45 protein-coding genes, 8 tRNA genes and 1 pseudogene (2 of these 54 running past the window's edge) are annotated in these 56,615 nt (G+C 68.7%); 23 read left to right on the top strand and 31 right to left on the bottom strand.

What is annotated here, in order from left to right; genetic code table 11:
• The 4 genes from rpsR to rnr form a co-directional block, all read right to left on the bottom strand.
• Positions 1 to 82: the beginning of a 30S ribosomal protein S18 gene (rpsR, locus tag BDK63_RS05255; protein ID WP_023004506.1), read on the bottom strand. Its footprint begins 146 nt before the window's first position; only the first 82 of its 228 coding nucleotides appear in the window; the start codon lies at positions 80 to 82; its stop codon lies beyond the left edge, outside the window.
• A 33-nt stretch (positions 83 to 115) separates the two neighbouring features.
• The gene (gene rpsF, locus BDK63_RS05260; RefSeq protein ID WP_183330320.1) at positions 116 to 484 is read right to left on the bottom strand and encodes a 30S ribosomal protein S6; all 369 of its coding nucleotides are present in this window, start codon (positions 482 to 484) and stop codon (positions 116 to 118) included.
• Between the two features lie 170 nt (positions 485 to 654).
• On the bottom strand, positions 655 to 1,449 hold the full coding sequence (gene rlmB, locus BDK63_RS05265) for a 23S rRNA (guanosine(2251)-2'-O)-methyltransferase RlmB (protein ID WP_183330321.1): 795 nt from the start codon (positions 1,447 to 1,449) through the stop codon (positions 655 to 657).
• Positions 1,450 to 1,528: 79 nt separating this feature from the next.
• Positions 1,529 to 3,940 carry a ribonuclease R gene (gene rnr, locus BDK63_RS05270; protein ID WP_183330322.1) on the bottom strand — a complete coding sequence of 804 codons (2,412 nt, stop codon included), beginning with the start codon at positions 3,938 to 3,940 and terminating at the stop codon, positions 1,529 to 1,531.
• Positions 3,941 to 4,172: 232 nt separating this feature from the next.
• Between rnr and BDK63_RS05275 the strand changes: the two genes are divergently transcribed.
• The 3 genes from BDK63_RS05275 (at position 4,173) to BDK63_RS05285 (ending at position 4,550) form a co-directional block, all read left to right on the top strand.
• Positions 4,173 to 4,259 (top strand) — tRNA-Leu (locus BDK63_RS05275).
• A gap of 73 nt (positions 4,260 to 4,332) precedes the next feature.
• Positions 4,333 to 4,419 (top strand) — tRNA-Leu (locus BDK63_RS05280).
• A gap of 44 nt (positions 4,420 to 4,463) precedes the next feature.
• Positions 4,464 to 4,550: transfer RNA gene (locus tag BDK63_RS05285), tRNA-Leu, on the top strand.
• A gap of 101 nt (positions 4,551 to 4,651) precedes the next feature.
• On the opposite strand, the gene BDK63_RS05290 is transcribed toward BDK63_RS05285, so the two are convergent.
• From BDK63_RS05290 to BDK63_RS05300, 3 genes are all read right to left on the bottom strand, one after another.
• Complete coding sequence (locus BDK63_RS05290) at positions 4,652 to 5,521, bottom strand: DNA/RNA non-specific endonuclease (RefSeq protein ID WP_183330323.1); 870 nt, start codon at positions 5,519 to 5,521, stop codon at positions 4,652 to 4,654.
• Between the two features lie 90 nt (positions 5,522 to 5,611).
• Positions 5,612 to 5,887, bottom strand: a complete 276-nt coding sequence (locus BDK63_RS05295) for an Lrp/AsnC family transcriptional regulator (RefSeq protein WP_110068493.1) — start codon at positions 5,885 to 5,887, stop codon at positions 5,612 to 5,614.
• 107 nt (positions 5,888 to 5,994) lie between these two features.
• On the bottom strand, positions 5,995 to 6,462 hold the full coding sequence (locus BDK63_RS05300; protein ID WP_183330324.1) for a methylated-DNA--[protein]-cysteine S-methyltransferase: 468 nt from the start codon (positions 6,460 to 6,462) through the stop codon (positions 5,995 to 5,997).
• A 201-nt stretch (positions 6,463 to 6,663) separates the two neighbouring features.
• Between BDK63_RS05300 and BDK63_RS05305 the strand changes: the two genes are divergently transcribed.
• The gene (locus BDK63_RS05305) at positions 6,664 to 6,978 is read left to right on the top strand and encodes a high-potential iron-sulfur protein (RefSeq protein ID WP_183330325.1); all 315 of its coding nucleotides are present in this window, start codon (positions 6,664 to 6,666) and stop codon (positions 6,976 to 6,978) included.
• Between the two features lie 107 nt (positions 6,979 to 7,085).
• Here BDK63_RS05305 and BDK63_RS05310 read toward each other — a convergent pair whose 3' ends face one another.
• From BDK63_RS05310 to BDK63_RS05355, 10 genes are all read right to left on the bottom strand, one after another.
• Positions 7,086 to 8,642, bottom strand: coding sequence for a SpoVR family protein (locus BDK63_RS05310; protein WP_183330326.1), 1,557 nt, complete (start codon positions 8,640 to 8,642; stop codon positions 7,086 to 7,088).
• A 29-nt stretch (positions 8,643 to 8,671) separates the two neighbouring features.
• Entirely contained in the window at positions 8,672 to 9,958 is a 1,287-nt protein-coding gene (locus BDK63_RS05315) for a YeaH/YhbH family protein (RefSeq protein WP_183330327.1), read from the bottom strand.
• A 91-nt stretch (positions 9,959 to 10,049) separates the two neighbouring features.
• Positions 10,050 to 11,972 carry a PrkA family serine protein kinase gene (locus BDK63_RS05320; protein ID WP_183330328.1) on the bottom strand — a complete coding sequence of 641 codons (1,923 nt, stop codon included), beginning with the start codon at positions 11,970 to 11,972 and terminating at the stop codon, positions 10,050 to 10,052.
• 248 nt (positions 11,973 to 12,220) lie between these two features.
• On the bottom strand, positions 12,221 to 14,164 hold the full coding sequence (locus BDK63_RS05325; RefSeq protein ID WP_484494474.1) for an oxidoreductase: 1,944 nt from the start codon (positions 14,162 to 14,164) through the stop codon (positions 12,221 to 12,223).
• A gap of 281 nt (positions 14,165 to 14,445) precedes the next feature.
• Positions 14,446 to 14,522 (bottom strand) — tRNA-Asp (locus tag BDK63_RS05330).
• Between the two features lie 3 nt (positions 14,523 to 14,525).
• A tRNA-Val gene (locus BDK63_RS05335) sits at positions 14,526 to 14,602 on the bottom strand.
• A gap of 91 nt (positions 14,603 to 14,693) precedes the next feature.
• Positions 14,694 to 14,770: transfer RNA gene (locus tag BDK63_RS05340), tRNA-Asp, on the bottom strand.
• Positions 14,771 to 14,798: 28 nt separating this feature from the next.
• Positions 14,799 to 14,875, bottom strand: a tRNA-Asp gene (locus tag BDK63_RS05345).
• Between the two features lie 41 nt (positions 14,876 to 14,916).
• Positions 14,917 to 14,992: transfer RNA gene (locus BDK63_RS05350), tRNA-Val, on the bottom strand.
• Between the two features lie 126 nt (positions 14,993 to 15,118).
• Positions 15,119 to 15,817, bottom strand: coding sequence for an alpha/beta family hydrolase (locus BDK63_RS05355; RefSeq protein WP_183330378.1), 699 nt, complete (start codon positions 15,815 to 15,817; stop codon positions 15,119 to 15,121).
• A 181-nt stretch (positions 15,818 to 15,998) separates the two neighbouring features.
• Between BDK63_RS05355 and ccoN the strand changes: the two genes are divergently transcribed.
• The 11 genes from ccoN (at position 15,999) to fnr (ending at position 27,084) form a co-directional block, all read left to right on the top strand.
• Positions 15,999 to 17,423, top strand: coding sequence for a cytochrome-c oxidase, cbb3-type subunit I (gene ccoN / locus BDK63_RS05360; RefSeq protein WP_183330330.1), 1,425 nt, complete (start codon positions 15,999 to 16,001; stop codon positions 17,421 to 17,423).
• A gap of 23 nt (positions 17,424 to 17,446) precedes the next feature.
• Entirely contained in the window at positions 17,447 to 18,055 is a 609-nt protein-coding gene (ccoO, locus tag BDK63_RS05365; RefSeq protein ID WP_183330331.1) for a cytochrome-c oxidase, cbb3-type subunit II, read from the top strand.
• 2 nt (positions 18,056 to 18,057) lie between these two features.
• Positions 18,058 to 18,288, top strand: coding sequence for a cbb3-type cytochrome oxidase subunit 3 (locus tag BDK63_RS05370; protein WP_183330332.1), 231 nt, complete (start codon positions 18,058 to 18,060; stop codon positions 18,286 to 18,288).
• Positions 18,285 to 19,214 carry a cytochrome-c oxidase, cbb3-type subunit III gene (ccoP, locus tag BDK63_RS05375; RefSeq protein WP_183330333.1) on the top strand — a complete coding sequence of 310 codons (930 nt, stop codon included), beginning with the start codon at positions 18,285 to 18,287 and terminating at the stop codon, positions 19,212 to 19,214. The genes BDK63_RS05370 and ccoP overlap by 4 nt, the downstream gene beginning before the upstream one ends.
• A gap of 133 nt (positions 19,215 to 19,347) precedes the next feature.
• Positions 19,348 to 20,787 carry a cytochrome c oxidase accessory protein CcoG gene (ccoG, locus tag BDK63_RS05380; RefSeq protein WP_183330334.1) on the top strand — a complete coding sequence of 480 codons (1,440 nt, stop codon included), beginning with the start codon at positions 19,348 to 19,350 and terminating at the stop codon, positions 20,785 to 20,787.
• A 1-nt stretch (position 20,788) separates the two neighbouring features.
• The gene (locus BDK63_RS05385; RefSeq protein WP_183330335.1) at positions 20,789 to 21,313 is read left to right on the top strand and encodes a FixH family protein; all 525 of its coding nucleotides are present in this window, start codon (positions 20,789 to 20,791) and stop codon (positions 21,311 to 21,313) included.
• A gap of 31 nt (positions 21,314 to 21,344) precedes the next feature.
• Complete coding sequence (locus tag BDK63_RS05390) at positions 21,345 to 23,825, top strand: heavy metal translocating P-type ATPase (protein WP_183330336.1); 2,481 nt, start codon at positions 21,345 to 21,347, stop codon at positions 23,823 to 23,825.
• On the top strand, positions 23,822 to 24,052 hold the full coding sequence (gene ccoS, locus BDK63_RS05395; RefSeq protein ID WP_183330337.1) for a cbb3-type cytochrome oxidase assembly protein CcoS: 231 nt from the start codon (positions 23,822 to 23,824) through the stop codon (positions 24,050 to 24,052). Before BDK63_RS05390 ends, ccoS begins: the two co-directional genes overlap by 4 nt.
• Positions 24,052 to 24,750 (top strand): sulfite exporter TauE/SafE family protein, encoded by a 699-nt coding sequence (locus tag BDK63_RS05400; protein ID WP_183330338.1) that lies wholly within the window; start codon positions 24,052 to 24,054, stop codon positions 24,748 to 24,750. The genes ccoS and BDK63_RS05400 overlap by 1 nt, the downstream gene beginning before the upstream one ends.
• A gap of 97 nt (positions 24,751 to 24,847) precedes the next feature.
• Entirely contained in the window at positions 24,848 to 26,239 is a 1,392-nt protein-coding gene (gene hemN, locus BDK63_RS05405) for an oxygen-independent coproporphyrinogen III oxidase (protein WP_183330339.1), read from the top strand.
• Positions 26,240 to 26,340: 101 nt separating this feature from the next.
• Entirely contained in the window at positions 26,341 to 27,084 is a 744-nt protein-coding gene (gene fnr / locus BDK63_RS05410; RefSeq protein ID WP_183330340.1) for a fumarate/nitrate reduction transcriptional regulator Fnr, read from the top strand.
• A gap of 17 nt (positions 27,085 to 27,101) precedes the next feature.
• On the opposite strand, the gene ttcA is transcribed toward fnr, so the two are convergent.
• The 3 genes from ttcA to BDK63_RS05425 all read right to left on the bottom strand — a co-directional run bounded on the left by ttcA (position 27,102) and on the right by BDK63_RS05425 (position 30,626).
• Entirely contained in the window at positions 27,102 to 28,028 is a 927-nt protein-coding gene (gene ttcA / locus BDK63_RS05415) for a tRNA 2-thiocytidine(32) synthetase TtcA (protein ID WP_183330341.1), read from the bottom strand.
• Between the two features lie 95 nt (positions 28,029 to 28,123).
• Positions 28,124 to 28,750, bottom strand: a complete 627-nt coding sequence (locus BDK63_RS05420) for a 3'-5' exonuclease (protein WP_183330342.1) — start codon at positions 28,748 to 28,750, stop codon at positions 28,124 to 28,126.
• A gap of 55 nt (positions 28,751 to 28,805) precedes the next feature.
• Positions 28,806 to 30,626 carry a putative nucleotidyltransferase substrate binding domain-containing protein gene (locus tag BDK63_RS05425; RefSeq protein ID WP_183330343.1) on the bottom strand — a complete coding sequence of 607 codons (1,821 nt, stop codon included), beginning with the start codon at positions 30,624 to 30,626 and terminating at the stop codon, positions 28,806 to 28,808.
• 715 nt (positions 30,627 to 31,341) lie between these two features.
• Between BDK63_RS05425 and BDK63_RS05430 the strand changes: the two genes are divergently transcribed.
• The 4 genes and pseudogenes from BDK63_RS05430 to BDK63_RS05445 all read left to right on the top strand — a co-directional run bounded on the left by BDK63_RS05430 (position 31,342) and on the right by BDK63_RS05445 (position 38,022).
• Positions 31,342 to 31,602, top strand: a complete 261-nt coding sequence (locus BDK63_RS05430) for a DUF4212 domain-containing protein (protein ID WP_183330344.1) — start codon at positions 31,342 to 31,344, stop codon at positions 31,600 to 31,602.
• A gap of 6 nt (positions 31,603 to 31,608) precedes the next feature.
• Entirely contained in the window at positions 31,609 to 33,405 is a 1,797-nt protein-coding gene (locus tag BDK63_RS05435) for a sodium:solute symporter family protein (RefSeq protein ID WP_183330345.1), read from the top strand.
• Between the two features lie 93 nt (positions 33,406 to 33,498).
• Positions 33,499 to 34,014, top strand: coding sequence for a hypothetical protein (locus BDK63_RS05440; protein WP_183330346.1), 516 nt, complete (start codon positions 33,499 to 33,501; stop codon positions 34,012 to 34,014).
• Between the two features lie 64 nt (positions 34,015 to 34,078).
• Positions 34,079 to 38,022: pseudogene (locus BDK63_RS05445) on the top strand (hybrid sensor histidine kinase/response regulator).
• 132 nt (positions 38,023 to 38,154) lie between these two features.
• Here the strand turns inward: BDK63_RS05445 and BDK63_RS05450 are convergent.
• The 3 genes from BDK63_RS05450 to BDK63_RS05460 all read right to left on the bottom strand — a co-directional run bounded on the left by BDK63_RS05450 (position 38,155) and on the right by BDK63_RS05460 (position 41,722).
• Positions 38,155 to 38,817: a LuxR C-terminal-related transcriptional regulator gene (locus BDK63_RS05450; protein ID WP_183330347.1), complete on the bottom strand. Its 663-nt coding sequence runs from the start codon at positions 38,815 to 38,817 to the stop codon at positions 38,155 to 38,157.
• Positions 38,818 to 39,036: 219 nt separating this feature from the next.
• Positions 39,037 to 40,986 (bottom strand): acetate--CoA ligase, encoded by a 1,950-nt coding sequence (gene acs / locus BDK63_RS05455; protein ID WP_183330348.1) that lies wholly within the window; start codon positions 40,984 to 40,986, stop codon positions 39,037 to 39,039.
• Positions 40,987 to 41,161: 175 nt separating this feature from the next.
• Entirely contained in the window at positions 41,162 to 41,722 is a 561-nt protein-coding gene (locus BDK63_RS05460; protein WP_183330349.1) for a SprT family zinc-dependent metalloprotease, read from the bottom strand.
• Positions 41,723 to 41,838: 116 nt separating this feature from the next.
• On the opposite strand from BDK63_RS05460, the gene BDK63_RS05465 reads away from it, so the two are divergent.
• Positions 41,839 to 42,483 carry a YecA/YgfB family protein gene (locus BDK63_RS05465; protein WP_183330350.1) on the top strand — a complete coding sequence of 215 codons (645 nt, stop codon included), beginning with the start codon at positions 41,839 to 41,841 and terminating at the stop codon, positions 42,481 to 42,483.
• Positions 42,484 to 42,508: 25 nt separating this feature from the next.
• On the opposite strand, the gene BDK63_RS05470 is transcribed toward BDK63_RS05465, so the two are convergent.
• The gene (locus BDK63_RS05470) at positions 42,509 to 43,630 is read right to left on the bottom strand and encodes a phospholipase D-like domain-containing protein (protein WP_183330351.1); all 1,122 of its coding nucleotides are present in this window, start codon (positions 43,628 to 43,630) and stop codon (positions 42,509 to 42,511) included.
• A gap of 114 nt (positions 43,631 to 43,744) precedes the next feature.
• Here BDK63_RS05470 and plsB point away from each other — a divergent pair, with 114 nt between their 5' ends.
• A complete protein-coding gene (gene plsB, locus BDK63_RS05475; protein ID WP_246385840.1) occupies positions 43,745 to 46,228 on the top strand; it encodes a glycerol-3-phosphate 1-O-acyltransferase PlsB in 2,484 nt (827 codons plus the stop codon).
• Here the strand turns inward: plsB and BDK63_RS05480 are convergent, their stop codons facing one another.
• From BDK63_RS05480 to ampD, 6 genes are all read right to left on the bottom strand, one after another.
• On the bottom strand, positions 46,229 to 46,993 hold the full coding sequence (locus tag BDK63_RS05480; RefSeq protein ID WP_183330352.1) for a class I SAM-dependent methyltransferase: 765 nt from the start codon (positions 46,991 to 46,993) through the stop codon (positions 46,229 to 46,231).
• Positions 46,990 to 47,694, bottom strand: coding sequence for a tRNA (adenosine(37)-N6)-threonylcarbamoyltransferase complex dimerization subunit type 1 TsaB (gene tsaB, locus BDK63_RS05485; RefSeq protein ID WP_183330353.1), 705 nt, complete (start codon positions 47,692 to 47,694; stop codon positions 46,990 to 46,992). The genes BDK63_RS05480 and tsaB overlap by 4 nt, the downstream gene beginning before the upstream one ends.
• 106 nt (positions 47,695 to 47,800) lie before the next feature.
• Positions 47,801 to 48,457 carry an adenylate kinase gene (gene adk / locus BDK63_RS05490; RefSeq protein WP_183330354.1) on the bottom strand — a complete coding sequence of 219 codons (657 nt, stop codon included), beginning with the start codon at positions 48,455 to 48,457 and terminating at the stop codon, positions 47,801 to 47,803.
• 234 nt (positions 48,458 to 48,691) lie between these two features.
• Positions 48,692 to 50,680, bottom strand: a complete 1,989-nt coding sequence (gene aceF / locus BDK63_RS05495) for a pyruvate dehydrogenase complex dihydrolipoyllysine-residue acetyltransferase (protein ID WP_183330355.1) — start codon at positions 50,678 to 50,680, stop codon at positions 48,692 to 48,694.
• A gap of 61 nt (positions 50,681 to 50,741) precedes the next feature.
• Positions 50,742 to 53,414 (bottom strand): pyruvate dehydrogenase (acetyl-transferring), homodimeric type, encoded by a 2,673-nt coding sequence (aceE, locus tag BDK63_RS05500; protein ID WP_183330356.1) that lies wholly within the window; start codon positions 53,412 to 53,414, stop codon positions 50,742 to 50,744.
• 348 nt (positions 53,415 to 53,762) lie between these two features.
• The gene (ampD, locus tag BDK63_RS05505; protein WP_183330357.1) at positions 53,763 to 54,329 is read right to left on the bottom strand and encodes a 1,6-anhydro-N-acetylmuramyl-L-alanine amidase AmpD; all 567 of its coding nucleotides are present in this window, start codon (positions 54,327 to 54,329) and stop codon (positions 53,763 to 53,765) included.
• A 113-nt stretch (positions 54,330 to 54,442) separates the two neighbouring features.
• On the opposite strand from ampD, the gene nadC reads away from it, so the two are divergent.
• Complete coding sequence (gene nadC, locus BDK63_RS05510; protein WP_183330358.1) at positions 54,443 to 55,294, top strand: carboxylating nicotinate-nucleotide diphosphorylase; 852 nt, start codon at positions 54,443 to 54,445, stop codon at positions 55,292 to 55,294.
• A 4-nt stretch (positions 55,295 to 55,298) separates the two neighbouring features.
• On the opposite strand, the gene BDK63_RS05515 is transcribed toward nadC, so the two are convergent.
• Positions 55,299 to 55,829, bottom strand: coding sequence for a GNAT family N-acetyltransferase (locus BDK63_RS05515; RefSeq protein ID WP_183330359.1), 531 nt, complete (start codon positions 55,827 to 55,829; stop codon positions 55,299 to 55,301).
• Between the two features lie 102 nt (positions 55,830 to 55,931).
• Between BDK63_RS05515 and tsaA the strand changes: the two genes are divergently transcribed.
• Positions 55,932 to 56,615: the 5' portion of a tRNA (N6-threonylcarbamoyladenosine(37)-N6)-methyltransferase TrmO gene (tsaA, locus tag BDK63_RS05520; protein ID WP_183330360.1), read on the top strand. 42 nt of this gene lie beyond the right edge of the window; the window shows 684 of its 726 coding nt (coding positions 1-684); the start codon lies at positions 55,932 to 55,934; its stop codon lies beyond the right edge, outside the window.

A 56,615-nucleotide genomic window follows, 5' to 3' on the forward strand; every position in this document is an offset into this window, starting at 1 on the left:
TGTCCAGATCCTTGTAGTCGATCTGCTTCACGCCTTCAGCGGTGAAACGGCAGAACTTGCGGCGACGGAAAAAGCGTGCCATGTAAAGACTCCTTCAGACGTGCGATGGGTGAGATCAGGCGGTTTCGGCGCGGGGCTTCTCGTCGCGACGGGCGCGCTTCTCTTCCGCCGGCTTCATCATCGGCGACGCCTCGGTGATCGCTTCCTTGCAGCGCACCACCAGGCTGCGGATGATCGCGTCGTTGAAGCGGAAGATGTTCTCGATCTCGTCGAGGGTCTCGCCTTCGCACTCGACGTTCATCAGCACGTAGTGAGCCTTGTGGATCTTGTTGATCGGGTAGGCCAGGTGACGACGGCCCCAGTCCTCCAGGCGATGCACGGTGCCGCCGTTCTCGGTGACGAGGCTGGTGTAGCGCTCGACCATGGCCGGAACCTGCTCGCTCTGGTCCGGATGGACCATGAACACGATTTCGTAGTGACGCATGGGATCTCCTTGCGGTTTGGCAGCTTCCTCGACGAGGACCGCGGTCGCTCGGGGGAAGCAAGGAGTGATTGTCGAAATGACATTGGCCGAAATAGCCGGCGCCCGCTCGGCAGGCGAACGGGCGCAGGCATTCTAAAGAGTGGCAGACGACTTGGCAAGCGCCAAGGGCTTCAGCCGCGGCGCTGCCGGACCGCCTCGAACAGGCAGATGCCGGTCGCCACCGAGACGTTGAGGCTCGACACGCTGCCGGCCATGGGCAGCTTGACCAGGCCGTCGCAGGCCTCGCGGGTCAGGCGGCGCATGCCCTTGCCCTCGGCGCCCATCACCAGCGCCGTGGGCCCGGTGAAATCGGCATCGAAGAGCAGCGTCTCGGCCTCGCCGGCGGTGCCGGTGATCCACACGCCGAGCGCCTTGAGCTTCGCCATGGCACGGGCCAGGTTGGTGACCTGATAGACCGGCACGCTCTCGGCGGCCCCGCAGGCCACCTTGCGCACCGTGGCGTTGAGCGGCGCGGCCTTGTCCTTGGGCACGATCACCCCATGGACGCCGGCGGCGTCGGCGCTGCGCAGGCAGGCGCCGAAGTTGTGCACGTCGGTGATCCCGTCGAGCACCAGCAGCAGCGGCGGGGCCTCCAGAGGCCAGGCCTCCAGGCGAAACCACAGCGCGGCCTCGCTCTCGAAGGCCAGCGGGCGGGCGAAGGCCACGATGCCCTGGTGAGACGCGCCCTGGGCCAGGCGGTCGAGGTCGTCTCGGGGCCGGCCCTGTACCCGGGCGCCGCCACGCCTGGCCGTCTCCACCAGCTCGGCGAGGCGGCTGCCGGCCGCGCCCTCCTGGACCCAGAGCTCCCGCGGAGTCTCGCCACGCTCGAGCAGGGCGCGCACCGCATGGACGCCGAACACGGCCTCGAGGCCGCCGGGGATGGCCGGCGTGGCGCCGGCGGCGCGGCGGGGTCGCTTCTGTTTCATGTCATTCTTCCACGCGTGAGAACGAGCAAGGCGCCGGCGGCAGGCCGCCGGCGCCCCTCGGGGTCGGGTCAGGGATCGCTCAGCGGCGCGAGCGACGCCGCCGGCCGCCGCGTTTCCTGCCGTCGCCCTCCTCCGCCTTGGCCGCCGGGGCGGCCTCGGCCTTGGGCGGCTTGCCCCCGGCCCGGGCACGCCCCCTGTCGGGGGCGTCGTCCACGGCACGGCGACGGCGCGGGGTGCGCTTGGGCCGCGGCTTGTCGTCGGCCAGGGCGAAGTCGATCTTGCGGTCGTCGAGGTCGACGCGGGCCACCTGCACGGTGACGCCATCGCCCAGGCGGTAGCTCATGCCCGAGCGCTCGCCCTTGAGGCGGTGCTTCTCCGGCTCGTAGTGGTAGTAGTCGGAGGGCAGCGAGGTGACGTGCACCAGCCCCTCCACATAGACCTCGTCGAGGCGCACGAAGATGCCGAACTGGGTCACCGAGGCGATGGTGCCGTCGAAGACCTCGCCCAGCTTGTCGGACATGAACTCGCACTTGAGCCAGTCCTCCACGTCGCGGGTGGCATCGTCGGCGCGGCGCTCGGTCATCGAGCAGTGCTCGCCGAGCTCGAGCATCTGCTCGAAGGTGTAGGGCGCCCACTTGCTCGGCGGCTCCACCTTGGCATCGTCGGCGCGCAGCACCGTGGCGGTCTGACGCGGGCCGCGGATCACCGAGCGGATGGCGCGGTGCACCAGCAGGTCGGGGTAGCGGCGGATCGGCGAGGTGAAGTGGGCGTAGGCCGGGTAGGCCAGGCCGAAGTGGCCATCGTTCTGGGGCGAGTAGATCGCACGACTCATGGAGCGCAGCATCACCGTCTGGATCACGTCGGTGTCGGGGCGGTCCTTGATGACTTCGGCCAGCTCCCGGTAGTCCTGGGGGCTGGGATCATCGCCGCCGCCCAGCGAGAGACCCAGCTCGGCGAGGAACAGCCGCAGCTTGTCGAGGCGCTCCGGGGAGGGCTTCTCGTGGATGCGGTAGAGCGCCGGCAGGTCATGCTTGTCGAGGAACCGGGCGGTGGCCACGTTGGCCGCCAGCATGCACTCCTCGATGATCTTGTGGGCATCGTTGCGGCTGCGCGGGACGATCTTCTCGATCTTGCGCTCGTCGTTGAAGACGATGGCCGTCTCGGTGGTCTCGAAGTCGATGGCCCCGCGGGCCTCGCGGGCCTCGCGCAGCACCCGGTAGAGGGCGTGCAGGTTCTTCAGCGACGGCACCAGCTCGCGATGCTCCTCGCGCAGGGCATCGCCGGCCGGGTCCTCCTCGTCGAGGATCGCCGCCACCTTGTTGTAGGTGAGCCGGGCATGGGACTGGAATACCGCCTCGTAGAAGCGGTAGCGGCTGATGGTGCCGCTCTGGGAGATGTTCATCTCGCAGACCAGCGCCAGCCGGTCGACGGCCGGGTTCAGCGAGCAGAGGCCGTTGGAGAGCAGCTCCGGCAGCATCGGCACCACCTGCCCGGGGAAGTAGACCGAGTTGCCGCGGCGGATCGCCTCCTGGTCCAGGGCACTGCCCGGCCGCACATAGTGGGAGACGTCGGCGATGGCCACCAGCAGCTTCCAGCTGCCGGACTTGGTCTTCCATGCGCAGACGGCATCGTCGAAGTCCTTGGCGCTCTCGTCGTCGATGGTCACCAGCGGCACGTCGCGCAGGTCGATGCGGCGATGCTTGTCGTCCTCGACCACCTCGGCGGACATGCCGGCGATCTGGTCATGGACCTCGGGCGGGAACTCCGCGGGGATCTCGTAGCTGCGGATGGCGATGTCAATCTCCATCCCGGGATCCATGCGCTCGCCCAGCACCTCGACCACCTCGCCCACCGGCTGCACCCGGGTCTCGGGCTGCTGGACGATCTTCGCCGAGATCACCTGGCCATCCTTCGCCCCGCCGCAGGCGCTGTGCGGGATGATCACCTCCTGGGTGATGCGCGGGTTCTCCGGGATCAGCACGCCGAACTCGGGGGTGTTCTCACGATAGACGCCGACGATGGTCTGGGTGTTGTGAGAGAGCACCTCGGCGATGGTGGCCTCGTCGCGGCCGCGGCGGTCGCGACCGCTGACGCGCACCAGCACGTAGTCGCCGTGGAAGGCGCGACGCATCTGCCGGGGGGGCAGCACCAGATCGGGCTTCTTGCCGTCCTCGCGGATCAGGAAGCCGAAACCGTCACGGTGGCCGAGCACCTTGCCACGGATCAGGTCGAGCTTGTCGATCAGCGCATAGGCCCCGGCGCGGTTGCGCAGCACCTGGCCATCACGCTCCATGGCGGCCAGGCGGCGACGCACCGCCTCCTGGAGTTCCTCGTCGTCGAGGCCCAGCATTCGACTCATGGCCTCGTGGGTGATCGGCTTGCCGACCTCCTCGAGCCGGGCGAGCAGGTACTCGCGACTGGGGGCGGGGTTGTCGTACTTGTGGGCCTCGCGGCTGGCGTGCGGGTCGTCGCTGAGCGTCCAGTGGGTCATGCGTTGAGCATCCTTGGCAGGGTCGGGGACGGCAGGAGAGAGAGGGCGCACGAGCGCCGCGGGCATGGGATCTTGCTGATAAGGTCTATTGTCATGGCCGCAGTATAGCGCCGCGGGCGCCACCACCCAACCTCGGCATGCGCCGGCGGCGCCGGAAGCGGGCAAAAAAATCCGCACCGCCACCCCTTCCCTCTTGCAATGGCGCCGAAAACGGGTACCATACGCCTCGCCTGCCCAGATGGCGGAATTGGTAGACGCGCTAGCTTCAGGTGCTAGTGTCCTTACGGACGTGGAGGTTCAAGTCCTCTTCTGGGCACCATCGACATACCGCCATGGCGGTATGTCCGGGAGGCAACTCCCAGGCTCTTTGTCAGCTCGAATCGCTCGTGTTCGCCCAGGTGGCGGAATTGGTAGACGCGCTAGCTTCAGGTGCTAGTGTCCTTACGGACGTGGAGGTTCAAGTCCTCTCCTGGGCACCATCATCCGCGGGATGATGCCGGCGAACACGACGACAGCATGATGCGCCCAGGTGGCGGAATTGGTAGACGCGCTAGCTTCAGGTGCTAGTATCCTTACGGATGTGGAGGTTCAAGTCCTCTCCTGGGCACCATTTCCGCGTCATGCAGAGCAGACACAGCCAGCCCGGACACTCGAAGGCCGCGACGATGATCGCGGCTTTTTTGTGCCCGCGATTTGCCCCTCGCCCGCCGCTCAGAAGCGTGACGGCAGCCGGGCCACCTCCTCCAGCGCCCAGCCGCGGGTCACCACCTGCCCCTCCAGCACCTCGGCGCTGGCCTCCGGCAGGTTCGGGAAGAAGTCGAGTCCGGTTCGCGCCTCCACCTCGTCGATGCTCACCAGGTAGTCGTCGAGCGGCTCGTCGCCGCGCACCTCCTGGGGCATGAGGAAGGCCAGCGCCATGGGCGGTTCCGACGGCACCACGAGGATCTTGTAGAAGGCCTCGGGCACCTCCACGAACCCGACCCGGTTGAGGACGTTGTCGCGGAAAGGCGCCGGGAACACCGGCCCGGTGATCACCTGCAGCTCGCCGAAGCGTGGCACGAAGTGGTCCATCACCGCCGCCTCCAGCCGCTGCCACAGGCGACGGTTGAGGTCGGGCCGCTGGGGCGTCATGTTGCTCATGAAGAAGGTGTCTTGCTGAGCCTGTCGCCCGTGAACCGCGGCGATGGCGTAGTTCGGCGCCAGGTGGCCGCGGTCGTAACCGCTGCCGGCGTAGTGGTCGGTGCCGATCGGCCACAGGGTCCGCCAGTCGCGCTGGAAGTTCGGTCGCGGCCCTGCGCGCGGATCCTCCACCGCCTCCAGCCGGTAGCTGACCCACAGCGGATTGACCCGCACGTCGGACCAGCCCACCAGGAAGCCGTCGTTGCGCAGCACCCGATGGAAGTGCAGGGGGGTGAGGGCCTGCCACTCGGGCACGCCCATCCACACCAGCTGGTCGCGCACCTGGCGCTCCTGGCCGTACCAGAGCCCCGAGGCCACCACCACGAACAGCAGCGAGACCCCGAGGCCTCGCGCCTGGCGGCGCCAGCGGGAGATGAGGGAAGGTCGTCGGCGTCTCGCCATCCTTGCGCGATCCTGTCCTGTGGAGAAGCGTCCATCAATGACGCGGCGCCTCCCGCAAGGGAGGCGCCGGTCGGCGGGAAGGGGGTCGGGCTACCAGCCCAGCGAGAACATGGTCTCCAGATCGTGACGGGAGTGCACCTGCATGGCATTGAGGGTCTCGGTGTCGCGGATCCCCTCCACGGCGTTGAGCCGCTCGGTGACCAGCTCAGCCAGGCTCTCGAAGTCGCGGGTACGGGCGATCGCCACCAGGTCATAGCGCCCGCAGGTGGAGTAGACCTCGCTGATCCCCTCCACGTCGGCCAGGCGCTCGGCCACCGCCTTGACCTGGCCCTTCTCGGCATTGATCAGGATCACGGCATTCTGCATCGGGCTCTCCCCTGCTCCAGAGTTTCACGTTCATCGATGGTGGCCGGTGGCCGGCCACCGGCAGTGGCGCGAGTATAGCAGCGCCGGGCGCTCGGCAGAATCACGGCTCAGCCGGGCAGGCTGCCCTCCAGCTCGAGCAGTCGCCGCTTGAGCGCCAGCCCGCCGCTGTAGCCCCCCAGGCCATCGGCCGCCACCACCCGATGGCAGGGGATCAGCAGCGGCAGCGGGTTGGCCCCGTTGGCCGTGCCGATGGCGCGAGCGGCCCCCTCGCGACCGATCCGGCGCGCCAGCTCGCCGTAGGTCCGGGTCTCGCCCCAGGGGATGCGCAGCAGGGCGGCCCAGACCTGGCGCTGGAAGTCGCTGCCCCCGGGGGCCAGCGGCAGGCTGAAGCTGCGCCGCCGGCCGGCCAGGTAGGCCAGCAGCTGGTCACGGGCCTCGGCCAGGGCATCGTCGTCCCGGCGCGCCGACTCCGGGTCGGCCAGGCCATCCGCGGCGAGACGGAGTTCGCGCAGGCCCTCCCCATCGGCCAACAGCAGCAGTTCGTCGATCGGCGAGGCAAAACGGGTGAAGATCATCGGCTCTCCTGGGCTCCGGCATGCCGCGCGACAGATTGCCGCACGGCGAATGGCTGGATCGCATCGCTAGGGTCACTCTACTACCATAGAGCAGCGAACTCCCGGGGACAGCCCCTGTCGGAGCAAGAGGTGGCTGACCACCCGCCAGAAGCGAAAGAAGAACAGGAATCGTTCCTGAACCCGTGACGAAAAGGAGATCCCATGGCCAATCAGAGCCGTCGTGACTTCATGCGCACCAGCCTGCTGGGCCTCGCCGCCCTGCCGCTGGGTGCCGGCATCCTCTCCAAGACCGCCTTCGCCCAGGACCTGCCGCGCCTCGATCCGAGCGCCGACCAGGCCCAGGCCCTGAACTACGTCGAGGACGCCGCCGACGCCGCCGATCACCCGGCCTACGAGGAGGGCGAGCGCTGCGACAACTGCATGTTCTTCCAGGCCGATAGCGAAGGCTGCCAGCTCTTCCCGCAGAACAGCGTCGAGCCGGCCGGCTGGTGCCAGTCCTGGACCGCCCAGGCCTGAGACCCGGCGCATCGCCCCGTCCTGCCCGACGGCGGCGATTCGTCAACCCGCGAGACCCGCGCCACGGCGCGGGTCTCGTGCGTCTGGGGCCGGCGTACCGGCGAACGTCAGGCCTGCTCCTGGCGCGCCTCATCGGGCAGCGGCCAGTGGTAGCGACGCACCACCTCGTCGCCCTCCAGCGACTCCAGCCGGACAGGGAAGCCCCACAGCTGGTGCAGGTGGCGGATCACCGGGTAGACGCTGCGCGCCAGCGGACGGCGGCTGTCCTGCACATGGCGCAGGGTCAGCGAGCGGTCGCCGCGGATGTCCGCCGAGTAGACCTGGATATTGGGCTCGCGCACCGAAAGGGCGTACTGGGTCGCCAGCGCCTCGCGGATGCGCCGGTAGCCGCGCTCGTCATGGATCGCCGAGACCTCCAGCATCTCCTCCTGGTCGTCGTCCACCACCATGAACAGCTTGAGGTCCCGGATCACCTTGGGTGACAGGAACTGCTGGATGAAGGACTCGTCCTTGAAGTTCTTCATGGCGAACTCCAGGGTCTCCCGCCAGTCGCTGCCGGCGGTGTCCGGGAACCACTGGCGATCCTCCTCCGTGGGCGCCTCGCAGATGCGCTTGAGGTCGCTGAAGATGGCGAAGCCCAGGGCATAGGGGTTGATGCCGTTGTACCAGGGGCTGTCGAAGTCGGGCTGGTTGACCACCGCGGTGTGGGACTGCAGGAACTCCAGGATCAGCCCCTCGTCCACCAGGCCCTCCTCATAGAGGCGATTCATCAGGGTGTAGTGCCAGAAGGTGGCCCAGCCCTCGTTCATCACCTGGGTCTGGCGCTGGGGGTAGAAATACTGAGCCAGCTTGCGCACGATGCGCACCACCTCGCGCTGCCAGGGCGCCAGCAGCGGAGCGTTCTTCTCGATGAAGTAGAGCAGGTTCTCCTGGGGCTCGGCCGGATAGCGTCCCCCCGCGTGGAGGCCCAGCGGGTCCTCCTCGTCATGGCCACCGGCCAGCACATCCGTCTGAGCCTGGCCGGGAATGGTCCGCCACAGGGTGTTGACCTGGGCCTGCAGGTAGGCCTCCCGCTCCTTCTGGCGCCGCGCCTCCTCGGCCGCGGAGATCGGCGAGGGGCGCTTGTAGCGGTCGACCCCGTAGTTCTGCAGGGCATGGCAGGCGTCCAGCAGCTGCTCCACGGCGGTGACCCCGTGGCGCTCCTCGCACTCGGCGATGTATTTTCGCGCAAACACCAGGTAGTCGATGATCGAGGAGGCATCGGTCCAGGTCCGGAACAGGTAGTTGCCCTTGAAGAAGGAGTTGTGGCCGTAGCAGGCGTGGGCCATGACCAGCACCTGCATCATCAGGGTGTTCTCCTCCATCAGGTAGGCGATGCAGGGGTCGGAGTTGATCACCAGCTCGTAGGCCAGCCCCATCTGGCCGCGACGATAGGCCTGCTCCACGGCCAGGAACTGCTTGCCGAAGGACCAGTGGTGGTAGCCCACCGGCATGCCCACGCTGGCATAGGCATCCATCATCTGCTCGGTGGTGATGACCTCGATCTGGTTGGGGTAGGTATCCAGCCGGTACTCGTCCGCCAGCCGGGCAATCTCCCGCTCGAACCGGTCGAGGATCTCGAAGTTCCAGTCGGACCCCGTGGCGATGGGCTTGCGTCGTGTCATGGTGCCTCCTGGGCCGCCTGGCCGGCATCTCAGCCACCGGCGGCGCGGCGCTTGAACAGTTCGCGGAACACCGGGTAGATGTCGCCCGCCTCGACGATCTGGCGCATGGCGAAACGCGCCGGGAACTCGGCCGCCACCGTCTCGTACTCCTCCCACAGCGCCTGGTGGGCGTGGGGGGTGATCTCCACGTAGGTGAAGTACTGCAGCCTGGGCATCAGCGACTTGAGCAGCAGGTCGCGACAGGTGACCGAGTCGTCATCCCAGTTGTCGCCGTCCGAGGCCTGGGCCACATAGAGGTTCCACTGCCCCGGCGGATAGCGGTCGGCGATGATCTCGTCGACCAGGGTCAGGGCACTGGAGACGATGGTGCCGCCGGTCTCCCGGGAGTAGAAGAACTCCTCCTCGTCGACCTCCTTGGCGGCGGTATGGTGGCGCACGAAAACCAGCTCGACCTTCTCGTAGTTGCGCTCGAGGAACAGGTAGAGCAGCAGGAAGAAGCGCTTGGCGATGTCCTTGTGGGCCTGGGTCATGGAGCCGGAGACGTCCATGATGCAGAACATCACCGCCTTGCTGGAGGGCTGGGGCTGGTTGACCAGGTTGTTGTAGCGCAGGTCGTAGGTGTCGATGAAGGGCACCGACTCGAGGCGCTTCTCGAGGCGCTCGATCTCCTCCCTGAGCTCATTGATGCGCGCCGGGTTGCGCAGCACCGGATCCTTGCGCTCCTCGACCTCGAGGGCCTCTTGGGCCTCGCGCAGGGCGCGGCGGATCGGCGCCCGCATGGCGATGCGGCGCGCCTGGGCCTCGCGCATGGAGCGCACGATGTTGATCCGCGCCGGCACACCTTCCTTGGACACCCCGGCCCGCACCGGCCGGACCTCGTCGAGGTCCACCAGATTCTTGCGCTCCAGATGCGGCAGCTCCAGGCCGTCGAAGACGAAGTCGAGGAACTCCTCGCGGGAGAGCGTGAAGGCGAACTCGTCCATGCCCTCGCCCTGGTCCGAGGCGCCGCCCTCCCCGGCACCGCCGCCTCCGCCACCGCCGCCGGGACGTCGCAGGCGGTCCCCCTCGGTGAACTCCTTGTTGCCGGGCGCGACGATGCTGCGCTTGCCGCCGGGACCGTGCTGGAACACCGGCTCGGAGATGTCGCGGCTCGGGATCGACACCTTCTCGCCGCGCTCCATGTCGGTGATCGAGCGGCGGTTCACCGCTTCCTCCACGGAGCGCTTGATATGGGTGCGATAGCGGTCCAGGAAGCGCTGCCGGTTGACCGCACTCTTGTGCTTGGCGTTGGCCCGTCGATCGATGAAATAGGTCATGGCGACCTCCTCTTGCCCGCCGCTGGCCGCGAGCGGCGGGGGGTTCCCGCCGCTCGGCTATCGCCTGGCGCAGGGCGCCAGGCGCTCGTGCCTACTGCGACTTGCGCACCCGCAGGTACCACTCGGAGAGCAGGCGAACCTGCTTCTCGGTGTAGCCGCGATCGACCATGCGCGCCACGAAGTCCTCGTGCTTCTTCTGGTCCGCCGTGGAGGCCTTGGCGTTGAAGGAGATCACCGGCAGCAGCTCCTCGGTGTTGGCGAACATCTTCTGCTCGATCACCCCGCGCAGCTTCTCGTAGGACTGCCAGCTCGGGTTCATGCCATTGTTCTGGGCACGGGCCCGCAGCACGAAGTTGACCACCTCGTGACGGAAGTCCTTGGGGTTGGAGATACCGGCCGGCTTCTCGATCTTCTCCAGCTCCTCGTTGAGGGCCTGGCGATTGAACAGCTCGCCGGTCTCCGGGTCGCGGTACTCCTGGTCCTGGATCCAGAAGTCGGCGTAGGTAACATAGCGGTCGAAGATGTTCTGGCCGTACTCGGAGTAGGACTCCAGGTAGGCGGTCTGGATCTCCTTGCCGATGAAGTCCACGTAGCGCGGCGCCAGGAACTCCTTGATGTAGCGCAGGTAGCGCTCGAAGGTCTCGCGCGGCAGCTGCTCCTGCTCGAGGCGCTGCTCGAGGACATAGAGCAGGTGCACCGGGTTGGCGGCCACCTCGTGGCTGTCGAAGTTGAACACCTTGGAGAGGATCTTGAAGGCGAAGCGGGTGGAGAGCCCCTCCATCCCCTCGTCCACCCCCGCCGCGTCGCGGTACTCCTGGATCGACTTGGCCTTGGGGTCGGTATCCTTGAGGTTCTCGCCGTCGTAGACGCGCATCTTGGAGTAGACGCTGGAGTTCTCCGGCTCCTTGAGCCGCGAGAGCACCGAGAACTGGGCCAGCATGCGCAGGGTGTCCGGCGCGCAGGGCGCCTGGTTCAGGGAGGAGTGCTCGAGCAGCTTCTGGTAGATCTTCACCTCCTCGGAGACCCGCAGGCAGTAGGGCACCTTGACGATGTAGACCCGGTCGAGGAAGGCCTCGTTGTTGCGGTTGTTGCGGAACGCCTGCCACTCGCTCTCGTTGGAGTGGGCCAGCACCACGCCGTCGAAGGGGATCGCCCCCATGCCCTCGGTGGGGTTGTAGTTGCCCTCCTGGGTGGCGGTGAGCAGCGGGTGCAGCACCTTGATCGGTGCCTTGAACATCTCGACGAACTCCATCAGCCCCTGGTTGGCGCGGCACAGGCCGCCGGAGAAGCTGTAGGCGTCGGGGTCATCCTGGGAGTAGAGCTCGAGCTGGCGGATGTCCACCTTGCCCACCAGGGAGGAGATGTCCTGGTTGTTCTCGTCGCCGGGCTCGGTCTTGGAGATGGCGATCTGGTTGAGGCGCGACGGGTAGAGGCGCACCACCCGGAACTGGGAGATGTCGCCGCCATACTCCTTGAGGCGCTTCGATGCCCAGGGCGACATCACACTGCGCAGGTAGCGCTGCGGGATGCCGTACTCCTTCTCGAGCAGCTCGCCGTCCTCCTCCGGGGAGAACAGCCCCAGCGGCGACTCGTGCACCGGGGAGCCCTTGATGGCATAGAAGGGCACCTTCTCCATCAGCAGCTTGAGACGCTCCGCCATGGAGGACTTGCCGCCCCCCACCGGCCCCAGCAGGTAGAGGATCTGCTTGCGCTCCTCGAGGCCCTGGGCGGCATGCCGGAAGTAGGCAACGATCTGCTCGATCGCCTCCTCCATGCCGTAGAACTCGGAGAACGCCGGATAGCGACGGATCACCTTGTTGGAGAAGATGCGGGACAGTCTCGGGTCCTTGGCCGTGTCGATCACCTCGGGCTCGCCGATGGCCTCCAGCATCCGTTCGGCCGCCGTGGCGTAGGCCATGGGCTCCCGGTGACAGAGTTCCAGATACTCCTGCAGGCTCATCTCTTCCTGCCGGACACGCTCGAAGCGATTCTGCACATGATCGAAGATGCTCATCGATGCCTCCTGTAAGCCCGCGGACTCGGCGCCATCTCGTCGGGGCAGCGCGCGAGGAGTGGGTCACCCTCAGCGTAGCCAGCCGGTCACCGTATTAGCGGACAACGAATCAACGCTGGGGGTGTTATCCCTATGAACACCGGGCCAGCGGGGAGGTTCTGGCAGAATTGTGCAGATTTAAACGCTGAAAGGACGCAGCCCCGCCATGCATGGCGGGGCGGCGCCACGGCCGCCGGTCGCTGCGCGCCTCAGAAGCGCGCCGCCAGCCGGGTCCCCTGGTCGATGGCGCGCTTGGCGTCCAGCTCGGCGGCCTCGTCCGCCCCGCCGATGAGATGCACCTCGACGCCCGACGCCTGCAGCGGCGCGAGCAGCTCGCGAACCGGCTCCTGGCCGGCGCAGACCACCACGCTGTCGACCTCGAGCAGCCGCGGCTCGCCGGCCACCCGCAGGTGCAGGCCCCGGTCATCGACGCCCAGGTACTCGCAGCCGGCCAGGGCCTCGACGCCGCGGTGCTTCAGCGAGGCGCGATGCACCCAGCCGGTGGTCTTGCCCAGCCCGCGGCCGTGCTTCGAGGCCTTGCGCTGCAGCAGGAAGACCTGGCGCGGCACCTCGGGGCGCTGCGGCGGAGCAAGCCCGCCCGGCGTGGAAACCGCCAGGTCGACGCCCCACTCCTCGCACCAGGCCTCGCGGTCCAGCGACGGATGGCCCATGTGGGTCAGCAGTTCCGCCACGTCGAAGCCGATGCCGCCGGCGCCGATGATCGCCACGCGGCGGCCGACCCGCTCGGGATGGAGGATCGCCGTGGGGTAGCCCATCACCTTGGGATGATCGCCGCCCGGCAGCTCGAGCCGGCGCGGCCTGACGCCGCTGGCCAGCACCACCACGTCGAAGTCACGCAGGGCATGGGGGTCCGCCTCGCAGTTCAGACGCACCTGCACGCGATGCTTGTCCAGCATCACCCGGAAGTAGCGCAGGGTCTCGTCGAACTCCTCCTTGCCGGGGATCCGCCGGGCATAGTTGAACTGCCCGCCCAGTTCGCCGGCCCGCTCGAAGAGGGTCACCGCATGGCCGCGCTGGGCGGCGGTCACCGCCGCGGCCAGGCCCGCCGGGCCACCGCCCACCACAGCAATGGAACGAGGCACCGCGGCGGGCTCGATGACAAGCTCGGTCTCGTGGCCGGCCCGGGGATTGACCAGGCAGGAGGTGGGCTTGCCCTGGAAGGTGTGGTCCAGGCAGGCCTGGTTGCAGGCGATGCAGGTATTGATCTCCTCGCTGCGCCCCGCCGCGGCCTTGGTCACCCAGGCCGGATCGGCCAGGAAGGGGCGGGCCATGGAGACCATGTCGGCGTGCCCCTCGGCGAGCACCCGCTCCGCTACCTCGGGCATGTTGATGCGGTTGGTGGTGATCAACGGCACCGAGAGCGCCGCCTTCATGCGCCGGGTCACCTCGGTGAAGGCCGCCCGCGGCACGCTGGTGACGATGGTCGGCACCCGCGCCTCGTGCCAGCCGATGCCGGTGTTGATCAGGTCGGCGCCCGCCGCCTCGATGGCACGTCCCAGGGCCACCACCTCCTCGTGGGTGCTGCCCTCCTCCACCAGGTCGATCATCGACAGGCGGAAGATGATCAGGAAATCGTCGCCCACCGCCTCGCGAATGCGCCTGACCACCTCCACCGGGAAGCGGATGCGGTTCTCGAAGGCCCCGCCCCAGGCATCGTCGCGATGGTTGGTGCGCCGACAGACGAACTGGTTGATCAGGTAGCCCTCGGAGCCCATCACCTCGATACCGTCGTAGCCGGCCTCCCGGGCCAGGGCGGCACAGCGCACGTAGTCGGCGATCTGCTGCTCCACCTCCTCGCCGGTGAGCGCCCGGGGCGGGAAGGGGTTGATGGGCGCCTGGATCGCCGAGGGGGCCACCAGTTCCGGCGAGTAGGCGTAGCGCCCGGCATGCAGGATCTGCAGGCAGATCCGCCCCCCCTCGCCGTGGACCGCCTCCACCAGCCGGCGGTGATCCGGCAGCTGATCGCCACGCTCCAGGGTGGCCGCCCCCTGGAACACCGCCCCTTCGGGGTTGGGGGCGATGCCGCCGGTGACGATCAGGCCGACCCCCTCCCGGGCCCGCTCGGCATAGAAGGCTGCCAGGCGCTCGAAGCCGCCGAGGGCCTCCTCCAGGTTGGTGTGCATGGAGCCCATCAGCACCCGGTTGGGCAGGGTCAGGTGGCCGAGCTCGAGCGGACGGAACAGATGCGGGTAATCGGTCACGGCGCGGTCCTCGCGGTGGCGTCAGGAAGAGATTCAAACAACTGTATGACAGTTGGGGCGAGGGTGCAAAACCCGCCTGCGGCGTCGACCACCGGGACGGCGGGACGATCCCTGGCGTGGCCCTGGGGCGGGAGAGGAAGCATCGGGGGTGGGGGCCAGAAACACGAAAACCCCGATGCCATGGGCATCGGGGTCGGGATTCGTGGCGCAGATGGCGGACCGGACGGGACTCGAACCCGCGACCTCCGGCGTGACAGGCCGGCATTCTAACCGACTGAACTACCGGTCCGCGTGGTGGGTGATACCGGATTCGAACCAGTGACCCCCAGCATGTGAGGCTGGTGCTCTAACCAACTGAGCTAATCACCCACGTCAGACTGCACACTACACTTTCTGCACTGCCCAGGCTTGCTGCACAAACTACATTACCTGGTTGCTGCACCTTGCTGCCAGGCCATCGTGGCGGACCGGACGGGACTCGAACCCGCGACCTCCGGCGTGACAGGCCGGCATTCTAACCGACTGAACTACCGGTCCACAAGATGACATCTGGGCGGCAACACGATGGCGGACCGGACGGGACTCGAACCCGCGACCTCCGGCGTGACAGGCCGGCATTCTAACCGACTGAACTACCGGTCCGCTGCGTGCTTCCTACGTGCTCGGGCACTGCCTTGGGGCAGTGGTGGGTGGTACAGGGTTCGAACCTGTGACCCCCAGCTTGTAAGGCTGGTGCTCTCCCAGCTGAGCTAACCACCCCCGGTCACGTGGCGCTGCATTCTACAGGGGCACCGCCCAATGTCAACGCTTTTTCTCGCTCACCCCCTACGCCTCATTCCCAGCAGATTCATCCACTTGGCTCACGCAGCGGCGCCCCCTCCCCGGTCAGGCGTGGCGCACCATGAAATCGGCGATGGCGGCGGCGCCCTCCTCGATGAGCTCCGCCTGGGTCCTGCCCGAGGCGCGACGGGGCTTCCAGTCGTGGTCGCCATCCTCCAGCAGGCGGACCTCGGCACTGCCCAGGTCATAGCCGGCCAGTTCCTCGCGGCTGCCGAAGGGGTCGCGACTCCCCTGCACCACCAGGATCGGACAGGCGAGCAGCGGCCAGTGGGAGAGGCGCAGCGACTCCGGCTTGCCGGTGGGGTGGAAGGGGTAGCCGCACAGCACCAGCCCCCTCGCCTGGTCGCGTGCCGCCAGCAGGCTGGCGGCACGACCGCCCATGGACTTGCCGCCCAGCCAGGGTCGGGGCAGGTCAGGGTGTGACAGAAGGTCGCACCAGCGGGCCAGCTCCTCGACCAGCCGATCGATGCGCGGCGGCGGACGACGGCGCGCCTCGCGGCGCATCTGCTGCAGGTAGGCAAACTCGATGGCCAGGGTCTGCACCCCCTGCCCGGCCAGGGTCTCGCGCAGCCGGCGCAGGAAGGGGGAATCCTGGCCAGCCCCCGCCCCGTGGGCGATGAGCAGCCGCCCGGCCCGGGGCTCGCCCACCACCTCCAGCGGCCCATCGGGCAGCAGCCAGCGGCCCCGCTGGCCCCGCACCAGGCGCTCCCGGCACTCGTCGGCGCTAATGCATGCGTAATCCATGCGAGCGTAATATGACAAGGGGTCGTCTCCCGAGTTCTCTGAATAAGCCGATTGGCGTGTTCAGGATTGGGCCTCGCTGCGATAGAATCCGCACGTCTTGACCTGCATCATCCTGGTGGAGCCGAGTCCGTGACAAACTGACGCAGCTTCACCCCGCTACCGCGTTCGATGGGAACCTGACATGAGCACAGCACTTGAACACCCGACCTACAACTACAAGGTAGTTCGGCAGTTCGCGATCATGACAGTGGTGTGGGGCATCGTGGGCATGCTCCTCGGTGTCATCCTCGCCGCACAACTGGTTTGGCCGCAACTCAATCTGGATCTGCCCTGGACGAGCTTCGGCCGTCTGCGTCCGCTCCACACCAACGCCGTGATCTTCGCCTTCGGCGGCTCGGCGCTGTTTGCCACCTCCTACTACGTGGTGCAGCGCACCTGCCAGACACGCCTGTTCTCGGACAAGCTGGCGGCGTTCACCTTCTGGGGCTGGCAGGCGGTGATCCTCTCGGCCGTGATCACGCTGCCGCTGGGCTACACCACCACCAAGGAGTACGCCGAGCTGGAGTGGCCGATCAACATCCTGATCGCCGTGGTGTGGATCAGCTATGCCATCGTCTTCCTGATGACGGTCAAGCAGCGCAAGACGTCCCACATCTACGTGGCCAACTGGTTCTTCGCCGCCTTCATCCTGACCGTGGCCGTGCTGCACATCGTCAACAATGCCGCCATCCCGGTCACCGCCATGTACTCCACCTCCATCTACTCCGGCGCCATCGACGCCATGGTGCAGTGGTGGTACGGCCACAACGCGGTGGGCTTCTTCCTGACCGCCGGCTTCCTGGGGATGATGTACTACTTCGTGCCCAAGCAGGCCGAGCGCCCGGTCTACTCCTACCGGCTCTCCATCGTCCACTTCTGGGCGCTGATCATGGTCTACATGTGGGCCGGCCCCCACCACCTGCACTACACCGCCCTGCCCAACTGGGCCCAGTCGCTGGGCATGATCATGTCGATCATCCTGCTGGCCCCCTCCTGGGGCGGCATGATCAACGGCATGATGACCCTCTCAGGGGCCTGGCATAAGCTGCGCACCGACCCGACCCTGCGCTTCCTGGTGGTGGCCCTCTCGTTCTACGGCATGTCCACCTTCGAGGGCCCGATGATGGCGGTGAAGACCGTCAACGCCCTCTCCCACTACACCGACTGGACCATCGGGCACGTCCACGCCGGCGCACTCGGCTGGGTGGCGATGATCACCATCGGCTCCATGTACCACCTGATCCCGCGCCTGTTCGGCCGCACCGAGATGCACTCCGTGGGCCTGATCGCCGTGCACTTCTGGCTGGCGACCATCGGCACCGTGCTCTACATCGCCTCCATGTGGGTCAACGGCATCCTGCAGGGCCTGATGTGGCGCGCCATCAACCCCGACGGCACCCTGATGTACACCTTCATCGAGTCCGTCGAGGCCAGCGGCCCCGGCTACATCGTGCGCCTGATCGGCGGCCTGTGCTGGGTCGTGGGCATGCTGATCATGGCCTACAACGTCACCATGACCGTCAAGCGCGGCGAAGGCGCCCGTCAGCCGCTTCCGCAGACTGCCTGAGCCAACCGGGGATACCGACACCAATGAAACACGAGATTGTCGAAAAGAACGTTGGCCTGCTCGCCGTGCTGATCCTGGTGGTCATCAGCTTCGGCGGCCTGGCCGAGGTCGTGCCGCTGTTCTTCCAGAAGCAGACCACGGAGCCGGTGGACGGGCTGCGCCCCCTCTCCGCGCTGGAGCTCGAGGGCCGCGACATCTATCGCCGCGAAGGCTGCGTCGGCTGCCACTCGCAGATGATCCGCCCGTTCCGCGCCGAGACCGAGCGCTACGGCCACTACAGCGTGGCCGGCGAGTCGGTCTACGACCACAACTTCCTGTGGGGCTCCAAGCGGACCGGGCCGGACCTGGCCCGCGTCGGTGGCCGCTACAGCGACGACTGGCACCGCGCCCACATGTACAACCCGCGCGACGTGGTGCCCGAGTCGATCATGCCCGCCTACCCGTGGCTCTTCGAACGCACCCTGGACGGCAGCGACACGCCGCGGAAGATGGAGGTCCTGCGCACCCTGGGCGTGCCCTACAGTGACGAGGAGATCGCCAACGCCACCCGCGAGGTGCGTGGCCAGCAGGAGATCACCGCACTGATCGCCTACCTCCAGCAGCTGGGCACCGTGCTCGAGGGCACGCGCTGATCATGGATACCGGGACCTTTCGCGGCATCATCACCGGGCTGCTGATCCTGGCCTTCATCGGCATCACCGTGTGGGCCTACTCCCGGCGGCGCAAGCCGGACTTCGACGAGGCGGCCCAGCTGCCCTTCGCCGACGATGATGAACAAGCGAACCGTGACAAGAGCGCCTCGCAGGACGGGGCCGCTTCCCGCAAGAGCTATTCCAGCAAGAGCAAGGGAGACAGGAACACATGAACAATCTCTGGGGTGACTCCCTTTCCGGGTTCTGGAGCGCCTGGATCATCGTCATCACGCTGGGCTCCATCGGGTTTGCCTTCTGGCTGCTCTACGCCAACCGCAAGACCGACAAGACCCCCGATGCCGAGGGCAACGTCGAGACCACCGGCCACGCCGCCGACGGTATCGAGGAGTACGACAACCCGCTGCCGCGCTGGTGGTTCCAGCTCTACGTGGGCACGGTGATCTTCTCGCTGGGCTACCTGGTGCTCTACCCCGGCCTCGGCAACTTCGCCGGCGTGCTGGGCTGGACCCAGGAGGGTCAGTGGGAGGAGGAAGTGGCGCGGGCCGAGGAGCGCTTCACGCCGATCTTCGCCCAGTACCAGGAGATCCCGATCCCCGAACTGGCCCGGGACGCCGAGGCGATGCAGGTGGCCGAGCGCATCTACCTGAACAACTGTGCGGTGTGCCACGGCTCCAATGCCCAGGGCGGCTACGGTTTCCCCAACCTGACCGATGACGACTGGCTCTACGGCGGGGAGCCGGAGCAGATCCTGACCTCCCTGATCCGCGGCCGCAACGGGCTGATGCCCTCCTGGCAGCAGCTGGGCGAGCAGAACATCGAGAACGTCACCCAGCACGTCCTCGCGCTGTCCGACCTCGAGCACGACGCCGAGCGCGCCGAGCGCGGTGCGGCGACCTTCGCCTCGGTCTGTGCCGCCTGCCACATGCCCGACGGCACCGGCAACCAGGCCCTGGGCGCGCCCAACCTGACCAACGACATCTGGCTCTACCAGGCACCGGGCCAGAGCGTCGCGGACTCGGTTCGCCAGACCCTGCGCAACGGCCGCAACGGCCACATGCCGGCCCAGGCGGCCTACATCGGCGAGGAGCGCGTCCACCTGGTCGCCGCCTACGTCTACAGCCTGCGCTTCAGGGACTGACCCCGTAGCGTGACGCGAACGAAAGGGTGCGGCGCCAGGTCGCACCCTTTCTCGTTTGTGCAGCGCATCGATACAATAGCCTTGTCCCGGCCCGAGCCCGTTCGGACCTCACCCTACCTGCCGTGAGCCAGCCATGAGCGACAAGATTCCCACCCGCGATGTCACGCCATCACCGGTCGAGCACCACTCCCCCGGCTCGACGGTGCAGCAGGAGATGTACGCCCGGCGAGAGCATATCTACGTGCGCGAGATCAAGGGGCTGTTCCAGAAGGTGCGGCGCAGCGCCAACTGGGCGCTGATGCTGGCCTTCTTCCTGCTGCCCTGGCTGCCGTGGGGGGATCGCCCGGCCATCTGGTTCGACCTGCCCGGCCGCGAGTTCCACATCTTCGCCGCCACCTTCTACCCCCAGGAATTCATCCTGCTCTCCTGGCTGCTGATCATCTGCGCCTTCGGCCTGTTCTTCATCACCGTTTTCGCCGGCCGGGTGTGGTGCGGCTACACCTGCCCCCAGAGCGTCTGGACCTTCCTGTTCATCTGGTTCGAGCACCGCCTGGAAGGCAGCCGCAACCGGCGCATCAAGCTCGACAGGCAGCCGATGACGGCCGACACGCTATGGCGCAAGGGAGCCAAGCACGCCATCTGGCTCGCCATCGCCCTGGCCACCGGCGTGACCTTCGTCGGCTACTTCACGCCGATTCGCCAGCTGGTGGTCGACCTGCCCACCCTGGAGGCCCATGGCTGGTCCTACTTCTGGGTCGGCTTCTTCCTGGTCTTCACCTACCTCAACGCCGGCTGGCTGCGCGAGCAGGTATGCATCTACATGTGCCCCTATGCGCGGTTCCAGTCGGTGATGTTCGACCGCGACACCCTGATCGTCTCCTACGACGCCGCCCGCGGCGAGCCGCGCGGCGCCCGCAAGAAGACCCTCAGCCATGCCGAGGCCCGGGAGGCCGGCCACGGCGATTGCATCGACTGCGACCTCTGCGTGCAGGTCTGCCCCACCGGCATCGACATCCGCGATGGCCTGCAGTACGAGTGCATCACCTGCGCGGCCTGCATCGACGCCTGCGACAGCGTAATGGACAAGATGGGCTACCCCCGCGGCCTGATCCGCTACACCACCGAGAACGCCCTGGAGGGCAAGCCCACCCACATCCTGCGCCCGCGCCTGATGGGCTACCTGGCGGCGCTGGTGGTGATGATCGGGGTCTTCGCCTGGGCGGTGGCGGATCGCACACCGCTGGGCTTCGAGGTGGAGCGGGAGCGTACCGAGCTCTACCAGCTGACCCGCGACGGCCGCCTGAGCAACGTCTATGTGGTGACGGTGCGCAACCTGGATCGCCAGGACCATGTCTACCGCCTGGCGGCCTCGGGGCTGCCGGGCCTGACCCTGAACACCGACCGTATCTCGGTCCCCGCCGGGGACAGCCGCCGCGCCGTGGTGTCGATCACCGTCGACCCGACGGAGGTCGAGCGCCCCAGCCATCCCATCACCCTGCACCTCGAGGCCGATGACCACCCCGATATCTCGCTGGCGCGAGAGACCCGCTTCATCGGCGAAATCCGGAGATGACATGTCCCACCCCGTGACCCCCTGGTACAAGCAGTTCTGGCCCTGGTTCCTGATGGGCCTGCTGATGCTGTCGATCAGCGTCAGCTCCACCTTCGCGTTCCTGGCGATCCGCAGCGCCGACGGCATGGTCCAGGAGGACTACTACGAGCACGGCCGCGCCATCAACATGGTGCTGGCCAAGCAGGAGCGCGCCGCCAGCCTGGGCCTGACCGCCCGGCTGCGCCTCGACCCGTTGACCAGTGACGTGGTGCTCGACCTGGAGGGCGCCGAGGACTTCCCCGCGGCCCTCGACCTGGAGCTGATCTTCCCCACCCAGGACGACCGCGACATCGAGCTGACGCTGGAGCACGTGCGCAATGGCCGCTACCTGGGCCAGGCGCCGGACAACCTGCGTTACCGCTGGTACCTGCAGCTGCAGCCGCGGGGGGACGCCCCCGAGTGGCGCCTGGTCGGCGAGGCCCGCTTCCCCGACGAGGGCGAGATCCCGCTGACGCCGGGTCGCGCCGCGGCCTCCAGCGACTCGTGATCGCCTCTCCGCTCGCGGGCCCGCCGAGTCGATGAGCGCGGACACCCCGACAGCGGTCGAGGGCGGCTGCTACCACTGCGGCAGCCGGGTGCCCGAGGGCGCTCCCTGGTCGATCACCCTGGACGACGTCCGCCACCCGCTCTGCTGCCCCGGCTGCGAGGCCGTGGCCCACGCCATCGTCGACGGCGGCCTGGCCAGCTACTACCGCTTCCGCACCGAGCTTCCCGAGCGCCCGGACGACCGCCAGTCGGCCCGCGCCGAGACCTGGGCGGTGTTCGACGACGCCGGCCTGCAGCGCCAGTTCGTCCACCCCGAGACCGACAGCGACCGCGTGCATGCCACCCTGGCGGTGGACGGCATCACCTGTGCGGCCTGCGCCTGGCTGATCGAGCACCGCCTCAACGCCCTGCCGGGGGTCGACTCCAGCGCCGTCAACCTTACCCACCACCGGGTGCGGGTCAGCTGGGATCCCGAGGCGATCAAGCTGTCGCGGATCCTGGCCGAGATGGCCGCCATCGGCTACCAGGCCCAGCCCTACGAACCCGACGAGGCCCAGGCGCGCCTGCAGCACGAAGAGCGCATGAACGTGCGCCGCCTGATCATCGCCGCCGTGGGCATGGCCCAGGTGATGATGTTCTCCATCCCCATCTATGTGGCCGGCCCCGGCGAGATCAGCGAGGACTTCCATGCCCTCTTCCACTGGCTCTCCTTTGCCCTGGCGACCCCGGTGGTGTTCTTCTCGGCCATGCCCTTCTTCCGCAACGCCCTGCGCGACCTGCGCACCCGGGTGCTGGGCATGGACGTGCCGGTCTCCATCGCCATCGGCGGGGCCTACCTGGCCAGCAGCTACGCGGTGCTCACCGACACCGGCGAGGTCTACTTCGACTCGGTGGCGATGTTCACCTTCTTCCTGCTCTTCGGCCGCTACGTCGAGGCCCGCGCCCGGCGGCGCAGCGGCCACAGCGGCAACGCGCTCTCCGGCGCCCTGCCGCTCTCGGCGATCCGCCTCACCGACGACGGCGAGGAGCGCATCCTGCCGGCCAGCGAGCTCGCCGCCGGCGACCGGGTGCTGATCAAGCCCGGCCATGGGGTGCCCGCCGACGGGGTGATCGAGGAGGGCGAGTCGAGTCTCGACGAGTCCATGCTCACCGGCGAGTACCTGCCGGTGACGCGCCGGGTCGGCGACGGGGTCACCGGCGGCAGCCAGAACGTGGAGAGCCCGCTGATGGTGCGCGTGACCCACGCCGGCCGGGATGCCCGGGTGGCCGGCATCGTCGACCTCACCGACCGTGCCTTCGCCAGCCGCCCGCGCCTGGCCCAGATGGCCGCGCGCATGTCGCACCTGTTCGTGCTGCGGCTGCTGTTCGTCACCCTGGGCGTGGCCACGGTGTGGTGGTTCATCGACCCGTCGCGGGTGCTCTGGGTCACCCTCTCGGTGCTGGTGGTGACCTGCCCCTGCGCCCTGGCCCTGGCCACGCCGACGGCCCTGACGGCCGGACACGGCCAGCTGCGCCGCCGCGGCGTGCTGGTGACCCGGGCCAACGCCATCGAGGCGCTCTCCCAGCTCGACCGGGTGATCCTCGACAAGACCGGCACCCTGACCACCGGACAGATGGCGCTGGTGGAGACCCGCCCCCTCGGCGCGCTGGCGGCCGACCGGGCGCGGGTACTCGCCGCCGCCCTGGAGGCGCGCTCCGAGCACCCCATCGCCCGCGCCTTCCACCCCTACCGCCTGGCCACGGTGGCCGCCGACGCGGTCGCCAGCCGCACCGGCCAGGGGCTGGAGGGCACCATCAAAGGACGACGCTGGCGGCTGGGCAAGCCAGGGTTCGCCGCGCCGGACCACCCCCTCGAGGCACCCGGCGACGGCCAGTGGCTGCTGCTCACCGAGGAGGGCGAGCCGCGCGCCTGGTTCGCGCTGCAGGACCATGTCCGCGAGGATGCCGCCGAGACGGTCCGCGCCCTGACGGCCCTGGGCCTCGAGGTGGAGCTGCTCTCCGGCGACATCCCCCAGGCGGCAGGCGAGCTCGCCGGGCGCCTCGGCATCGCCACCTGGCGCGGCGCAGCCAGCCCGGAATGCAAGCTCGAGCGCATCCGCGAGTGCCAGGCGGCCGGCGAGAAGGTCGCCATGGTGGGTGACGGCATCAACGACATCCCGGTACTGGCCGGCGCCGACGTGGCCATCGCCATGAACGGCGCCACCGACCTGGCCAGGACCAGCGCCGATGCCATCTTGCTCAGCCCGCGGCTGATCCGTATCGTCGAGGCCATCGAGATCTCGCGGGCCACCCGCCGGGTGATGCGCCAGAACATGGTCTGGTCGGTGTGCTACAACTTCTCGGCCATGCCGCTGGCCGCCATGGGCTTCGTCCCGCCATGGCTCGCGGCCATCGGCATGTCGGCGAGCTCCCTGGTGGTGGTGGGCAATGCCCTGCGCCTCAACCGCTTCCGCAGCCGGGCCGCCGAGCCCCGGCAGGCCGTCGCACCGGCCCCACAACGGGTGAACGCATGAGCATCCTCTACCTGCTGATTCCGCTGTCGCTGATCCTGCTCGGCCTGGCCGTCTGGGCCTTCTTCTGGGCGGTGAAGAACGACCAGTTCGAGGACCTGGAGGGGCCCGCCCACCGCATCCTCTTCGACGAGGACGAGAACGACCTGCCCCCCGAGGAGCGCCGGCGCCGCCGCGAGGTTCGACACGATGCCGACAGGGACGACCCGGGGCCGGGCGACTCCCGCTGATGGATCCCACCGGACTCGGCCTGCCGCCGCTCGCCGCGGCCTTCGTCTTCGGCCTGCTCGGCGGCGCCCACTGCATCGGCATGTGCGGCGGCATCATGAGCGCCCTGACCTTCGCCGTGCCCCCCAGCATGCGCTCCCCGGCGCGCCTCTCGGGGCTGCTGTTCGGCTACAACCTGGGCCGCATCGCCAGCTACATGGTCGCCGGTGCCCTGGTGGCGGGCCTCGGCACCCTGCTCACCCTCACCCCGGCCACGCGGGTGGCGCTGCAGCTGTTCGCCGCGGTCATGCTGATCCTGATGGCGCTCTATATCGCCGACTGGTGGAAGGGGCTGCTGCGGGTGGAAGCCGTGGGCCGGCGCCTGTGGCGCCACCTGGAGCCGGTGGGCCGGCGGCTGATGCCGGTGGTGAAGGTCCCCCAGGCCGTGGCGCTGGGGGCGGTGTGGGGCTGGCTGCCGTGCGGGCTGGTCTACTCGATGCTGGCCTGGAGCCTGGCCATGGCCGACCCGCTGAGGGGGGCCGCGCTGATGGGCGCCTTCGGCGTCGGCACCCTGCCGGCCCTGCTGGCCACCGGGCTGGCGGCCCGCCAGCTGGGGGGCCTGATCCGCCACCGCGCCACGCGCACCCTGGCCGCGCTCTCGATCATCGCCTTCGCCCTGTGGCAGCTCTGGCACCTGCTGCCCGGCGCGGCGCACGGCTGAATTCCCGGCTATTCCACCCGGGATTGACGCAGCTCAACGCCGACCCTGCCGCCTCCCCGCTAGCATACAAGGCACATCCACCGCCGGGAGTGCCGCCATGCCCGCCCATGCGAAGACCGCGACTCGCGCCGGGCCATCACGCACCGACCGCGCCCTGTCGCGCCTGTGCCGCCATGACCTCGACGGCCCCCGCTATGTCACCTACCCGCGGGTGGCCTGCTTCGGCGACGGGCTCACGGCGGACGCCTTCGCCGCGGCCCTGGAGCGCAGCAACCACGGCGGACGCCCGCTGTCGCTGGACGTGCAGCTGCCCTTCTGCCGCCAGGCCTGCCGCTTCTGCGCCTGCCACAGCATCGCCTCCCGGGACAACCGCCAGGCCGAGCCCTACCTCTCCCGGCTCGACCGCGAGATGGTGCTGCTGACCCGCCACCTGGCGACCTCGCGGGAGGTCCAGCGGCTGCACTGGGGCGGCGGCGCGCCCACCTTCCTCTCCCTGAACCAGATGGGGGACCTGTTCGACCGCCTGGATGCCCGTTTCGGACTCTCGGGCTCACGCGAGCGCGACTACAGCATCGAGGTCGACCCGCGGGAGGCCGATGTCTTCACCCTCCGCCACCTGCAGGCGCTGGGCTTCAACCGGCTGAGCCTGGGCGTCCAGGAGCTCGACCTGCGGGTGCAGAAGGCGATCAACCGGATCCAGCCCCGGGTGCTCACCGAGTCGCTGGTCGACGAGGCCGACCGCCTGGGGTTCCGCTCGCTGAACCTGGACCTGATCGTCGGCCTGCCCCTGCAGACCCGCGCGAGCTTCGCCGAGACCCTCGACCAGGTGATCGCGATGGCGCCGCCGCGGCTCTCGCTCTATCGCTATTCGCACCTCCCGGAACGCTACCGCCCCCAGCAGCAGATCCGCGCCGAGGACCTGCCGTCACGGCAGACGCAGCTGATGATCCTCCTCGACGCCCGGCAGCGGCTGGAGGCGGACGGCTATGTGGCCATCGGCATGGGCCAGTACGCCCGCCCCGGGGACAGCCTGGCCATCGCCCGGGCCAATGGCACCCTGAGGCGCGACCCGCTGGGCTACACCCCCCACGGCCCGGCGGACCACATCGGCCTGGGCGTGGCCGCCGTCAGCCAGCTGGAGGAGGTGCTGGCCCGCAACCCGGAGCGCCTGGCCGACTACGAGGCCGCCCTGGACGCGGGCCGGCTGCCCACCTCGCGGGGCATCCGCCTGACGGCCGACGATCACCTGAGGGGCGACGCCATCGAGCGGCTGCTGTGCGGGATGGCGCTGGACCTCGAGGCCCTCTCCAGCGCTCACGGCGTCGACGCCGAGGCGAGCCTGGCCGATGCCCTGCAGCGCCTCGAGCCCCTGCGCCGGGACGGGCTGCTCGAACGCCACGGCAGCCGGCTGGTCGCCACCGCCGCCGGCGAGCTGCTGATCCATCGGCTGGCCATGGCCTTCGACGCCTACCCCCCGCCGGACGCCTGACGCGCTGCCGGCCGGGGCAGCTACCTCCTTAGGGGTGGTTTGCCCTGACCGCAGTTTCCTCCATAATGACCGGCATGATCACGATCAAGGAGGAGTCGGCCATGCCGGATACCCTGACCGGCCGGCGGCGTTCCCTGCTGCACGAGACCCGTTGCCAGACCTGCAGCCTGAGTTCGCTGTGCCTGCCGCTGGCGCTCGAGGTGCAGGACATGGACCAGTTCGACGCCATCATCCGCCGGCGTGCGCCGCTGAAGAAGGGCGAGACCCTGTTCCGCCAGGACAGCCCCTTCACCAGCGTCTTCGCGGTCCGTTCGGGCAGCCTCAAGCAGGTGACCACCGAGGGCAGCGGCGAGGACCAGCTCACCAACTTCTACCTGCCCAGCGAGCTGGTGGGGCTCGACGGCATCGACGAGGCGCGCTACCCCGGTACCGTGGTGGCCCTGGAGACCACCACGGTCTGCGAGATCCCCTTCGACCGTCTCGACAGCCTCTCCGAGTCGCTGCCGGAGCTGCGCACCCAGCTCTACCGCAGCATGAGCAAGGAGCTGCGCGACGACCGCCGCATGATGCGGCTGCTATCGCGCAAGACCGCCGACCAGCGGCTGGCCAGCTTCTTCGCCGGCCTCTCCGACCGCTTCCGGCGCCGCGGCTACTCCCCCTACAGCTTCCGCCTCTCCATGTCCCGGGCCGATATCGGCAACTACCTGGGGCTCGCGGTCGAGACGGTCAGCCGTATCCTGGGCCGTTTCCAGAGCCAGGGCCTGGTCGCCGTCTCCGGCCGCGAGGTGCATATCCTCGACCTCGAGGCCCTGACCCAGGTCGCCGAGGAGGAAGGGGCGAAGTAGCGCCGGGCGCTCGGCGCTTATCGCTCGTTCAGAATATCGATGCGGTTGGCCAGCAACTGCTGCTGCTTCTCCTCCAGCCCGGCGAAGTCGAAGAGCTCACGGTCGGCCAGCTGCGACGGCGCCACGTTGGTCACTGCCTTGAACATGCTCTCCAGGCGCCCGGGGTGTTTCTTCTCCCACTCGGCAAGCATCTCCTTGACCACCTGGCGCTGCAGGTTGGGCTGGGAGCCGCACAGGTTGCAGGGGATGATCGGGAATTCCATCAGCCGCGCGTACTCGGCGATGTCCGCCTCCCGGCAGTAGGCCAGCGGCCGGATCAGGATGTTCCTGCCATCGTCGGAGAGCAGCTTGGGGGGCATCGCCTTGAGGCTGCCGCCAAAGAAGAGGTTGAGGAACAGCGTCTCGAGGATGTCCTCGCGATGGTGCCCCAGGGCGACCTTGGTGGCGCCGATCTCCTCGGCGAAGCCATAGAGGGAGCCGCGACGCAGCCGCGAGCAGAGCGCACAGGTGGTCTTGCCCTCGGGCGTCTTCTCCTTGACCACCGAGTAGGTGTCGCGCTCGAGGATGTGGTACTCCACGCCGATCGACGCGAGGTACTCGGGCAGCACGTGCTCGGGGAAGCCGGGCTGCTTCTGGTCGAGGTTGACCGCCACCAGCGAGAAGTCGATCGGCGCATTGCGCTGCAGGCTGCGCAGGATCGACAGCAGGGTGTAGCTGTCCTTGCCCCCCGACAGGCAGACCATCACGCGGTCGCCCTCGTGGATCATCCCGTAGTCGATGATCGCGTTGCCGACCTGACGCCGCAGACGCTTCTGGAGCTTGTTGAACTCGCGCTTGCCGCGGGCATCCAGGGCCTCGAGGGTCGACGGGGCCGGTTCGGCCGGCGAGGCGTCCCGGGAAGGGGAGCCCAAGGTGGGGGGATCGAAGATCACGGCGTCTTGCATGGTCGTAGGCGCTGCCAGAGCGGACGGAAATTGACGGGCGCCCATCCTACCACCGCCGCCGGCACGAGGCGACGCCCTCCCCTCCCGGCCTGGCGTCAGGAGAACAGGCCGGCCGGTTGCGTCGCGCGATCCAGCCTCAGGTACATCAGCGCCGTGGTCACCGCATCGCCCAGCGCCGTATGGCGTCCCATGACCGGCACCCCCAGCAGCTCGGCCACCCGCTCGAAGCGCGGCAGCGCATCGACCTCGGGATGGTGGCGACGCAGCCGGCGGGCGTAGCTCTGGGCCACGTCGATGGTGGCATTGGGCAGGTCGAAGCCGAAGCGCGGCCGAAGCTCGCGGTTGAGGATGGCCAGGTCGAAGTCCAGGCACCACCCCACGATGGGCCGGTTGCCGACGAAGTCGAGCAGGCGGGCCAGGGCGACCTCCATCTGCTCGCCGCCGTCCAGGTCGATGCCGCGCAGGCCATGGATGCGGATCGAGTCGCCGGAGAGGCTGGCGGGGCGCGCCAGGCGCAGGTCCAGGGAGTCGCTGGTCAGTACCCGGTCGCCGCGCACCTTCACCGCTGCAATCGAGACCAGCTCCGCGGTGCGGGTATCCAGCCCGGTGGTCTCGGTGTCGATCACCACCATCTCGTCACCGGTGTAGGGGTGGAACAGCCAGGCGTAGTCACCGTTGGCGTGTCGTCGACGGTCGGCGGCGCGCCGCAGGACCTTGATCATGACGGGGTCTCCTTGAGTCGTTGTCGTTGTCGTTCCTTCGGACGTCGCCTCGGCGTCACGAATACTCCAGATGGAAACGGTGGGAGAGGCGCTGCTTGAAGTCCTTGACGATGTGCAGCGCCTCGCGCAGCAGGTCGCGCTCCAGGGACGAGAGCTCCTGGACCACCACCCGATCGGGCTTGCGGCTCGCCGCCTCGCCGTCCAGCCCCGCCAGCTGCTGCTTGAGGCGCAGCTCGGTGAACAGCGACAGGGCCTCGCCGAGGTCCTCGGCGAAGCTCGCCTCGAGCCTGCCATCCGCCGCCAGGGCATCCAGGCGCTCCAGGGTCGAGGTCGGCCGGATACGCCGTTCCAGCGCCATGGTCCGCACCCCGTGGACGATCGGGAAGATGCCGCCCTTCTTGATGTCGATGCCGTGCTGCGGCTTCTTCAGGGAGCCGAACAGGGTCAGCGGGGTCGAGAAGCGCAGGGCGGTGCGGGCGAAGTAGGAGAGCAGCAGCTCGTCACGGGAGCAGCGTTCGAAGAGCTCCTCGCGCACCCGGTCGAGCAGGGCCGGGTTGCCGGCCACCGCATGGGAGTCGAGCATGATGGCCAGCTTCATCAGGCTGTCGCCATCCCGCTTGCCGGCCCAGCTGGCGATGCGCGCCCGCCATTGGCTCTCGGTGCCCACCCACTCGGGGTTGGAGACCATGATGTTGCCGGGACAGGGCGGGTAGCCGAGCTCGATGAGGGTCTCGGTCAGGCGCTGCATCTGCTCGCCACAGTCGGGCCAGTCCAGGTCGTCGGCGAGGATCAGGCCGTTGTCCTGGTCGGTCTTGAGGATCTGCTCGCCGCGCCCCTCGCTGCCCATCACCATCAGGCAGCTGTCGCGGTGGTAGTGCTCGTCGATCAAGAAGCCCCAGGCCTTGTTCATGATGCGGCCGTTGAGGGCGGCCAGCAGCCCCATGGCGAAGCGCAGCTTGACGCCCTGGGCCATCAGCGCCTTGACCAGCTCCGGGGTGCGGCGGCTGGCCGCCGCCAGCGCCTCGAGGCTGTTGGCCTGCTCGACCTGCAGGCTGACCACGTAGCTGCGGCTGGAGAAGTAGCTGAGCACGTCGGTGAGCTCCACCACCCCGACGGGGCGGCGCTGCTCGATCACCACCACCCGCTCGACCTTGTGGCGGGTCATGATGACCAGCGCCTCGAAGAGGTACTGGCCGGGGGAGACGGTGATCAGCTCGGCGCTGCCGATCCCCGCCAGGGGGCTGTCTCGCCCGCGCTCCTCGAGCACCAGGGCATTGAGCAGGTCGGTCTTGGTCACCATGCCGGGGCCGGACTCGCCCTCCACCAGCAGGCTGTCGGCATGGCGCTCGTTGATGGTGGCCACGGCCTCGCCGATGGTCGTGGCCGCGGGCACCAGCAGCGGCTCCCGCATGCACTCGTCGACCCGGGCCAGCATGAAGCCTGCCATGGTCACCCCACCCTCGGCACGCTGTTCGGTCAGCAGGCGCGCCTTGTGGGTCAGGGTCTGGCGGAAGAACTCGGCGAACGGGGGATAGTCGTCGCACAGCGCCAGGAACAGCGCCTTGGGCAGCAGGTAGCAGAGGCTCTCCTGCTCGGCGCGGAAGCGGTAGCGGCTCTTGCCGTTGAGGATGCTGATGGCGCCGAACAGGTCGCCCCGGGTGTAGTGGCCGATGCGCTGGCGAGCGGCCGGCAGGGTGGTATCCAGCTCGGCGACCTCACCCTTGTGGATGAGGAACACATACTCGCCTGGCTGGCCGGTCTCCAGGATGATCTCGTCGCGATCGAAATAGGCCAGGTCGATGCCGCTGCGCACCCGCTCCCTGCCCTCGTCATCGAGGAAGGTGAACGGCGGTTGGGAGAGATCGACCTCGACCATGTGACTGCCCTCCGTGGGCGGCCGGCGTTGCCTCCCGGCTTTGCACTACCTCGGCTGCCGATGCCGGACGCCTCCGGTCGGGAGCGGGCGGGAAGCGACAGGGGAAGGCAAGGTGCTTCGGGAGCGGCACAGCGGCTGCCGCAGCGTTATTGTTGATGTGTTGAGGCGAAACGTCATTGATCCGACATCACGACCGGCCTTCGGTCGTCTCCTGGCAGGATAGCAACAACGCCTTTCTCCCCAAAAGCTAGACGATCGTCTCCCCCTCCACACCGTTAGACCATGGTCCAACCCGGCCATCACCTAGACGAACGTCCTATGGGCAGCGGCCTATACCATCGTCCTAGTCGGCCTCCACGGGCGTCTGTAATTCGGCAGAAACAATCCCCCTTTCCATTGATTCAAAAGGATTTTAACGAAATCGTCTAAATCGCTTTTCTCTCATGATACGAAAGTCTGGGATTTATTTTCGGCAGTCATTGCCCACTATTCACCGTGCATCATGCAGGGCAATCGCACGACAACAATGCTATCCGATGGCCGGCCGGCAGCGGCATGACACTGGCCCTCCGGCCACGATGACTCTCCCTCGCCGGGGAGCATCGCCCGACAGGTACCGGCGGCTGCCGTCACTGTCGACGTGCGATTGCCCTGCTGGGCCACCTCAACCGACCGCGCAAGTTCCCTATCTCAAGAACAAGTGGAGAACACGACAATGGCAGAAGAGAAAATCGACTCCGCCGACTACTGGAAGGCGAACGTCCGCCTGATAACGGGCTGTCTGATCGTCTGGGCCTTCGTCTCGTACGGATGCGCCATCCTGTTCCGGCCGCTGCTGTCCGGCATTCCGGTCGGGGGCACCGACCTGGGCTTCTGGTTCGCCCAGCAGGGCTCCATCCTGACCTTCATCGGCCTGATCTTCTTCTACGCCTGGAAGATGAACAAGCTGGATCAGAAATTCGGTCTGGGGGAGTAAGCCAGCATGAGTCAATTTGCCATCAACCTGCTGTTCGTGGGCGCCTCCTTTGCGCTCTACATCGGCATCGCGATCTGGGCCCGAGCGGGCTCGACCAAGGACTTCTACGTGGCCGGTGGCGGCGTCCACCCGGTGACCAACGGCATGGCCACCGCCGCCGACTGGATGTCCGCGGCCTCCTTCATCTCCATGGCGGGCCTGCTCGCCTCCGGGGGCTATGCCAACTCCACCTTCCTGATGGGCTGGACCGGCGGCTACGTGATCCTGGCCATGCTGCTGGCCCCCTACCTGCGCAAGTTCGGCAAGTTCACGGTGCCCGACTTCATCGGTGACCGCTTCTACAGCAAGGCGGCACGCCTGGTGGCCGTCATCTGCCTGATCGTGGCCTCCGTGACCTACGTCATCGGCCAGATGACCGGCGCCGGCGTGGCCTTCTCGCGCTTCCTCGAGGTCTCCAACACCTGGGGCATCTGGATCGCGGCCTTCATCGTCTTCCTCTATGCGGTATTCGGCGGCATGAAGGGCATCACCTACACCCAGGTGGCCCAGTACATCGTGCTGATCATCGCCTACACCATCCCGGCGGTGTTCATCGCCATGCAGCTGACCGGCAACCCGATCCCGATGTTCGGCATGTTCAGCACCCACTCCGAGTCCGGCCTGCCGCTGCTGGCCAAGCTCGACGAGGTGGTCAGTGCCCTGGGCTTCCGGGACTACACCGCCGACGTGGACAACAAGCTCAACATGGTGCTGTTCACCCTGTCGCTGATGGTCGGTACCGCGGGCCTGCCCCACGTCATCATCCGCTTCTTCACCGTGCCGAAGGTGGCCGACGCACGCTGGTCCGCCGGCTGGGCCCTGGTGTTCATCGCCCTGCTCTACCTGACCGCACCGGCCGTGGGCTCCATGGCACGCCTCAACCTGATGACCACCGTCTATCCGGAGATGTCCGGCCAGGTCGAGGACTACGAGGCGGCTGCGGGTGAAGCGATCCTCTACGAGGAGCGGCCTGACTGGGTGCGCACCTGGGAGGAGACCGGCCTGATCACCTTCAACGATCTCAACAACGACGGCCGCATCCAGTTCTACAACGATGCCAACCCGGACTTCGCCGAGGTAGCCGAGGCACGCGGCTGGGAAGGCAGCGAGCTCTCCGTCAACAACGACATCCTGGTACTGGCCAACCCCGAGATCGCCAACCTGCCGGGCTGGGTCATCGGCCTGATCGCCGCCGGCGGCATCGCGGCTGCCCTCTCTACCGCGGCGGGCCTGCTGCTGGCCATCTCCTCGGCCATCAGCCACGACCTGATCAAGACCATGATCAACCCCAACATCACCGAGAAGGGAGAGATGCTGGCGGCGCGGATCTCCATGGCGGGCGCCATCCTGCTGGCCACCTACCTGGGCCTCAACCCGCCGGGCTTCGCCGCCCAGACGGTGGCCCTGGCCTTCGGTATCGCCGGCGCCTCGCTGTTCCCGGCGCTGATGATGGGGATCTTCTCCAAGCGGGTGAACAACAAGGGCGCCGTCGCCGGCATGCTGACCGGTCTGATCGCCACCCTGCTCTACATCTTCACCTACCTGGGCTGGTTCTTCGTGCCGGGCACCAACATGCTGCCCAACACCCCGGACAACTGGATCCTGGGCATCTCCCCGCTGTCGTTCGGTGCGGTGGGCGCGATCTTCAACTTCACGGTCGCCTTCGCCGTCTCCAGCATGACCGAGGAGCCCCCGCAGGAGATCCAGGACCTGGTGGAGAGCGTCCGCTATCCCAAGGGTGCTGGCACTGCCGTCGACCACTGAGCCATAATGGCCCCTGGCCCGGCATGCCGGGCCAGTCAACCCTTACCGATCGGGCTTCCCCAGGGAAGCCCGATTGCTTTCAGGAACAGACCTATGATTTGGCACTTGATCGCGGCGATCTTCGCCGGCCTCGGCGCCGCCGGCATCGGCATGCTGCTGCGCTTGTTGAGCGGCAAGCGGCTGCCCCGCTGGATCGTCCCGGTATTCGGCGGCCTGGGCATGCTCGGCTACCAGATCAACGTCGAGTACTCCTGGTACGAGCACAAGCGCCAGCTGCTGCCCGACACCGCCCAGGTGGTGCAGGTCGAGCACGACGCCATGTTCTGGCGCCCCTGGACCTACCTCTTTCCCATGGCCACCGCCTTCAGCGTGGTCGACGAGCAGAGCATGGCGGTCCAGGAGCAGGACGGCGAACGGCGCGTCGAGTTCCTGCTCTACCACTTCGAGAAGCAGGTCCAGGACCGGGTCACCCACCAGGCCTGGCTGATGAACTGCACCACCCGCGAGACCCTGCCGCTGGAGGGCGAGGCGCGCCGCCCGCGCACCGAAGACATCCGTCGGCTGGCCGAGGACGCCCCGCTCTACCTGGCGGTCTGCGGTCAGGCGTGAGCGCCCCGCTGCCCAGCATCGGCGCATTGCCCTAGAATAGGCGCACACCGAGGGGAGAGAGCGCATGTTCGCAGGCTGGCTGCTGGTTGCCATATCGCTGATCTACATCGCCGTGCTGTTCGCCATCGCCTGGCGCGGCGACCGCCACGCCCGCCAGCACGGGGCCAGCCGACGACGCCCGATCATCTACAGCCTGGCGCTGGCCATCTACTGCACCTCCTGGACCTTCTACGGCGCGGTGGGCCAGGCCGCCACCGGCGGCTGGTCCTTCGCCAGCATCTATGTCGGCCCGATCCTCACCTTCCTGCTGTTCTGGCCGGTGCTGGCCAAGATGATCCGGGTGGCCAAGCACCAGAACGTCACCTCCATCGCCGACTTCATCGCCTCGCGCTACGGCAAGGCCCAGTCCCTGGCGGCCTTCGCCAGCCTGGTGGCGCTGATCGGCACCCTCCCCTACATCGCCCTGCAGCTGAAGGCGGTGGCCACCTCCTTCAGCGTGCTGACCGCCGCCGGGGACCCCACCCATACCCCGCTGTTCGCCGACACCGCCTTCTACGTGGCGGTGGTGATGGCGGCCTTCGCGATCCTCTTCGGCACCCGCCATACCGACGCCACGGAACACCACGAGGGGCTGATCCACGCCGTGGCCTTCGAGTCGCTGGTCAAGCTGGTCGCCTTCCTGGTGCTCGGGGCCTATGTCACCTGGGGCATGTTCGATGGCCTGGGCGAGCTCTTCGCCCAGGCGGAGGTGCAGCTGGAGCTGCAGCGCCAGCTGGCCCAGCAGGACTTCGGCCAGAGCTTCTGGGCCCAGACCCTGCTGGCGATGCTGGCGATCCTCTGCCTGCCGCGCCAGTTCCACGTGGCGGTGGTGGAGAACACCCATCGCGACGACGCCGCCAAGGCGCGCTGGCTGTTCCCGCTCTACCTGGCGGCCTTCGCCTTCTTCGTGCTGCCGCTGGCCGCCGCCGGCCTGACGCTGTTCGCCGGCAGCGGCATCGAGCCGGACACCTACGTGCTGGCGCTGCCCATGGCGGCGGGCAACGAGTGGCTGACCCTGCTCACCTTCATCGGCGGCTTCTCGGCGGCCACCGGCATGGTGATCGTCGCCGCGGTAGCGGTGTCGATCATGATCTCCAACGAGATCGTCATCCCGGCGCTGTTCCGCCTGCGCTGGTTCGACACCAAGGCCCGGGACTACGGCCGCCTGGTGCTGCGCGCGCGGCGGATCACCATCGCCGCGGTGCTGGCCATGGCCTACGGCTTCTACCAGCTGATCGGCGAGTTCACCTCGCTGGCCTCCATCGGCATGCTCTCCTTCGCCGCCGCCGCCCAGTTCGCCCCCGCGCTGATCGGCGGACTCTACTGGAAGCGTGGCAACCGCCTGGGGGTGATCGTCGGCATGAACGCCGGCTTCGCCATCTGGGCCTACAGCCTGCTGATGCCGGCGATGATCTCCGCCGGCGTGCTGCCCGGCCACTGGCTCGACGGCGGCCCGCTGGGGCTGGCCTGGCTGGCGCCCACCTCGCTGTTCGGCCTCAACGTCGGCGACAGCTTCACCCACGGCGTGATGCTCTCGCTGGGGGTGAACCTGTTCTGCTACATCTTCGTCTCCCAGGTCACCTCCCAGCGGGTGGTGGAGCGCATCCAGGCCTCGCTGTTCGTCGACAGCGTCGAGACCCGCCAGACCTCGGTGAACCGCCCCTGGACCGGCGCGACCACGGTGGGCGACCTCAAGGTGCTGTGCGAGCGCTTCCTGGGGGCGAGCCAGGTGAGCCGCGCCTTCGACGACTACGCCAGGCGCAGCGGCACGCCGCTGGAGGATGGCACCCGCGCCTCCATCGACGTGATCCAGTTCACCGAGCGCTTCCTCGCCTCGGTGCTGGGCGCCTCCTCGGCGCGCATCGTGGTCAACTCGGCGCTGCAGGGCCGCGGCATCGGCATCTCCGACGTGATCTCCATCGTCGACGAGGCCTCCCAGGTGCTGGAGTTCAACCGCGCCCTGCTGCAGGCCACCATCGAGAACATCAACCAGGGCATCAGCGTGGTCGACCAGAACCTGCGCCTGGTGGTGTGGAACCAGCGCTACCTGGAGCTGTTCCGCTTCCCCGACCACCTGATCCGGGTCGGCGCGCCGGTCGACCGCATCTTCCGCTACAACGCCCACAACGGCGAGTACGGCCCCGGCGACCCCGAGGAACATGTGCGCCTGCTGCTCGACAACATCCGCGAGGGCCAGCCCCACCGCTACGTGCGCTACCGCCAGGACGGCAGCGTGCTGGAGGTGCAGGGCAACCCCATGCCCGGTGGCGGCTTCGTCTACACCTACCAGGACATCACCCAGCAGAAGCGGATCGAGGAGGCGCTGATCCGCTCCGAGAACAACATCCGCATCTACACCGACAACGTGCCGGCGCTGATCGCCTACTTCGACAAGGAGTGCCGCTACCTCTTCACCAACCGCGCCTACGAGCAGGCCTTCGGCATCGACCGCAACGCGGTGATCGGCAAGCGGGTGGAGGACGTCGTCTCGCCGCAGATGGCCGAGGAGCGCCAGCCGTGGATCGAGCGGGCGCTGGCCGGCGAGCGGGTCAGCTTCGAGGTCTCGCTGAAGCTGCCCGAGGGGCGGCGCTACATGCTGGTGACCTACACCCCCACTTCGGCGACAGCGGGGCGATCCTCGGCTTCTTCGCCCTCTACCAGGACATCACCGAGCGGCGCCTGGCGGAGATCGCCCTCAAGGAGACCAACGAGACCCTGGAGGAGCGCGTCCGCGAGCGCACCCAGGCGCTCTCCGAGGCCAACGCCGCCCTGCGCCAGGAGAACCGCGTTCGCGCCGAGGCCGAGCAGGCGCTGCGCCAGGCCAAGCAGCTGGCCGAGGACGCCAACGCCTCCAAGACCCGCTTCCTGGCCGCCGCCAGCCACGACCTGCTGCAGCCGCTCAACGCCGCCCGGCTGTTCACCTCGGCGCTCTCCCAGGAGATGGAGGCCGCCGACATGAAGCGCACCATCGGCCATATCGACAACTCGCTGCAGGCCGCCGAGGAGCTGCTGGGCACCCTGCTCGATATCTCGAAGCTGGACGCCGGCGCCCTGACCCCGCGTCGCAGCCACTTCGCCCTGGCGGACATCATCACGCCGCTGCGGGCCGAGTTCGAGGTGATGGCCGAGGACCGCGGGCTCGACCTGGAGGTCGTCCCCACCCGCGCCTGGGTCGACAGCGACGCCCAGATGCTGCGGCGGATCATCCAGAACTTCCTGTCGAACGCCATCCGCTACACCCAGGAGGGCCGCGTGCTGCTGGGCTGCCGCCGCCAGGGCGACCGGCTGGCCATCCAGGTGTGGGACTCGGGCCCCGGCATCCCCGAGTCCAAGCAGGCGGAGATCTTCCAGGAGTTCCGCCGTCTCGACCAGGCGTCGCGCCACAAGGAGAGCGAGAAGGGGCTGGGGCTGGGCCTGTCCATCGCCGACCGCATGAGTCGCGTGCTCGACCACCCCATCCAGGTCCGCTCCCGGGAGGGCTTCGGCACCATGTTCTCGGTCAGCGTGCCGATGGTCGAGGCGCGCAGCGAGGCCCAGCAGGCCGAGGAGGCCGCCTCGCCGCGGCGCACCGGCAACAAGCTCGCCGGCATCCGCGTGCTGTGCATCGACAACGAGACGCTGATCCTCGAGGGCATGAAGGCGATGCTGTCGGGCTGGGGCTGCGAGGTCTTCACCGCCACCACCATCGGCGGCGCCAAGTCGGTGCTGCGCCACTTGGACGGCGACCCCGACGCGATCCTGGCCGACTACCATCTCGACAACGAGGTCACCGGCCTGATGGCCCTGGAGGCCCTCTCCGAGCGGCTCCAGGGCGCGGTACCCGGCATCGTGATCACCGCCGACCGCACCGAGGAGGTGGCCGAGGAGATCAAGCGCGCCGGCTACCAGCTGCTGCTCAAGCCGGTGCGCCCCGCCGCCCTGCGCGCCCTGCTGACCCGCACCCTGCAGGCCAGCCGCGCGGCGCAGTAGCAGCTGCCAAGCTGCCAAGCTGCCAAGCTGCCAAGCTGCCAAGGAAGGAAAACATCGAAGCCTGAAGCAAGAAACCCACCTGACGGTGGGTTTCTGGGGTTCTGCTTGGCGCTTGTAGCTCGGCGCTTGGCGCTACGACTCGACCTTCGGCGGCTCCACCTCGAGCTTCTGGGCGGCGATCACCGCCTGGGTGCGCGAGTGCACGCCCAGCTTGCGCAGGATGGCGGTGACGTGGGCCTTGATGGTCGCCTCGGAGACGCTCAGCTCGTAGGCGATCTGCTTGTTGAGCAGCCCCTCGGTGAGCATGTTGAGCACGCGGAACTGCTGCGGGGTCAGGGAGGCGATCGCCTCGGCGAACTTGGTCTCCTCCTCGTCGGCCTCGCCCATCACGCCGGCGAGCTCCGCGGGGAGCCACACCTCGCCGTCGAGGATCTCCCCCACCGCCTCGGCAATCAGCTGCAGCGAGGAGGACTTGGGGATGAAGCCCGAGGCACCGTAGTCGATGGCGCGACGCACCACATGGGGCTCGTCGCTGCCGGAGACCACGGCCACCGGAATGTCGGGGGTCTGGCCGCGCAGCTGGATCAGGCCGGAGAAGCCGTGGGCGCCCGGCATGTGCAGGTCGAGCAGGATCAGGTCGGCATCCGGGTGGCGGGTCACCACCTCCGCAGTGGCCTCCATGGTGTCGGACTCGACGATCTCGGCCTGGGGCGCCAGCTGTCGCAGCGCCTGGGTCAGGGCTGCACGGAACAGCGGATGGTCATCGGCGACGATGAATTTCTGGGCAAAGGCCATGGATTCTCCTCCGGTTCCTCGAGCAGCGGGCCGACGGCCGCCACGCTGGGCTTTCAATTGTCGTCACGCATGTTACCCCATGCCGGAGGCGATTCCCAAGCATCGCGACAACATTGTCGACAACGTGTCCCGCACCCAGCAAGAAGCCGGCCCGAGGGCCGGCTTGGAGAGCTGCCATGACGGCAGACGAGACCGCCTGCCGCGGGACGATCGGGGCACTCAGCGGTTGGCGCGATGCTCGATCAGCTCGTCGACCACCGAGGGATCCGCCAGGGTGCTGGTATCGCCCAGGCCATCGCACTCGTTGGCGGCGATCTTGCGCAGGATACGGCGCATGATCTTGCCGGAACGGGTCTTGGGCAGGCCCGGGGCCCACTGGATGACGTCCGGCGAGGCGATCGGGCCGATGTCCTTGCGCACCCACTGGGTGAGCTCCTTCTTAAGCTCGTCGGTGGGCTCCACGCCTTCGGTCAGGGTCACGTAGATGTAGATGCCCTGCCCCTTGATGTCGTGGGGGAAGCCCACCACGGCGGCCTCGGCCACGGACTCGTGGGCCACCAGCGAGGACTCGATCTCGGCGGTGCCCATGCGGTGGCCGGAGACGTTGAGCACGTCGTCGACGCGGCCGGTGATCCAGTAGTAGCCATCCTCGTCGCGGCGGCAGCCGTCACCGGTGAAGTAGACCCCCTGATAGGTGGAGAAATAGGTCTGGACGAAGCGCTCGTGGTCGCCCCAGATCGAGCGCGCCTGGCCCGGCCAGGAGTCGGTGAGCACCAGGTTGCCATCCACGGCACCCTTCAGCTCCTTGCCCTCGCTGTCGTAGAGCGCCGGCTGCACGCCGAAGAACGGCAGGGTGGCGGAGCCCGGCTTGAGCGGAGTGGCACCGGGCAGCGGCGCGATCATGATGCCGCCGGTCTCGGTCTGCCACCAGGTGTCCACGATGGGGCACCTGGAGTTGCCGATCACCCGGTAGAACCACTCCCAGGCCTCCGGGTTGATGGGCTCGCCCACCGACCCCAGGATGCGCAGGCTGTCGCGCTGGCTGGAGTCCATGACATTCTCGCCATGGGCCATCAGCGCACGGATGGCGGTAGGCGCGGTATAGAGGATGTTGACCTTGTGCTTGTCGACGACCTCGCCCATGCGGCCATGGCCCGGATAGCTCGGCACGCCCTCGAACATCAGGGTGGTGGCGCCGTTGGCCAGCGGGCCATAGACGATGTAGCTGTGGCCGGTGACCCAGCCCACGTCGGCGGTGCACCAGTAGACCTCGCCGTCCTGGTAGTCGAAGACGTACTGGTGGGTCAGGCTGGCGTAGACCAGGTAGCCGCCGGTGGTGTGCTTGAGGCCCTTGGGCGCCCCGGTGGAGCCGGAGGTGTAGAGGATGAACAGCGGATCCTCGGCGTTCATCTCCTCGGCCGCACAGTCGGTGGACTGCTTCTCGACCAGGTCGCCGTACCAGACGTCACGCCCTTCGTGCCACTGGATCTCGCCGCCGGTGCGCTTGACCACCAGCACGTTCTGGCACACCTCGGTACCGTCGCGGGTCAGGGCCGCGTCGACGTTGTCCTTCAGCGGCACGTGCTTGCCGCCGCGCACGGACTCGTCGGCGGTGATCACCAGCTTGGACTGGGCACCGACCACCCGCTGGGCCACGGCGTCGGGGGAGAAGCCGCCGAACACCACCGAGTGGACGGCGCCGATGCGAGCACAGGCCAGCATGGCCACGGCGGCCTCGGGGATCATCGGCATGTAGAGGGTCACCACGTCACCCTTGCCGATCCCCAGCTCCTTCAGGGCATTGGCCAGCTGGCAGGTCTGGGCATGCAGCTCGCGGTAGGTGGTGTGCTTGGAATCGTTGGGGTCATCGCCCTCCCAGATGATCGCGGTCTGGTCGCCGCGGGTCTCCAGGTGGCGGTCGAGGCAGTTGACGCTGGCGTTGAGGGTGCCGTCCTCGAACCAGCGGATATCCACGTTGTGCGGATCATAGGAGGTGTGCTTGATCCGGGTCGGCGCCTTGAACCAGTCGATGCGCTTGGCCTGCTCGCCCCAGAAGGCGTCAGGGTCGTCCACGGACTGCTGGTACATGGCCTGGTACTTTTCCTTGTCGGCCCAGGCCTTGGCGGCGATGTCGTCGCTCACCGGGTAGACGTTCTGCTGATCGCTCATGGAGTTGCCTCTGTCCTTGGGGTGGCCCCGTCAGATGAGTGAAGCCGGCCGGCATGCCATTGGCGTTGTGTGTGCGCCGACCGACACCATTGGAAGGTGGCCCCAGCATACTCCCGCCCGGGGCGACTTCCCTTTAGACATTGGTATGATCAAATTCCTTTTTTATAACAATGACTTAAACGCCATTTTCAAACGCCGACCGGCCAAGATAGACCAAGGTCTGAGCGCAGTGCCGACAGCGGTAGCCGCGCCCCCGCCGGGCCAGCCCGTGGCGGCGCTCGGTGAAGGCGTGCTCGCGGCAGGCGCAGGCGTAGCGGTGCGGGGCCGGGCTCGCCCTGGACGTATCGAACCGATGGGTGGTGCTCGGCACCAGGCCGAACAGCCGCCGCATCACCGTCTGCCACTCCCGGCCATGGGCGCGGGCCAGGTGGCCATCCTCGAGGTGGTGAACCAGCCAGTGGGCCATCTCGTGGGGCACCACCTCGACCAGGAACGCGAGACGGTTCTCGGCATAGAGCACCGGGTTGAAGCGTAGCCCACCGCGCCCGAAGTGCGCCTGCCCCGCGCACTTGCCGCGCAGGTCGCACCACACCTTCGGCCGCGGCAGGTGCGGGTGGACCTCGCGGCACAGCCGCCAGGCCGCCTCGACCCGCGCATGGAGGGCCGCCAGCAGCGCCTCGTGGTCGAGGGCAGCCAGCCGGACGGGGTCGGGGTGGGGCAGCGCGGGACGGTCCATGGGATGCTAGAATGGCGCCTGGTGCCCCGGGCGACAACCCCCGCCTGGCCCGCGGCGGGCCGGACCATCGCCGGCGTGCCCGTCCCCGTTGAGATCCTTCATCCCGAGAGAATCCGATGTCCGATACCCCGCCCCCCGAACCCCTGCTCGATGACGACGAGCTCGACCGTCTCGACGATTTCCTGGCGTCCGAGCAGGTGGGGGAGGATGCCCTGGACCTGATCGGCACCCACGCCTTCATGGTGGCGCTGGCCGTGGCGCCCAGCGACGTGGCGCCCGCCGCCTGGGTCGCCGAGCTCTTCCAGGGCGAACCCGCCTTCGCCGACGACGCCGAACGCGAGGCCATCCTCGGCCTGCTCGAGCGGCTGCGCCGCAACGCGATCGCCGCCCTGGAACAGGGCCTGCTGCCGGAGCTGCCCTTCGAGCTGACGCTGGACGGGCTGCCAGCGGAGGAGACCCCGATCGGCGACTGGTGCGCCGGCTTCATGGAGGGGGTCTTCCTCGACGAGGCGGCCTGGTTCGAGGAGGACGAGGAGGCCGCCGCCACCCTGCTGCTGCCCTTCATGGCGCTCTCGGGCCTGTTCGACGAGGAGCCCGACATGGCCGAGTTCACCGCCGACACCGCGCGACTCGAGGCACTGGTTCGCCAGCTGCCCGAACTGGTGCTTGACCTCTACCTGCATTATCGGGTCCCGCCGGAGAGCCCCAAGCCGACCCCGCGCAGGAAGAAGCCCGCCGGGCGGGGCAAGGGGCGGCGGTAAGCGCCTGTCGCCGAGCGCTGGGCGTTTACCGTAACCGCGTCAGCATCCCGTCCAGGCTGCCGTAGAGCCACTCCTTGAGGCGCTGCCAGCGCGGGCGCCGGGCCCAGTCCTCGCGCAGGATCTCGTGGCTCGCGTCGAAGTTGCGCTCGAACAGTTCGGCCACCTCCGTGGCGAACCGGGGGTCGTCGACCTCCTGGTTGGCCTCCAGGTTCCAGTGCAGGCTCCAGTGGTCGAAGTTGCAGGAGCCGATGCTGGCCCAGTCGTCGACCAGCGAGAACTTGGCGTGGATGAAGGTGGGCTGGAACTCGTGGATGCGCACCCCGGCGCGCAGCAGGCGACCGTAGAAGCGCTGGCCGGCGTAGCGCACGCCCGGGTGGTCGTGCAGCTCGCCGGGCAGCAGCAGCCGCACGTCCACGCCGCGTCGGGCGGCCCTGGCCAGCCGCAGGCGCAGGCCGAAGGTGGGCACGAAGTAGGGGGTGCAGATCCAGATGCGACCCCGCGCCCCGGAGACCCGCTGATGCAGGGAGTGGCGGATTGCCTGGTAGCGGTAGCCCTGGCCCCACACCACCCGCCCGCGCATCCCGCGATAGCCCTCCCGGGTCTCCAGCCGCGTCCCTAGGTCGTGCACCAGCGACGGCCGGCCGCTGCCGCGGGTCAGCGGGGAGTCCCAGAGGCGGCAGAACAGGCGCACCCAGTCGGCCACCACCGGCCCCTCGATGCGCACCGCCACCTCGTACCAGGCGTCCAGGAACTCGTCCACCGTCCCGAAGCCGCCGGTGAAGGCCAGCTTGCCGTCCACCACCACCAGCTTGCGGTGGTCACGGGTCAGGTTGCGCGCCAGGGAGTGGAAGCCCAGGGGGTTGAAGAAGCGCAGCGCCACGCCGCCCGCCTCGAGGCGGGCCCGCTCGGCACTGGAGAGCCCCATGGCGCCGTAGCCGTCGAGCATCAGCATCACCGTGACGCCGCGCTCCGCCGCCCTCACCAGCGAGGCGACCAGGGCGGCCGAGAGTCGGCCCGACTCCATCAGGTAGAGCTCGATCAGCACCGACTCCTGCGCCTGCTCGAGGGCCTCGAACATGGCCGGCAGGAAGCAGGCCGCCTCGGGCAGCAGCTGGAAATGATTGCCGTCTCTCCACATGCCGTGCATGGCCGCATCCCTGTCCCGCGCCTTGCCTGGAACCGGACAGTCCATTGCCTGACCGGCCGCGTCCCGATGACTATACTGGGCTTTTCCTGACCTTTCCTACGCCGGGGCAAACGGATGGCCTTCCCGCACTCGCTGACGCTGGTTTCCCGGGTCCTGATGACACCGCTGCGCGCGCCGATGGAGCGGCTGATCGCCGCCTGGGTGGAGACCCGCCTGGTCGAGCCGCCCCCCGACGCCCTCGACCTGGATCCCGCGCTGCCGGTGCTCTACGTGCTGCCGCGGCCGGCGCTCAGCGATACCCTGCTGCTGGCGTCCCTGACCCGCGCCCACGGCCTGCCGCCTGCCGGGGGGCGGCGCACCGTCGGCTCACTGACGCTGCCCGCCTGCCTCGCCCTGCCCGTCCCCCGCCGGCGCCCCTGGCGACGGGCCACCCGGCCCCAGGCCCCCTTCCGGGCGCTGATCGAACAGCGCGGCCGGGGCCTGGAGGGCGAGGTGCAGCTGGTCCCCGTGAGCATCTTCTGGGGCCGGGCACCGGGCAAGCGCTTCGGCTTCTGGAAGATGCTCTCCGCCGACAGCTGGCGGCTCACCGGCCGGCTGCGCCGAGCGCTTTCGGTGCTGGTCAACGGCAAGAGCGTGGAGATCCACTTCGGCGCCCCGCTGCGCCTCGGCGACCTCCTCGTGGAGGCCGACGGGCCGCCCGACAGCGCCCAGACCAACCGCAAGGCGGCCCGCCTGCTGCGGGTCCATTTCCGCCGCCTGCGCACCCGCGTGCTCGGCCCCGACCTCTCCCACCGCCGCACCCTGATCGAGGGGGTGGCCGCCAGCCCCGAGGTGCGCCGGGTGATCGGCGAACTCGCCGCCGACGGCCGGCCCTCCCCCGCGAGGCTGGAGCGCCGCGCCCTGCGCTACGGGCGGGAGATCGCCTCGAACATGACCTACCCGGTGCTGCGCTTCATGGATGGCCTGCTGCGCCGGCTGTGGAACCGCCTCTACGACGGCGTCGAGGTGCGCGGGCTGGAACGGGTCAAGGCCCTGGCCGGCGACCACACCCTGGTCTACGTGCCCTGCCATCGCAGCCACATCGACTACCTGCTGCTTTCCTACGTGCTCTATCGCGACGGGCTGATGCCGCCGCACATCGCCGCCGGGCGCAACCTGGACATGCCGCTGATCGGTCCGCTGCTGCGTCGCGGCGGCGCCTTCTTCCTGCGCCGCAGCTTCCGCGACAACCGCCTCTACGCCACGGTGTTCAACGAGTACCTGCACCGCCTGATCTCGCGGGGCCACCCGCTGGAGTACTTCATCGAGGGGGGCCGTTCGCGCAGCGGGCGCATGCTGCCGGCACGCCCCGGGATGCTGGCCATGACCCTGCGCTCCTTCCTGCGCAGCGCCGCCGGCGGCACCCGCCGGCCGCTGGCCTTCGTGCCGGTCTACATCGGCTACGAGCGGATCATCGAGAACGCCAGCTACCAGCGCGAGCTGCGCGGCGGCAGGAAGCGCAGGGAGAGCCCGCTGGCGCTGATGCGGGTGCTGGGCCAGCTGCGCCAGCCCTTCGGCCGGGTCGCGGTCAACGTCGGCGAGCCCCTGGTGCTGGCCGACTACCTGGACGAGACGGTGGGCCCCCGCTGGCGGCACGGCCGCGAGGAGCGCCCCGAGTGGCTCGGCGACCTGGTGCCTCGGCTCGGCGAGACCCTGGGCCGGCGCATCAACGCGGCGGCGGCCCTCAACCCGGTCAACCTGGTGGCGCTGGTCCTGCTGGCCACGCCCCATCACGCCATCGAGGCCAGCCTGCTGGAGCGCCAGCTGGCCCTGCTCGCCGAGCTGCAGCGGCGGCTCCCCGGCGGGACCCATGCCAGCCTGCCCGAGGGCGAGCCGGCCGGCTGGATCGACCAGGCAGTGGGCCTCGGCATGGTCGAGCGCCGCGCCCACCCGCTCGGCGACATCGTCGTCGCCGATGCCGCCCGGGCCGCCCTGCTCGGCTGGTACCGCAACAACGTGCTGCACCTCTTCGCCCTGGCGGGCCTCACCGCCTTCGCCTTCCGCCACCAGGCCAGCCACCACCCCGAGGCGCTGGAGACTCTGCTGGCGCCGGCCTGGCCGATCCTGACCCGGGAGCTGATGGTGGCGCCGCCGGCCTCGCTGCAGGCGGGCCTGGCCGAGATGCTCGCGCTGCTGGGCGACCTGGGCCTGCTGGAGCGCGAGGGGGAACACTGGCGGCGGCGGGGCGAGCCACTGGAGGCCGGCGAGTGCCTCGACCTGCTCGGCCAGCTGATGCAGCCCTCGCTGGAGCGGGGCTACCTGCTGCTCAGCGTGCTGCTGGATGCCGGGACGGGCCGCCTCACCGCCGATGAGCTGGCCGGGCAGAGCCGCCAGCTGGCCGAGCGGCTGGCCCTGCTCTCGGGGCTGGACGCCCCGGAGTTCTTCGATACCCGGCTGTTCGTCAGCCTGGTGGAGAGCCTGGAGCGGGAGGGGTGGCTGTGGCAGGAGGCGGGACGCCTGGCCTTCGACGACCGGCTGCGCGAGGCGGCCCTGCAGTCGCGCCGGCTGTTCGACCCGGCCCTGCGCCACCGCCTGCAGCTGGTCACCCGGCGGGGCTGATCAACTCGCCTTCAGCGCGCGATGCACATAGAGGTCGTAGCGGCTGGTCTTGCCCTCGATGGCGTGTCGCGGTGCCGGCCCCTCGATGGGCGGCGCCTTCCTCGGCCGCTTGACCACCACGCGGTGGGTCGCCACGTCCAGCGCGGCCTCGAGCAGCCGCGGGGCGTCGGCGTCGTCGCCGGCGAGGGTGCGGAACAGCCGCATCTCCTTCTTGACCAGGGCCGACTTGTCACGGTGGGGAAACATCGGGTCCAGGTGGACCACCTGGGGCACCACCCCCGACGCGGCCACCAGCGTGTCGAGCTCGCGGCTGGCATCGCCATGCTGCAGCCGCATGCGACCGGCGATCTCGGCGGTCTCGGCGTCCCTCAGGGCATGGGCCAGGCCGTCCTCGAGCAGCGCGAAGATCGCCGCCACCCGCTCCACCAGCAGCACCTCGGCGCCCAGGCCGGCCAGCACGAAGGCGTCCCGACCCAGGCCTGCCGTGGCATCCACCACCGAGGGCGTCACCCCCTGGCCGAGTCCGCAGGCGCGGGCGACCAGCTGGCCACGGCCGCCACCGAAACGCCGGCGGTGGGCGGCGCGGCCGGAGGCGAACTCCACCGCCAGGGGGTGGCCGTAGCGCTTCGCGTCGCCGACCAGTACCAGGCGGCCCTCGCGGCGCTCGAGGGTCAGCTCGGCCTCGACCCCGAAGGGGAGTCCCAGGCGCTCGGCCAGGGCGGCCAGGGCCGGGCCGTGGACCGCCACCGGCGGACGCTCGCTCATCGCGCCTTCTTCCAGGCCACCTCGTTGCGCAGGTAGACCGGCTGGACGAGATGGGCCGGCCGGCCCCGGCCGGCTTCCAGTTCATGCATGGCCAGCAGCGCCATGTCGGCGGCATCGGCCTCCACCTCGGGCAGGCGCTGGCCGAGGCTCGCCTGTACCTCGACGGGCATCTGTTCCCACAGCCCCCAGCCGGACCCCACGCCGACCCAGTCATGGTCGTCGTGGCCGGCAGGCAGGCGCAGCCGCTCAGGCGGCATCACGGCCTCCTCGAGGAGCGGCTCCGGCAGGCCGTCGCGGCACTGCCAGGCGGCAACGTAGACCTCGCCCATGCGCGCATCCAGGGCGGTGACCAGCCAGCGGAAGTGGTGGCGACGATGGGCGCCCAGGGCCAGGGCCGCCAGGGTGGAGACGCCGAGCAGCGGCCGGTCGAGGCCATAGGCCAGCCCCTGGGCGGCCCCGGCGGCGATGCGCAGGCCGGTGAAGGAGCCGGGGCCGTGACCGTAGGCCACGGCGTCGAGCTCCGCCGGGCGCACGCCGGCCTCGGCCAGCACCTCGTCGACCATGGGCAGTAGCCGCCGGGTGTGCTCGCGGGGGGTCATCTCGAAGCGGGAGAGCAGTTCGTCATCGACGCCCGGGCGGCGGCGCAGCAGGGCGGCCGAACAGGCGCTCGAGGAGGCATCCAGGGCCAGCAGGATCGACATGGCAGCACCATCGCAGGGGAGAAAAGTGGCAGCATTATACGCGCCGGGGCCACAAACGACGATGGCCCGCAAGAGCGGGCCATCAGAGTCAGAGCAGAGGGCTCGATCAGCCCTCGAGGGCCTTGAGCACCTGCGCGGTGATCTGATCGACGCTGCCGACGCCTTCCACACGGTGGTAGGCCGGCGCGGCTTCCGGGTCCTGCTCCGCCCAGGCCTGGTAGTAGTCGACCAGCGGCGCGGTCTGCTCATGGTAGACAGCCAGGCGGTTGCGCACGGTGGACTCGCGGTCGTCGTCGCGCTGGATCAGCGCCTCGCCGGTCACGTCGTCCTTGCCCGCCTCCTTCGGCGGATTGTACTCGACGTGGTAGACGCGACCGGAACCCGGGTGCACGCGGCGGCCGGCCAGGCGCTTGACGATCTCCTCGTCCTCCACGGCGATCTCCAGCACGTGGTCGAGCTTGACGCCCGCCTCCTTCATGGCATCGGCCTGGGGGATGGTGCGCGGGAAGCCATCGAACAGGAAGCCGTTCTCGCAGTCCGGCTGGGCGATGCGCTCCTTCACCAGGGCGATGATGATGTCGTCGGACACCAGGCCACCGCTGGTCATGATCTCCTTGACCTTGACCCCCAGTTCACTCCCCTCCTTGACGGCGGCACGCAGCATGTCGCCGGTGGAGATCTGCGGGATGTTGAAGCGTTCGCAGATGAACTGGGCCTGGGTGCCCTTGCCGGCACCCGGGGCGCCCAACAGGATCAAACGCATGTTCGTGTCCTCGAAAAATAAGTGATTGTCACAAGTGGAGAAATGGTTGGAGGGGAACGATAACCGCGGGACTGCCACCGCACAAGCGCCGCCCGCCCTGCCAGGGGCCCGAAACGCCCGAAAAAGGCCAGGATATCAACATGCTCCGGGCCGAATAACACTTTGGTCTGGCAGTGCATCGCCGTCAAACGACGACGGCGCCGGAAGGCGCCGTCGTCGCTCCCTCACCCGCGGTTACAGCAGCAGGCGACGGATGTCGGTGAGCAGCTGGGCCAGCAACGCAGTGAAGCGCGCCGCATCGGCCCCGTTGACCGCCCGGTGGTCGTAGGAGAGCGACAGCGGCATCATCAGCCGCGGCTCGAACGCCTTGCCGTCCCACACCGGCTTCATCGAGGCCTTGGAGACGCCGAGGATGGCCACCTCCGGGGCATTGACGATGGGCGTGAAGGCGGTGCCGCCGATGGAGCCCAGGCTCGAGATGGTGAAGCAGCCGCCGGTCATCTCCTCGCGCTTGAGCTTCTTCGACTGGGCCTTCTTGGCCAGCTCCACGGACTCCTTGGCGATGTCGATCAGCGACTTCCTGTCGGCGTCGCGGATCACCGGCACCATCAGGCCGTCCGGGGTGTCCACCGCGAGCCCGATGTGGACGTATTTCTTCCACACCACGGTCTCGCCGTCGGCCTTCAGGCTGACGTTGAACTGCGGGTACTGGCGCAGGGCATAGGCACAGGCCTTGATCAGGAAGGGCAGCGGCGTCAGCTTGGCGCCCTGGGCCTCCGCCTCGGCCTTCATGGACTTGCGGAAGGCCTCCAGCTCGGTGATGTCCGCCTCGTCGAACTGGGTGACGTGGGGCAGGTTGACCCAGCTGCGGTGCAGGTTGGTGGCGCCCATCTTCATCAGGCGCCCCATGGGCTTCTCTTCCACCTCGCCGAACTGGCTGAAGTCCTGGTCCGGAATCGGCGGGATGCCGGAGCCGCCCGCCGCCGGCGCGCCGGCCGGCGCCTGGGCCTTGCCCTGGCTGGCCATCACCTGCTTGACGTAGGCGTGGACATCCTCCTTGAGGACCCGCTCCTTGGGCCCGCTGGGCCGCACCAGCCCCAGGTCGACGCCCAGCTCGCGGGCCAGCATGCGCACCGCCGGGCCGGCGTGGACCAGCTTGCCGTCGCGTGGCTTGTGGGCCGCCATCTCGGCCTCGGGGCTGGGCGTGCCCGCCGGGGTCGGGGCCGGCCTGTCGGCCTTGGGCGCCTCGGCCTTCTGCTCCGGGGCCTTCGCCGCGGACTTCTTCGCCGGCTTGCTGCCCGCGACTTCCATGTAGCCGATCAGGTCACCCTCGGAGACGGTGTCGCCCTCCTTGACGGTGAGCTCGAGCAGCTTGCCCTTGACGGGACTCGGCACGTCCATGGAGGCCTTGTCGGACTCCAGGGTGATCAGCGGGTCTTCCTCGTTCACCTCGTCACCGGCGGCCACGGCGATCTCGATGATCGGCACGTCACTGGAGCCGGAGAGGTCCGGTACGCGGATCTCGCGCCGCTCCGGCTCGCCGGAGGCCGCCTCCTCCTCGGGCTCCGGCTCGGCAGCCCGGGGCTCGGGCTCGGCGGCGGCCGGGGCCTCGTCGGCATCCTCGCCGGCACCGCCGTCGTCGACCTCCATGGTGCCGATGACATCACCCTCGGAGACGGTATCACCCTCCTTCACGGTCAGGGACACCAGCTTGCCGGCGTGGGGGCTCGGCACGTCCATGGAGGCCTTGTCGGACTCCAGGGTGATCAGGGTGTCCTCGGCGGCCACCTCGTCGCCCTCGGCCACCGCCACTTCGATGATCTCCACGTCGTCGGAGCCACCCAGGTCGGGGACCTTGATCTCCACGGTGCGCTTGCCACCGCCGCCGGCCTTGGCCGCGGGCTTCTCGGCGGGCTCGGGCGCCTTCTGGGGAGCCGGCTCGGCCTTCTCCTCGGCCTGATCGGCCGCCGGCTCGGCATCGCCGCCCTCGACCGCCAGCTCGACGATGTCGTCCCCCTCAGAGACGGTGTCGCCCTCCTTCACCAGCACCTTGACGACCTTGCCGCCCTTCGGCGACGGCACGTCCATGCTGGCCTTGTCGGACTCCAGCGTGATCAGGGTATCCTCGGCCTCGATCACATCGCCTTCGGATACCGCGATCTCGATGATTTCGACATCCTCGCTACCGCCGATGTCGGGAACTTTGATGATTTCGCTACTCAAGGTCGCGCTCCTTCCAAATCGTGCCTGGAACCGGCGGGCCCGGGGCCCGCCGATCACCGGATCAGTCGGTCAGCGGGTTGGGCTTGGCCGGGTCGATGCCGTACTTCTTCAGCGCCTCGCCGACCACCTTGCGATCCAGCTCGCCACGCTCGGCCAGCGCCTTGAGCGCCGCCACGGTGACGAAGTGGCGGTCGACCTCGAAGAAGTGGCGCAGCTTCTCGCGGGTGTCGGAGCGGCCGAAGCCGTCGGTGCCCAGCACGTGGTAGTCGGTCGGCACCCAGGCCCTGACCTGATCCGCGAACAGGCGCATGTAGTCGGTGGAGGCGATGGCCGGGCCCTCGCGCCCCTCGAGGCAACGGGTGACATGCGGCTTGGCCGGTTCGGCCTCGGGATCCAGGAAGGCGGCGCGATCCAGGGCCAGCGCCTCGCGACGCAGCTCGTTGAAGCTGGTGACGCTCCAGATGTCCGCGCCGATGCCCCATTCCTCGGCCAGCATCTCGGCGGCGGCCTCGACCTCGCGCAGGATGGTGCCACAGCCCAGCAGCTGGACCCGGCCCTTCTTGCCCTCGGTCTCGCGCAGCAGGTACATGCCCTTGACGATGTCCTCGGCCGGGATGGTCGCAAGCTCCGGATGCTCGTAGTTCTCGTTCATCACCGTCAGGTAGTAGAAGCAGTTCTCCTTGTCGGCGAACATCCGCTTCAGGCCGTCCTGGACGATCACCGCGACCTCGTGGGCATAGGTCGGGTCGTAGCTGCGGCAGTTGGGGATGGTGGAGGCCTGCAGGTGGCTGTGGCCATCCTGGTGCTGCAGGCCCTCGCCGTTGAGGGTGGTGCGCCCGGCGGTACCGCCCACCAGGAAGCCCCGTGCCTGCAGGTCACCGGCCGCCCAGGCCAGGTCACCGATGCGCTGGAAGCCGAACATCGAGTAGTAGATGTAGAACGGCAGCAGCGTCAGGTTGTTGTTGCTGTACGAGGTCGCCGCGGCCATCCACGCGGACATGGCGCCGGCCTCGGAGATGCCCTCCTCGAGGATCTGGCCCTGCTTGTCCTCGCGGTAGAACATGATCTGGCCCTTGTCGACGGGCTCGTACTTCTGGCCTTCGGAGGTGTAGATGCCGAGCTGGCGGAACATCCCCTCCATGCCGAAGGTGCGTGCCTCGTCGGGCACGATGGGCACCACCTGCTTGCCGATCTGCTTGTCCTTCACCAGGCCGTTGAGGATGCGCACGAAGGCCATGGTGGTGGAGACCTCGCGGCCCTTGGAGCCGCCGGTCTGGGAGGCGAAGGTCTTGTCCTCCAGGGAGGGGATCGGCAGGGCCTCGAAGTCGCTGCGGCGCTGGGGCAGGTAGCCGCCCAGCCGCTCGCGCTGCAGGTGCATGTACTTGAGCTCGGGGGAGTCGTCCTCCGGCTTGTAGTAGGGCACCTCCTTGAGCTGTTCGTCGGTCAGCGGGATGCCGAAGCGGTCGCGGAACTTGCGCAGCGCCTCGTATTCCATGCTCTTGACCTGGTGGGCCTCGTTGGCCGCCTCGCCGTCGCCGCTGCCCATGCCGTAGCCCTTGACGGTGTGCGCCAGGATCACGGTGGGACGGCCGTTGGCGTTGTTCACCGCCTGGTGGTAGGCCGCATAGACCTTGAACGGGTCGTGGCCGCCGCGGTTGAGCTTCCAGATGTCCTCGTCGGACATGTCCTTGACCATCTCGGCGGTCTCCGGGTACTTCCCGAAGAAGTGCTTGCGGGTGTAGGCCCCGTCGTTGGCCTTGTAGTTCTGGTACTCGCCGTCGACCGACTCGTCCATGACCTTCTGCAGCACACCCTTCTTGTCCTTCTCGAAGAGCGGGTCCCACAGGCGGCCCCAGACCACCTTGAGCACGTTCCAGCCGGCACCGCGGAAGACGCCCTCGAGCTCGTCGATGATGCGGCCGTTGCCGCGCACCGGGCCGTCGAGGCGCTGGAGGTTGCAGTTGACGACGAAGATCAGGTTGTCGAGCTTCTCGCGGCTCGCCAGGTGGATGGCCCCCAGGGACTCCGGCTCGTCGCACTCGCCGTCGCCCATGAAGCACCAGATCCGACGATCCTGCATGTCCTTCATCTCACGCGAATGCAGGTACTTCATCACGTGGGCCTGGTAGATGGCCTGGATGGGGCCGAGGCCCATGGAGACGGTGGGGAACTGCCAGAAGTCCGGCATCAGCCAGGGGTGCGGATAGGACGAGAGGCCGTCGCCATCCACCTCCTGGCGATACTTGTCCATCTGCTCCTCGGTCAGGCGACCCTCCAGGTAGGCGCGGGCATAGACGCCCGGGGCCACGTGGCCCTGGATGTAGACCAGGTCGCCCTCGAAGTCGCCGTTGGGCGCGCGGAAGAAGTGGTTGAAGCCCACATCGTAGAGAGTGGCTGCCGACATGAAGCTGGCGATGTGACCACCGAGGCCCGGGTTGGCGCGGTTGTTGCGGATCACCTGGGCAATGGCGTTGTAGCGGATCAGGGAGCGGATCCGGCGCTCCATGAAGAGATCCCCCGGCATCGGCGCCTCGCGATGCACCGGAATGGTGTTGCGATGCGGGGTGGTCACCGAGAAGGGCGCCTGTGTCCCGTCGCGGCGCAGGCGATCTGCCAGGCGGGTCAACAGGTACCGGGCGCGTTCCTCGCCCTCGCGATCCACGACCGATTCCAGGGATTCCAGCCACTCCGTGGTTTCGACCGGATCGAGATCCTCTCTTGCCTCCAGACTCATAGACGTCTCTCCGAATGACGATGGGGGGTGTCGTGCGCCCCGCAACGCAGGGGCCTGGTGGGTCTCTCCCGGGGAGAGCCATGCACGCCGCATGTCGGGGGTGATGTAGTAGTTTTACTAGACGATGCGATCTAGCTGCCTTGATGGCGACGAAGATACCGTAAACGCCCTCCCCTGCCAATTCAAGATAGAATGGAAATGTTTTTCACATTGATTGCATTGCACCGCAACACAAGGGATTAGCGACATTTCCCGGGACCGAATGCGACCAAGGACAAGGGCTTGTAGCCGAACTACCGTATGAATCGAGCGTGCCATTCCCCGCCCCCTCTCGGCCCGCGACAGCCCTCATGGAGTGCGTAGTTTTCGCAAAGTCTGGCGGAAGTAGGCCCAGTCGAAGGCCGGCCCGGGGTCGGACTTGCGCAGCGGGGCCACATGGGCGTGGCCGGTGATGCGCTGCTCGGCGAGCGCCGGGTAGGCCGCCAGCAGCTGTCGGGTCACGGCCGCCAGGGTCCGGTACTGCGCCCCGGCATAGGGCGAGACCTCGTCGCCCTCCAGCTCGATGCCGATGGCGAAGTCATTGAGGGCGACGCGCTCCCTGCCACCATCGCGCCAGCGCGACCGGCCGGCATGCCAGGCCCGGCGGTGGAAGGGCACGAACTGCACGCACTCGCCATCGCGGCGGATCAGCAGGTGGGCCGAGACGCGCAGGCCGGCGATGGTGGCGAAGAAGGGATGGGCTTCGGGGTCGAGCCGGTTGGTGAACAGCCGCTCGACATGCTCGCCACCGAACTCACCCGGCGGCAGGCTGATGGAGTGCAGCAGCAGCAGCGAGACCTCCCCGCTCGGCCGCGCGTCGCAGTTGGGTGACGGCACCCGCCTCGCCCCCGCGAGCCATCCCTGTTCGATCGGCATCCTGATCCCCTGACGTCGCCTGCCTGGATTCCCTATAATGAACGCCCTTGACGCTCATTGCCTACTCCGGCGCCCGCCGCGCCAGGCCCCAACCTCGAGAGTGACGCCCCGCCATGCATTACCAGGACGCCCTAGCCGAAGAGATCCGCGACAGCGCCGCCCGCCTGCTGGCCGAGGACGTCGGGCCCGGCGACATCACCGCCCGGCTGATTCCCGCCGCGCACCACGCCACGGCCCGGGTGATCACCCGCGAGGCCTGCGTGCTGTGCGGCGTGGCCTGGGTCGACGAGCTGTTCCGTCGCCTGGATGCCAGCGTCGCCCTGCGCTGGCACGCCGCGGACGGCGACCGCCTCGAGGCCGGCCAGGCCTTCCTCGAGATCGAGGGCCCGGCCCGCAGCCTGCTCACCGGGGAGCGCGCGGCGCTGAACCTGCTGCAGACCCTCTCGGCCACGGCCACCCGCACCCGCCACTATGTCGACCTGATCGCGGACACCGGCGTGCGGCTGCTCGATACCCGCAAGACCCTGCCCGGGCTGCGCCTGGCGCAGAAGTACGCGGTGACCTGCGGCGGCGGCCACAACCATCGCCTCGGGCTGTGGGACGCCTTCCTGATCAAGGAGAACCATATCGCGGCCTGCGGCGGCATCGCGGCGGCGGTACGGGAGGCCCGGGACATCGCGCCCCGGGCCCCGGTGGAGGTGGAAGTGGAAACCTTCGACGAGCTCGAGCAGGCGCTGGCAGCGGGCGCCGACGTGATCATGCTCGACAACTTCAGCCTCGACGACATGCGCGAGGCGGTCCGCCGCACCGCCGGCCGCGCCACCCTGGAGGCCTCCGGCAACGTCGACGAGACCACCCTGCGCGCCATCGCCGAGACCGGCGTCGACTGCATCTCCAGCGGCGCCCTGACCAAGGACCTCAAGGCCATCGACCTGTCGATGCGGCTGGTCGAGCAGGGCGACTGAGCGCTCAGGTCTCCAGCAGGGCGAGGGGCTTCTCGAAGCGCTTGCGGCAGAGCCGTTCGCCGCCGCGCTCCACCCACTCCTCGCCGACCTCCCGCCAGCCCCGCCGGGCGAGTGCCTCGGCCAGCACCAGGCTCGCCTCGATGGTGACGCGGGCGATACCGTGCTCGCGCAGCAGCCGCTCGGCGTGGATCAGCAGGGTCGCGCCGATGCCGCGCCGCGCCAGCGACGGCCAGACGTAGAGGGTCTCGATGCGCCCGCGGGGAATGTCCAGCTCGAGGAAGCCCACGCAGCGCCCGTCGCAGGTCGCCACCAGGGTGGTGTAGAGCGCCTGGCGCGCGGCCCAGGCGCTGGCGTCCCGCGGCAGGGCACCGGCCCAGGCCTCCCGCTCGGCCACGCTGTAGCGGGCCATGGCCCCCTGCATCACGGCGTGGTGGAAGACCTCGGCCTGATCGGCGGCATCCCGCGCCCGCGCCTGGCGGTAGAGGATGCGCGGCCCGGAGGCGGGTCCCTGCGGGGCGTTGGCGGTCTGGCTCATGGCGCTCCTGTCCGATGCATGGCTGTTGCTCGGAGCCTACACAAGCCGGCGCCCGCGGCCAATCCCCTCGCCCGCCGAGCGAGCGCCAGGCATAATCGCGCCATGACCGACACCCTCCCGCCCCCCTCCTTCGCCATGACGCCGATCGGCGTCATCGAGAGCGACTACCCCGACAAGTTCGGCATCCCCCGCCAGCCGGGCCTGGCCCCGGCGGCCCGGGCCAGCCTGGTGCTTGCCCCGCCCTTCGACGATCCGCTGGCGATGCGCGGCATCGAGGCCTTCAGCCACCTGTGGCTCACCTTCGTCTTTCACGAGAGCCCTTCGCGCTGGACCCCGCTGGTGCGCCCACCGCGCCTCGGCGGCAACGCCAGGGTCGGGGTGTTCGCCAGCCGCAGTACCCACCGCCCCAACCGCCTGGGGCTGTCGCTGGTCGAGCTCCTCGAGGTCGACACCCGCCGCGGCGTACGCCTGCGGCTGCGTGGCGCCGACCTGGTCAGCGGCACGCCGGTGCTCGACATCAAGCCCTACCTGCCCTGGGCGGAGTCGCGGCCCGAGGCGCGGGCCGGCTTCGCCCCCGAGGCGCCGCCCCGGCGGCCGGTCGGCTTCTCGGCCATCGCCGAGGCGGCGCTGGCGGCGCGGGAGGATGGCGACTCGCTGCGTGAGCTGATCACCCAGGTGCTGGCCCAGGACCCGCGTCCCGCCTATCATCGCCGCGGCGCCGAGGAACGGCTCTACGGCGTGCGCCTGCGCGACGTGGACGTGCGCTTCCAGGCACGGGGCGACGGG

The sequence above is a fragment of the Halomonas campaniensis genome, assembly GCF_014193375.1.
Classification (GTDB): domain Bacteria; phylum Pseudomonadota; class Gammaproteobacteria; order Pseudomonadales; family Halomonadaceae; genus Halomonas; species Halomonas campaniensis.

Bases quoted from the DNA above. Each gene is read 5' to 3' on its own strand.
- nadC (WP_183330358.1), top strand. From the start codon at position 54,443: ATGCATTACCAGGACGCCCTAGCCGAAGAGATCCGCGACAGCGCCGCC.
- BDK63_RS05370 (WP_183330332.1), top strand. From the start codon at position 18,058: ATGGATACCGGGACCTTTCGCGGCATCATCACCGGGCTGCTGATCCTG.
- hemN (WP_183330339.1), top strand. From the start codon at position 24,848: ATGCCCGCCCATGCGAAGACCGCGACTCGCGCCGGGCCATCACGCACC.
- BDK63_RS05420 (WP_183330342.1), bottom strand. From the start codon at position 28,750: ATGATCAAGGTCCTGCGGCGCGCCGCCGACCGTCGACGACACGCCAAC.
- acs (WP_183330348.1), bottom strand. From the start codon at position 40,986: ATGAGCGATCAGCAGAACGTCTACCCGGTGAGCGACGACATCGCCGCC.
- BDK63_RS05305 (WP_183330325.1), top strand. From the start codon at position 6,664: ATGGCCAATCAGAGCCGTCGTGACTTCATGCGCACCAGCCTGCTGGGC.
- BDK63_RS05315 (WP_183330327.1), bottom strand. From the start codon at position 9,958: ATGACCTATTTCATCGATCGACGGGCCAACGCCAAGCACAAGAGTGCG.
- BDK63_RS05390 (WP_183330336.1), top strand. From the start codon at position 21,345: ATGAGCGCGGACACCCCGACAGCGGTCGAGGGCGGCTGCTACCACTGC.
- ampD (WP_183330357.1), bottom strand. From the start codon at position 54,329: ATGCCGATCGAACAGGGATGGCTCGCGGGGGCGAGGCGGGTGCCGTCA.
- ccoO (WP_183330331.1), top strand. From the start codon at position 17,447: ATGAAACACGAGATTGTCGAAAAGAACGTTGGCCTGCTCGCCGTGCTG.
- BDK63_RS05425 (WP_183330343.1), bottom strand. From the start codon at position 30,626: ATGGTCGAGGTCGATCTCTCCCAACCGCCGTTCACCTTCCTCGATGAC.
- BDK63_RS05295 (WP_110068493.1), bottom strand. From the start codon at position 5,887: ATGCAGAATGCCGTGATCCTGATCAATGCCGAGAAGGGCCAGGTCAAG.
- fnr (WP_183330340.1), top strand. From the start codon at position 26,341: ATGCCGGATACCCTGACCGGCCGGCGGCGTTCCCTGCTGCACGAGACC.
- plsB (WP_246385840.1), top strand. From the start codon at position 43,745: ATGGCCTTCCCGCACTCGCTGACGCTGGTTTCCCGGGTCCTGATGACA.
- BDK63_RS05480 (WP_183330352.1), bottom strand. From the start codon at position 46,993: ATGAGCGAGCGTCCGCCGGTGGCGGTCCACGGCCCGGCCCTGGCCGCC.
- BDK63_RS05385 (WP_183330335.1), top strand. From the start codon at position 20,789: ATGTCCCACCCCGTGACCCCCTGGTACAAGCAGTTCTGGCCCTGGTTC.
- BDK63_RS05435 (WP_183330345.1), top strand. From the start codon at position 31,609: ATGAGTCAATTTGCCATCAACCTGCTGTTCGTGGGCGCCTCCTTTGCG.
- BDK63_RS05310 (WP_183330326.1), bottom strand. From the start codon at position 8,642: ATGACACGACGCAAGCCCATCGCCACGGGGTCCGACTGGAACTTCGAG.
- adk (WP_183330354.1), bottom strand. From the start codon at position 48,457: ATGCGTTTGATCCTGTTGGGCGCCCCGGGTGCCGGCAAGGGCACCCAG.
- rlmB (WP_183330321.1), bottom strand. From the start codon at position 1,449: ATGAAACAGAAGCGACCCCGCCGCGCCGCCGGCGCCACGCCGGCCATC.
- BDK63_RS05320 (WP_183330328.1), bottom strand. From the start codon at position 11,972: ATGAGCATCTTCGATCATGTGCAGAATCGCTTCGAGCGTGTCCGGCAG.
- BDK63_RS05470 (WP_183330351.1), bottom strand. From the start codon at position 43,630: ATGCACGGCATGTGGAGAGACGGCAATCATTTCCAGCTGCTGCCCGAG.
- BDK63_RS05355 (WP_183330378.1), bottom strand. From the start codon at position 15,817: ATGGATTACGCATGCATTAGCGCCGACGAGTGCCGGGAGCGCCTGGTG.
- ccoN (WP_183330330.1), top strand. From the start codon at position 15,999: ATGAGCACAGCACTTGAACACCCGACCTACAACTACAAGGTAGTTCGG.
- aceE (WP_183330356.1), bottom strand. From the start codon at position 53,414: ATGAGTCTGGAGGCAAGAGAGGATCTCGATCCGGTCGAAACCACGGAG.
- ttcA (WP_183330341.1), bottom strand. From the start codon at position 28,028: ATGCAAGACGCCGTGATCTTCGATCCCCCCACCTTGGGCTCCCCTTCC.
- tsaB (WP_183330353.1), bottom strand. From the start codon at position 47,694: ATGTCGATCCTGCTGGCCCTGGATGCCTCCTCGAGCGCCTGTTCGGCC.
- rnr (WP_183330322.1), bottom strand. From the start codon at position 3,940: ATGACCCACTGGACGCTCAGCGACGACCCGCACGCCAGCCGCGAGGCC.
- BDK63_RS05300 (WP_183330324.1), bottom strand. From the start codon at position 6,462: ATGATCTTCACCCGTTTTGCCTCGCCGATCGACGAACTGCTGCTGTTG.
- BDK63_RS05460 (WP_183330349.1), bottom strand. From the start codon at position 41,722: ATGGACCGTCCCGCGCTGCCCCACCCCGACCCCGTCCGGCTGGCTGCC.
- BDK63_RS05465 (WP_183330350.1), top strand. From the start codon at position 41,839: ATGTCCGATACCCCGCCCCCCGAACCCCTGCTCGATGACGACGAGCTC.
- BDK63_RS05325 (WP_484494474.1), bottom strand. From the start codon at position 14,164: ATGGGCTCCATGCACACCAACCTGGAGGAGGCCCTCGGCGGCTTCGAG.
- rpsF (WP_183330320.1), bottom strand. From the start codon at position 484: ATGCGTCACTACGAAATCGTGTTCATGGTCCATCCGGACCAGAGCGAG.
- BDK63_RS05400 (WP_183330338.1), top strand. From the start codon at position 24,052: ATGGATCCCACCGGACTCGGCCTGCCGCCGCTCGCCGCGGCCTTCGTC.
- BDK63_RS05450 (WP_183330347.1), bottom strand. From the start codon at position 38,817: ATGGCCTTTGCCCAGAAATTCATCGTCGCCGATGACCATCCGCTGTTC.
- BDK63_RS05515 (WP_183330359.1), bottom strand. From the start codon at position 55,829: ATGAGCCAGACCGCCAACGCCCCGCAGGGACCCGCCTCCGGGCCGCGC.
- ccoS (WP_183330337.1), top strand. From the start codon at position 23,822: ATGAGCATCCTCTACCTGCTGATTCCGCTGTCGCTGATCCTGCTCGGC.
- BDK63_RS05290 (WP_183330323.1), bottom strand. From the start codon at position 5,521: ATGGCGAGACGCCGACGACCTTCCCTCATCTCCCGCTGGCGCCGCCAG.
- BDK63_RS05430 (WP_183330344.1), top strand. From the start codon at position 31,342: ATGGCAGAAGAGAAAATCGACTCCGCCGACTACTGGAAGGCGAACGTC.
- ccoP (WP_183330333.1), top strand. From the start codon at position 18,285: ATGAACAATCTCTGGGGTGACTCCCTTTCCGGGTTCTGGAGCGCCTGG.
- ccoG (WP_183330334.1), top strand. From the start codon at position 19,348: ATGAGCGACAAGATTCCCACCCGCGATGTCACGCCATCACCGGTCGAG.
- BDK63_RS05440 (WP_183330346.1), top strand. From the start codon at position 33,499: ATGATTTGGCACTTGATCGCGGCGATCTTCGCCGGCCTCGGCGCCGCC.